The organism is Erwinia mallotivora (assembly GCF_000590885.1).
Classification (GTDB): domain Bacteria; phylum Pseudomonadota; class Gammaproteobacteria; order Enterobacterales; family Enterobacteriaceae; genus Erwinia; species Erwinia mallotivora.
Genome location: NZ_JFHN01000050.1, coordinates 57672 through 115342, shown reverse-complemented (window position 1 = coordinate 115342; position 57671 = coordinate 57672). Strand labels below are relative to the sequence as shown.

At 55.0% G+C, this 57671-nt stretch carries 46 protein-coding genes, 1 pseudogene and 1 riboswitch (2 of these 48 cut by a window edge); of the genes and pseudogenes, 18 read left to right on the top strand and 29 right to left on the bottom strand.

From position 1 onward, the window contains the following. Nucleotides 1–1640, bottom strand: the 5' portion of a protein-coding gene (locus BG55_RS11830) for a glycoside hydrolase family 127 protein (protein WP_200871616.1). It extends 322 nt beyond the left edge of the window; 1640 of the gene's 1962 nt are visible here — the first part of the coding sequence; the start codon lies at nt 1638–1640; its stop codon lies beyond the left edge, outside the window. 24 nt (nt 1641–1664) lie between these two features. Continuing rightward, nucleotides 1665–3059 carry an MFS transporter gene (locus tag BG55_RS11825; protein ID WP_200871615.1) on the bottom strand — a complete coding sequence of 465 codons (1395 nt, stop codon included), beginning with the start codon at nt 3057–3059 and terminating at the stop codon, nt 1665–1667. Nucleotides 3060–3357: 298 nt separating this feature from the next. Between BG55_RS11825 and BG55_RS11815 the strand changes: the two genes are divergently transcribed. Further along, nucleotides 3358–4173, top strand: a complete 816-nt coding sequence (locus BG55_RS11815) for a helix-turn-helix domain-containing protein (RefSeq protein ID WP_034937854.1) — start codon at nt 3358–3360, stop codon at nt 4171–4173. Nucleotides 4174–4185: 12 nt separating this feature from the next. Here the strand turns inward: BG55_RS11815 and sanA are convergent, their stop codons facing one another. The 6 genes from sanA to metG form a co-directional block, all read right to left on the bottom strand. Beyond that, on the bottom strand, nt 4186–4968 hold the full coding sequence (sanA, locus tag BG55_RS11810; protein WP_052018806.1) for an outer membrane permeability protein SanA: 783 nt from the start codon (nt 4966–4968) through the stop codon (nt 4186–4188). A 207-nt stretch (nt 4969–5175) separates the two neighbouring features. After that, the gene (locus BG55_RS11805; protein ID WP_034937914.1) at nt 5176–6873 is read right to left on the bottom strand and encodes an NAD-dependent malic enzyme; all 1698 of its coding nucleotides are present in this window, start codon (nt 6871–6873) and stop codon (nt 5176–5178) included. Between the two features lie 119 nt (nt 6874–6992). Next, nucleotides 6993–7877: a cytidine deaminase gene (gene cdd / locus BG55_RS11800; protein WP_034937852.1), complete on the bottom strand. Its 885-nt coding sequence runs from the start codon at nt 7875–7877 to the stop codon at nt 6993–6995. Between the two features lie 269 nt (nt 7878–8146). Continuing rightward, entirely contained in the window at nt 8147–8839 is a 693-nt protein-coding gene (locus BG55_RS11795; protein ID WP_034937851.1) for a CidB/LrgB family autolysis modulator, read from the bottom strand. Further along, complete coding sequence (locus BG55_RS11790) at nt 8832–9227, bottom strand: CidA/LrgA family protein (protein ID WP_034937849.1); 396 nt, start codon at nt 9225–9227, stop codon at nt 8832–8834. The genes BG55_RS11795 and BG55_RS11790 overlap by 8 nt, the downstream gene beginning before the upstream one ends. A 190-nt stretch (nt 9228–9417) precedes the next feature. After that, a complete protein-coding gene (gene metG, locus BG55_RS11785; RefSeq protein WP_034937845.1) occupies nt 9418–11451 on the bottom strand; it encodes a methionine--tRNA ligase in 2034 nt (677 codons plus the stop codon). A gap of 176 nt (nt 11452–11627) precedes the next feature. On the opposite strand from metG, the gene apbC reads away from it, so the two are divergent. After that, nucleotides 11628–12737 (top strand): iron-sulfur cluster carrier protein ApbC, encoded by a 1110-nt coding sequence (gene apbC / locus BG55_RS11780; RefSeq protein ID WP_034937843.1) that lies wholly within the window; start codon nt 11628–11630, stop codon nt 12735–12737. 97 nt (nt 12738–12834) lie between these two features. On the opposite strand, the gene BG55_RS11775 is transcribed toward apbC, so the two are convergent. The 5 genes and pseudogenes from BG55_RS11775 to BG55_RS22285 all read right to left on the bottom strand — a co-directional run. After that, the gene (locus tag BG55_RS11775; RefSeq protein WP_034937840.1) at nt 12835–13281 is read right to left on the bottom strand and encodes a GNAT family N-acetyltransferase; all 447 of its coding nucleotides are present in this window, start codon (nt 13279–13281) and stop codon (nt 12835–12837) included. Further along, a complete protein-coding gene (locus tag BG55_RS11770) occupies nt 13281–13538 on the bottom strand; it encodes a hypothetical protein (RefSeq protein WP_052018805.1) in 258 nt (85 codons plus the stop codon). Before BG55_RS11770 ends, BG55_RS11775 begins: the two co-directional genes overlap by 1 nt. Nucleotides 13539–13783: 245 nt before the next feature. Further along, a complete protein-coding gene (locus BG55_RS11765; RefSeq protein WP_034937837.1) occupies nt 13784–14191 on the bottom strand; it encodes a putative T6SS immunity periplasmic lipoprotein in 408 nt (135 codons plus the stop codon). Continuing rightward, nucleotides 14188–14346 carry a hypothetical protein gene (locus tag BG55_RS22835; RefSeq protein ID WP_160170851.1) on the bottom strand — a complete coding sequence of 53 codons (159 nt, stop codon included), beginning with the start codon at nt 14344–14346 and terminating at the stop codon, nt 14188–14190. The genes BG55_RS11765 and BG55_RS22835 overlap by 4 nt, the downstream gene beginning before the upstream one ends. Before the next feature lie 255 nt (nt 14347–14601). Further along, nucleotides 14602–14751, bottom strand: a pseudogene (locus tag BG55_RS22285) (transposase); the annotation flags it as partial. A gap of 333 nt (nt 14752–15084) precedes the next feature. Here BG55_RS22285 and BG55_RS11755 point away from each other — a divergent pair. The 5 genes from BG55_RS11755 (at nt 15085) to fbaB (ending at nt 19015) form a co-directional block, all read left to right on the top strand. Next, nucleotides 15085–15528 (top strand): STM2901 family protein, encoded by a 444-nt coding sequence (locus tag BG55_RS11755; protein ID WP_034937909.1) that lies wholly within the window; start codon nt 15085–15087, stop codon nt 15526–15528. Continuing rightward, complete coding sequence (locus BG55_RS11750; protein ID WP_034937835.1) at nt 15522–15872, top strand: DUF1493 family protein; 351 nt, start codon at nt 15522–15524, stop codon at nt 15870–15872. Before BG55_RS11755 ends, BG55_RS11750 begins: the two co-directional genes overlap by 7 nt. 220 nt (nt 15873–16092) lie before the next feature. Further along, a riboswitch (TPP riboswitch) is annotated at nt 16093–16189 on the top strand. Nucleotides 16190–16223: 34 nt separating this feature from the next. Further along, a complete protein-coding gene (gene thiM, locus BG55_RS11745; RefSeq protein WP_034937832.1) occupies nt 16224–17024 on the top strand; it encodes a hydroxyethylthiazole kinase in 801 nt (266 codons plus the stop codon). Next, a complete protein-coding gene (gene thiD, locus BG55_RS11740) occupies nt 17021–17821 on the top strand; it encodes a bifunctional hydroxymethylpyrimidine kinase/phosphomethylpyrimidine kinase (RefSeq protein WP_034937830.1) in 801 nt (266 codons plus the stop codon). The genes thiM and thiD overlap by 4 nt, the downstream gene beginning before the upstream one ends. A 141-nt stretch (nt 17822–17962) precedes the next feature. After that, a complete protein-coding gene (fbaB, locus tag BG55_RS11735; protein WP_034937827.1) occupies nt 17963–19015 on the top strand; it encodes a class I fructose-bisphosphate aldolase in 1053 nt (350 codons plus the stop codon). Nucleotides 19016–19142: 127 nt separating this feature from the next. Here the strand turns inward: fbaB and BG55_RS11730 are convergent, their stop codons facing one another. From BG55_RS11730 to BG55_RS11675, 12 genes are all read right to left on the bottom strand, one after another. Continuing rightward, nucleotides 19143–19832: a GntR family transcriptional regulator gene (locus BG55_RS11730; RefSeq protein ID WP_034937825.1), complete on the bottom strand. Its 690-nt coding sequence runs from the start codon at nt 19830–19832 to the stop codon at nt 19143–19145. 89 nt (nt 19833–19921) lie between these two features. Continuing rightward, the gene (locus BG55_RS11725) at nt 19922–21406 is read right to left on the bottom strand and encodes a mannitol dehydrogenase family protein (RefSeq protein ID WP_034937823.1); all 1485 of its coding nucleotides are present in this window, start codon (nt 21404–21406) and stop codon (nt 19922–19924) included. Between the two features lie 2 nt (nt 21407–21408). Beyond that, nucleotides 21409–22734 (bottom strand): MFS transporter, encoded by a 1326-nt coding sequence (locus BG55_RS11720; RefSeq protein ID WP_052018804.1) that lies wholly within the window; start codon nt 22732–22734, stop codon nt 21409–21411. Between the two features lie 43 nt (nt 22735–22777). Continuing rightward, nucleotides 22778–23791 (bottom strand): Zn-dependent oxidoreductase, encoded by a 1014-nt coding sequence (locus tag BG55_RS11715; RefSeq protein ID WP_034937822.1) that lies wholly within the window; start codon nt 23789–23791, stop codon nt 22778–22780. 178 nt (nt 23792–23969) lie between these two features. Then, nucleotides 23970–24872 carry a lipid kinase YegS gene (gene yegS, locus BG55_RS11710; RefSeq protein ID WP_034937819.1) on the bottom strand — a complete coding sequence of 301 codons (903 nt, stop codon included), beginning with the start codon at nt 24870–24872 and terminating at the stop codon, nt 23970–23972. Nucleotides 24873–25142: 270 nt separating this feature from the next. Then, nucleotides 25143–26516: a prephenate-dependent tRNA uridine(34) hydroxylase TrhP gene (trhP, locus tag BG55_RS11705; protein WP_034937817.1), complete on the bottom strand. Its 1374-nt coding sequence runs from the start codon at nt 26514–26516 to the stop codon at nt 25143–25145. A 168-nt stretch (nt 26517–26684) separates the two neighbouring features. Further along, nucleotides 26685–27392 (bottom strand): envelope stress response regulator BaeR, encoded by a 708-nt coding sequence (baeR, locus tag BG55_RS11700; RefSeq protein ID WP_034937815.1) that lies wholly within the window; start codon nt 27390–27392, stop codon nt 26685–26687. A 38-nt stretch (nt 27393–27430) separates the two neighbouring features. Beyond that, the gene (gene baeS, locus BG55_RS11695; protein WP_034937813.1) at nt 27431–28816 is read right to left on the bottom strand and encodes an envelope stress sensor histidine kinase BaeS; all 1386 of its coding nucleotides are present in this window, start codon (nt 28814–28816) and stop codon (nt 27431–27433) included. Further along, complete coding sequence (gene mdtD, locus BG55_RS11690; protein ID WP_052018808.1) at nt 28816–30252, bottom strand: multidrug transporter subunit MdtD; 1437 nt, start codon at nt 30250–30252, stop codon at nt 28816–28818. Before mdtD ends, baeS begins: the two co-directional genes overlap by 1 nt. Beyond that, entirely contained in the window at nt 30245–33310 is a 3066-nt protein-coding gene (gene mdtC, locus BG55_RS11685; RefSeq protein ID WP_034937811.1) for a multidrug efflux RND transporter permease subunit MdtC, read from the bottom strand. The genes mdtD and mdtC overlap by 8 nt, the downstream gene beginning before the upstream one ends. Next, complete coding sequence (locus tag BG55_RS11680; RefSeq protein ID WP_034937810.1) at nt 33307–36423, bottom strand: MdtB/MuxB family multidrug efflux RND transporter permease subunit; 3117 nt, start codon at nt 36421–36423, stop codon at nt 33307–33309. Before BG55_RS11680 ends, mdtC begins: the two co-directional genes overlap by 4 nt. Next, nucleotides 36423–37658 (bottom strand): MdtA/MuxA family multidrug efflux RND transporter periplasmic adaptor subunit, encoded by a 1236-nt coding sequence (locus tag BG55_RS11675; protein WP_034937808.1) that lies wholly within the window; start codon nt 37656–37658, stop codon nt 36423–36425. The genes BG55_RS11680 and BG55_RS11675 overlap by 1 nt, the downstream gene beginning before the upstream one ends. Before the next feature lie 230 nt (nt 37659–37888). On the opposite strand from BG55_RS11675, the gene BG55_RS11670 reads away from it, so the two are divergent. Continuing rightward, a complete protein-coding gene (locus BG55_RS11670; protein ID WP_034937806.1) occupies nt 37889–38848 on the top strand; it encodes an aldo/keto reductase in 960 nt (319 codons plus the stop codon). A 108-nt stretch (nt 38849–38956) separates the two neighbouring features. On the opposite strand, the gene yegD is transcribed toward BG55_RS11670, so the two are convergent. The 3 genes from yegD to BG55_RS11655 all read right to left on the bottom strand — a co-directional run bounded on the left by yegD (nt 38957) and on the right by BG55_RS11655 (nt 43697). Further along, a complete protein-coding gene (yegD, locus tag BG55_RS11665; RefSeq protein WP_034937805.1) occupies nt 38957–40309 on the bottom strand; it encodes a molecular chaperone in 1353 nt (450 codons plus the stop codon). Between the two features lie 98 nt (nt 40310–40407). Next, the gene (locus BG55_RS11660) at nt 40408–42972 is read right to left on the bottom strand and encodes a diguanylate cyclase (RefSeq protein ID WP_052018803.1); all 2565 of its coding nucleotides are present in this window, start codon (nt 42970–42972) and stop codon (nt 40408–40410) included. Between the two features lie 125 nt (nt 42973–43097). Continuing rightward, nucleotides 43098–43697 carry a phosphatase PAP2 family protein gene (locus BG55_RS11655; RefSeq protein WP_052018807.1) on the bottom strand — a complete coding sequence of 200 codons (600 nt, stop codon included), beginning with the start codon at nt 43695–43697 and terminating at the stop codon, nt 43098–43100. Between the two features lie 243 nt (nt 43698–43940). On the opposite strand from BG55_RS11655, the gene udk reads away from it, so the two are divergent. The 3 genes from udk to asmA all read left to right on the top strand — a co-directional run bounded on the left by udk (nt 43941) and on the right by asmA (nt 47131). Then, a complete protein-coding gene (gene udk, locus BG55_RS11650; protein WP_034937803.1) occupies nt 43941–44582 on the top strand; it encodes a uridine kinase in 642 nt (213 codons plus the stop codon). A gap of 92 nt (nt 44583–44674) precedes the next feature. Continuing rightward, nucleotides 44675–45256 carry a dCTP deaminase gene (dcd, locus tag BG55_RS11645; protein ID WP_034937801.1) on the top strand — a complete coding sequence of 194 codons (582 nt, stop codon included), beginning with the start codon at nt 44675–44677 and terminating at the stop codon, nt 45254–45256. Nucleotides 45257–45313: 57 nt separating this feature from the next. Then, nucleotides 45314–47131 (top strand): outer membrane assembly protein AsmA, encoded by a 1818-nt coding sequence (gene asmA, locus BG55_RS11640; RefSeq protein WP_034937799.1) that lies wholly within the window; start codon nt 45314–45316, stop codon nt 47129–47131. Nucleotides 47132–47170: 39 nt separating this feature from the next. Here asmA and BG55_RS11635 read toward each other — a convergent pair whose 3' ends face one another. After that, the gene (locus tag BG55_RS11635; protein WP_034937798.1) at nt 47171–48757 is read right to left on the bottom strand and encodes a TerC family protein; all 1587 of its coding nucleotides are present in this window, start codon (nt 48755–48757) and stop codon (nt 47171–47173) included. 793 nt (nt 48758–49550) lie between these two features. Here BG55_RS11635 and wbaP point away from each other — a divergent pair. The 7 genes from wbaP to BG55_RS11600 all read left to right on the top strand — a co-directional run. After that, nucleotides 49551–50984: an undecaprenyl-phosphate galactose phosphotransferase WbaP gene (gene wbaP, locus BG55_RS11630; protein ID WP_034937795.1), complete on the top strand. Its 1434-nt coding sequence runs from the start codon at nt 49551–49553 to the stop codon at nt 50982–50984. A gap of 274 nt (nt 50985–51258) precedes the next feature. Then, entirely contained in the window at nt 51259–52392 is a 1134-nt protein-coding gene (locus BG55_RS11625; protein ID WP_034937792.1) for a polysaccharide export protein, read from the top strand. Between the two features lie 15 nt (nt 52393–52407). Continuing rightward, the gene (locus tag BG55_RS11620) at nt 52408–52842 is read left to right on the top strand and encodes an arsenate reductase/protein-tyrosine-phosphatase family protein (protein WP_034937790.1); all 435 of its coding nucleotides are present in this window, start codon (nt 52408–52410) and stop codon (nt 52840–52842) included. 12 nt (nt 52843–52854) lie between these two features. Next, nucleotides 52855–55038 (top strand): tyrosine-protein kinase Wzc, encoded by a 2184-nt coding sequence (wzc, locus tag BG55_RS11615; RefSeq protein ID WP_034937895.1) that lies wholly within the window; start codon nt 52855–52857, stop codon nt 55036–55038. A gap of 107 nt (nt 55039–55145) precedes the next feature. Continuing rightward, nucleotides 55146–56051, top strand: coding sequence for a glycosyltransferase family 2 protein (locus BG55_RS11610; protein WP_034937787.1), 906 nt, complete (start codon nt 55146–55148; stop codon nt 56049–56051). Between the two features lie 43 nt (nt 56052–56094). Continuing rightward, nucleotides 56095–57222 (top strand): EpsG family protein, encoded by a 1128-nt coding sequence (locus BG55_RS11605; protein ID WP_034937785.1) that lies wholly within the window; start codon nt 56095–56097, stop codon nt 57220–57222. Nucleotides 57223–57290: 68 nt separating this feature from the next. Next, on the top strand, nt 57291–57671 hold the 5' portion of the coding sequence (locus BG55_RS11600) for a glycosyltransferase family 2 protein (RefSeq protein ID WP_034937782.1). The gene runs 372 nt beyond the window's last position; the window shows 381 of its 753 coding nt (coding positions 1–381); its start codon is at nt 57291–57293; its stop codon lies beyond the right edge, outside the window.

Below are 57671 nucleotides of genomic sequence, written 5' to 3'. Positions count from 1 at the left end.
TGGCGCAGCAACGGATTGCCCCTTACCCGGATGACCGGCATCGGCAGCGTCAGCTCAAGGCGATCGCCGCTTTGCCACTTCCGGTTCAGCCGCAGATAGCCCTGTTTCCGCAGCTCAGCCACCGCCAGAGGCTCTCCGTTAAGCGTCGCCTCCGGCGAGCTGCACCAGTCAGGCAGGCGCAGGCCGAGGGTGGCATCAAGCGATTTGTCACAATCCACCTCCAGCCAGATACGCCCCTGCCAGGGATAGTCGCCGCCCTGTTTCAGACGCAGGGGCTGACCGCCAATCTCTGTTTCCAGTTCGCTGCCGATGTACAGATTCACATCCACACCCTCAGGGCGTCGGGTATAAATGTAAGACCCCAGCGAGGCCAGCAGCCGCTCAATATTCGGCGGGCAGCAGGCACAACCAAACCAGCGCTGACGCACGGGTTTGACGTGGTCATAGATATGGTTGAACGGAACGCTGGCAGGGTGCACCTCCAGGGGATTGACGTAGAAGAAGTGCCTGCCGTCCAGCGCCATACCAGCCAGCACCGTGTTATACAGCGCACGCTCCATCACATCGGCGTAGCGGCTGTCAGCCTCCATTTGCAGCATCCGGTTGGCAAACATGATCAGGCCGATCGAGGCACAGGTTTCGTTATAGGCGGTATCGTTAGGCAGATCGTAATCACTGCTGAAGGCTTCACCACTACTCTGTGAACCAATCGCGCCGGTGATATACATCTGCCGGTTGGTCATATTTTCCCACAGCCGCTGGCAAATCTCGCGCTGTTGCCGGTCCTGACTGAGTCGTGCAAGGTGGGCCACGCCGGCATAGAGATAAACGAATCGCACCGCATGGCCGATGGCCGTTTTCTGTAAGGCGACCGGCAGATGTGCCTGACTGTAGGCTTTATCCTTCACCATCCATGCCGGGCCATAAGTATGCCAGTGAGAAGTTTCACCGCGCCTGAGGTATTCGATGTCGTAGTAGTGTGGCTGCGTACCGCGCTCTGTCACAAAGAAGCTGACCAGGTCCAGATAGCGCCGTTGCCCGGTTGCTTCGTACAACCGCATCAGCGCCAACTCAATTTCAGGATGGCCCGGATAACCCGCCAGCTGATCGTCCCCCGGCCCGAATACCGTGGCGATATGATCGGCCAGTTTGCAGGCGATCTCCAGCAGTCGTGTCTTGCCGGTGGCCTGATGATAAGCCACTGCGGCCTCGATCAGATGTCCGGCGCAGTAAAGTTCATGGCACTCCGCCAGGTTGCTCCAGCGCGCCTCGGGTTCTTTAATGGTGAACCAGGTGTTGAGATAGCCGTCAGGCTGTTGCACCGCGCCGATCAGTTCAATCACCTCATCAGCGGTTTTTTCCAGCTGACCGTCCGGCGTTTTCGTCAGCAGATAAGCCACCGCCTCCAGCCACTTGGTGACATCGCTGTCCTGAAAAACCATGCCGTGAAATTCACCCTCCTCTCTGCCTGCCGCAATACGAAAGTTGGCAATGGCATGGCTGGGCTCGGCGTCGGCCACCTCGTCATTCAGCGCCTGCCACTGATAAGGTATCACCACCTCTTTAATCAACTGCTGATAGTCCAGCCAGAAAGAATCGGTCAGGGTGACCTGCCGAAGCGGGATCTCAGGTTTAGCCATCGGGGAATCGCTCATCACTTCTCCTTACTTAAATGCGGACTGGCTGGCGAGATCGCGGGAAATCCGCACCAGCAGGTTTTTTCTCAGTTTGCAAAAACAGAGGCAGGCCGCCAGCAGCAGATGCAGTGCCGCAGGCAGCAGCGTTTCAAAAAGCGTGATGCCGTTAAGGGATGCGCTGGTCTGATGCTGTTCTCCTGCCTGATAGCCCACCAGCACAAACACCAGGCTGATAATGCCCGCGCTGGAAGCCCAGGCCAGCTTGATAAAAAACAGATTGAAGGCAAAGTTCATTCCGGAAGAACGAATGCCGTTCTTCCAGTGGCCATAGTCGTCAGCAAAGGCCATCAGGGAGAAATGCAGCGGCAGGGTAAAACCCAGCATCACACAGTGAACGAAAATCAGTCCCAGCCACAGCGACTGATAAGCTGCGCCGGTCGGGGCAAACCACAGACCTGTAGAGAAGGCGGCCAGCAGCAGATTGGTCGCCATATAGAGCCGCACGGTGTCAAACCACTTATTCAGCTGGTTGACGATAACCGCACCGAGAATCGCCGCCAGCGTCAGCATGGCAAAGAACATCGAGGCATAAGCTGCACTGCCTTTCAGCACGTAGGTGATGAAGTACATATAGCCACCGCCGCGCAGATTGAAGACGTTGATCAGCAGAAAGGACATCAGCAGCATCAGCAATAGCTGGTCATTGCGGGCCATAGCGCGCAGATGGTCGCGAATGCTGAATTTGCCGGGGCTGGGAAGGGTAACCCGTTCACGCACGCTAAAAAAGCAGCATAAAAACAGGGCTGCCGCAATGACGCACATCAGCGCGACGCCGTGCTGGTAGCCTGCCACAAGGTTGCCTTTGCCGGTCAGCGCCACCAGCCACGGCAACCCCACGGAAACCATAAATCCCGCCATGCCGCAGAGGACAAAACGCCACGCCTGGCAGGACATCACCTCCTGGTGCTGGCGGGTCATGGCATTGATCAGTGCACAATAGGGAACATTAATGGCGGTGTAGCTGACGGAGAGCAGGAAATAGGTGACAAAGGCCCAGATGATTTTCCCCTCCGTGCTCAGAGGGGGCACGGTAAAAGTCAGGATACCGGCGATGGCCACCGGCAAAGCAATCCACAACTGCCACGGACGAAACCGCCCCCAGCGGGTATGGGTGCGATCGGCTACGATACCCATCAGCGGATCGGCGATGGCATCAATCACTCTGAGCGTAATAAATAATGTGCCCACCAGCGCGGGCGTCAGGCCAAATATATCGGTGTAGAAGAAGGTCAGAAAATTCGCAATCAGGCAGGTAATCACCGTGCCACCTGCGTCACCCAGACCATAACCTGCTTTCTCGCTGAGGGTTAATCGGGCGCTCGAATCTTTTATTTTCATGGTCAGGCTCTGAACGGTTTGCATCATTTATTCCTCAGGCAAAAACGCATAAAAGAGTAATAAGGCGTGGACGAGGCTGCATTATCCGTAATACGCCAGCTTGATTTTCTCAGGCCATTTTTCAGTAGTCGGTCAGTAAACTTTTTATTTAATCTGGCACGGCAGACATCGGCCAACAAGAGGGCGTTCAGGTAGTAAAACAGCACAATTCCGACCTGCCGGATTATTTGTGAAGCAGATCAAACCCTGACGCCTTGTCATCATGTCCGGGGCTGCATGTGCTATTAATTACATTAAAAACCGTGCAGTCAGAGGAGGTTGAATGCTTTCTTTATCCGTCACTTATCCGCTAAAAGTGCAGAACGGCGGGCTGTTTATTTCCCGTGGCGTGGGTACACATCCGACCCGCACCCTTAGCTCGTTTGAACTTATTTATCTGGTCAGCGGCACGCTGTCGTTGCAGGAAGAAGAACGTATTTTTCAGTTAAAGCAGGGGGAATGCTTACTTCTGTTTCCAGGGCGGCAACATCGGGGGGTATCGGTATTTAACGATAAGTTGAAATTCTACTGGTTACATTTTGATGTGCTGCCGGAACAGCAGGAAAATCCATTATTACAACTGAATATTCCCCAGCATTGCAAAGTTCAGGATGAAGATAATTTACTTGCGCTGTTTCGTTTATTTTTAAATGAACAGGCTCGTATTCCCCAAAGCCAGTCGCTGGAATTATTATTAATTCTGTTATTGCAGGAAATTGTTCGCAGCGGTGCAGAGACGCCCGCGGCAAATGGTCCGGGCGCGGCACTGGCATGGCAGGCGAAACAACTTATTACCACGCACTATCACCGTCTTACCGGGGCCAGTGAACTGGCTCGATCGCTACATTGCAATGTGGATTACCTTGGGCGGATATTTCGTCGGACGTTTGGCCTCACCCTGACTGGCGCACTACAACAGCAGCGTATTACCGCCGCAGAGAAAATGCTGCTGACCGATGCCTGTAGTCTCAGTGAGGTTGCAGCAGGTTGTGGATTCAGCGATGTGAGCTACTTTCGTCGGGTTTTTCGTCAACTGCGCGGTATGACTCCCGCCGCCTGGCGCAAACGCTACTGCCGACAGCATGTGAATTCCGATTGACGCCACGCGGCCTTACGATGCGACGGCAGGGGGACGGTTGGCTCCGGCGGCGGCTGGCGGCGGCGGGGCCGGGGCGATGGATTTCAGCTTCTGCTCCAGCTCCAGCAACTGTTCAGGGGTCACTGCCGGATAGCTTTGTGCATCTTCCGGCACCTCATGCCGTGCCGGGATAGGCACCATCGGCCCCAGAAAACGCGGCTCGCGCTTCATCAGATAGAGATCGGCCAGCGCGCCAAGACGCGCGACCACTTCCCGCAGGCGGATAGTCAGCATATTTTTCGGCGAGGGGACCGCATAGCACTGAGCCTGAATGCCCATGTGCAGCGCAATAAACAGCGCCCGCTCGCAGTGAAAGCGCTGGGTGATAATAATAAAATCATTGGTGTCGAACACCTTACGGGTGCGCACAATCGAGTCCAGGGTACGAAATCCGGCATAATCCAGCACGATGTCAGAGGCCGGTACGCCGGCGGCAATCAGGTCGCGGCGCATGGTCATCGGCTCGTTATAACTGTGCTGGGCATTATCGCCACTAAGCAGCAGATAGTTAACTTTGCCGCTGTTGTAGGCATTCAGCGCACCCTGCATGCGGTAGAGATAATACTGATTGATAACGCCAGTGCGGTAGTATTTGGCGGTCCCCAGAACCACCCCCACCTGGCGATGCGGCAGGGCGTTGAGACTGGAATAAACCCAGGGGGCGGTTTTTATACTGATCCAGCGATCCAGGCCGAGCGCAGCCGCAATCATCAGAACCACGATGATAATCAGGCTATAAATCAGGCGTTTTACCATGCCGGACGCTGCTCAAACTTCGTATAAAAAGGTGGATCAAGGCTACTTTACCCGGCGGAGTGAAGCAAGCGGGAAGGCTGCGGATGGGCGCATTTCGCACAATCCGCCGTCAGGAATATGCGGATGGTTGAAAAAGCGTCAGCAGCAGGAGCAATAACCGGGGGTGACGGTAAACTGGCCGGGAAGGTGCCTCCCCGGCCATCGGCGTTAAATTGATGTGCGACGGTAGTGGCGATACTGCGGCAGCCAGAAATTGGCGGAGATCGCTCGGGAAAGCACATCTTCTGAGGTCACTACAGCGACACCGGCTTCCTGAGCGGCTTTGGCGACGGCCATGGCGATCACCTTCGAGACGCCCTGAATATCTTTGACTTCGGGCAGAACCGGGCCTTCACCATCATTGACCAGCGGTGAGCAGTCAGCCAGGGCACGACTGGCGGCCATCAGCATGGAGTCAGTGACGCGGGTGGCACCAGAAGCAATGACCCCAAGGCCAATGCCGGGGAAGATATAGGAGTTATTACACTGGGCAATCGGGTAAGTTTTTTCCTTTAACATCACCGGAGAGAACGGGCTGCCGGTGGCAACCAGCGCGGCACCGTCGGTCCACGCCAGGATATCCTGCGGCGTGGCTTCCACGCGAGAGGTTGGGTTAGACAGCGGCATCACGATAGGGCGCGCACAATGTTTGTGCATTTCCCGGATAATCTCTTCACTGAACAGTCCCGGCTGGCCGGAAACACCAATCAGGATATCCGGACGCGCATTGCGCACCACGTCCAGCAGTGACAGGGAATCCGAAGAGGAATCCCAGCCGCTAAGGCTGTCACTTTTCTGCACCAGCTTGCTCTGGAAACTGAGCAGATTAGGCAGCTTGTCGGTCAGCAGGCCGAAACGGTCAACCATAAAGACGCGGGCGCGGGCTTCGTCGTCACTCAGGCCTTCCGATTTCATCTGGGCGACAATCTGCTCAGCGATGCCACAGCCGGCAGAACCGGCACCGAGGAACACCACTTTCTGCTCGCTCATTTTGCTACCGGCAGCGTGGCTGGCGGCAATCAGCGTGCCCAGCGTCACCGCCGCCGTGCCCTGGATATCGTCGTTAAAGCAGCATACCTCATCGCGATAACGCTCCAGCAACGGCATGGCATTTTTCTGGGCGAAATCTTCAAACTGTAACAGCACGTTCGGCCAACGGCTTTTTACCGCCTGAATGAATTCGTCAACGAATTTGTCGTACTCTTCGCCGGTGATACGCGGATGACGCCAGCCCATATAGAGTGGGTCGTTAAGCAGTTGCTGATTATTGGTGCCAACGTCCAACACAATCGGCAGGGTATAGGCCGGACTCATACCGCCACAGGCGGTGTACAGCGACAGCTTACCGATAGGGATACCCATGCCGCCGATGCCCTGATCGCCAAGGCCCAGGATACGCTCGCCGTCGGTGACCACAATCACCTTAACGTTCTGCTTGGTGGCGTTTTGCAGCATATCTTCGATATTGTCGCGGTTGGGGTAGGAGATAAACACGCCACGGGCGCGGCGATAAATCTCTGAGAAATGTTCGCAGGCTGCGCCGACCGTCGGGGTATAAATAATCGGCATCATCTCTTCAAGATGGTTGTCGAGCAGGCGGTAGAACAGCGTTTCGTTGGTGTCCTGAATGTTGCGCAGATAGACGTGCTTGTCGTTATCGTTTTTAAAGTCCTGAAACTGACGCCAGGCGCGCTGGGCCTGCTCTTCAATGGTTTCCACCGTCTCAGGCAGCAGCCCTCGCAGGTTAAATTCATTTCGCTCCTCAACTGAGAACGCGCTGCCTTTATTCAGCAGGGGAAATTCCAGCAAAATTGGCCCTGCATAGGGGATATAAAGTGGCCTTTTACTTTCGTGTTCGAGTTCCATGTCAGCAATACTCATGCGATTGGTGATGTTGTGGGCCAATCCTAAAATAATTCATCTGAAAGTACAGCTTTTGTTAACAAGTGATCACAAAAGCTGTTTATTTTGTGCGATTGAGTGGATTAATTCAGCGGGATGGTAGTGAGATTGTTGCAGCCGAGCGCCTGAAGCGTTGCCAGCGTCGCCTGATGTTGAATGAGTCTGGCATCGGGCGCTTCAGCCAGAACCGCTCGCTGGATCTGCTTCAGATTATGACCGGCCAGATTCATCAGGATCAACGCGGCCTGTAGCGGCGGCAGGCTGGGATTAAACGCCGCATTCTCAGCGTAGCTGCCGGCAAAAATGCTGCCATCGGCACTTTCTAACGCCACGCCGCTCAGCGCCTGAGAGTAGGGCGCATGGCAGCGGTTTGCGGCCTGTAAAGCCGCCTGACAAAGCGCATCACCGTGGATATTCAGCCCGTGGTTGACCGGGTCCAGCAGCAGCGTTTCAATCGCCAGATCGCGTGGGCCAAAGGCATCTGGCAGATAATCGGCCAGTGTCGCCGGTTCGCGTCCTGGTAAATGTACGGTGAGGCGGGTGCCGCTGTTCAGCTCATTCATAAACTGACGACAGTGGCCGCAGGGGCTGTAATTGACGGTGATGGCTTCCAGTGCCGTTTCGCCACGCAGCCAGGCATGGGTGACTGCACTCTGCTCGGCGTGGACGGTCTGCTGCATGGTTGCGCCGGAAAACTCCATGTTGGCCCCAAACCAGAGATGACCGCTTCTGCCCAATGCAATGGCACCGACGTTAAAAGCCGAAAGCGGCGTCACCGCACAGGCGGCGGCAAGGGGCAACAGCGCAAAAGCCAGCTCCCGCAGGTCAAGGCCACTGTGTTGCTGCATTGCAGACACCTGCTGCGGGGTGAAAAACGCCGGGAAGTTATCGGCGGCCAGAAAGGGTTCCGCAGCGGCCTGTATTAGGGGCGGCAGCGTGGTAAATGCAGTCTGGAAACGGGGTTGCATGTCAAGTCTCTCTCACAGTGACGGCCGCTTATCATGGCGGGCTGCGTCACCGCTGTATGTGATTTGCATCACACTTACAATGTAATTTGTGAAACGAAACGGCGAAATGCGCGACCTGCCGCAAATTTTAGTGCCGGTGATACGACGTCAGCCGCATCAGGCTGAGGCAGAATTTTCTGCCCTGAATGCAGTATGACCGGATGCCACGACCTGGGATCCCGCCTTCAGACCCCCGGTTTTACTCTGCTAACCAGCTGCCTGTCGCCGCTTTACCCTGAGAAATGCACCAGCAGCGGGAACAGAAAGGGGGCCAGCAGCGAGGTGATAATGCCGCAGATAACCAGCGCCAGTGAACTGTATGCGCCTTCCTGATAGTCCAGCTCGGCACAGCGGGCGGTGCCCAGCGCGTGGGAAGCGTTGCCAATTGCCAGCCCCCGTGCCGATTTGCGGTGAATTTTCAATATGTTGAGCAGCATATGACCGAACACAGCACCCAGCACACCGGCAATCAACACGCAGATGGCGCTGATCGCCGGAATACCGCCCAGCGTGGCTGATACCGCCATTGCAATCGGCGTGGTAACGGATTTGGGCATGATGGTGGCGGCAATTTGCGGCGTGGCGCCCATCCACAAGGCAATGGCGGTGCCGGAGATCATTGCCGTCAGGCTGCCGGTAAAACAGACGCCGATAATGGATTTCCAGCGCGCCCGGATCTGATGCATCTGCTCATACAAAGGCAGTGCCAGCGCCACTACCGCAGGTTGGAGCAACTGGTTGAGCAGCTGGCTGCCCTGAAAATAACGGGCGTAGGGCATGTTGATCAGCAACAGCAGCGGAATAATCACCGCCATCGAAATTAACAGCGGATTGAAAAACGAGATCCTGACTCTGGCGGCCAGTTTTCGCGCGGCGAGAAACACCACAAGGGTCAGCGGCAGTGACCACCAGATATCACTCATCGCGGGCTCCTAGTTTTATTACCGGGCGGCCATGCAGCTTATCGCAGACCAGTCCGACGGTGGTCAGGACGATGAAAGTACTGACCACCACTGACACCACAATCGGACCAAACTGGGCGCTGAGAATATCGGTGTAGTTCATCACGCCAACGCTGATGGGAACAAACAGCAGCGCCATATAGCGGATCAGCAGCCAGCAGCCGGGTTTTACCCATTCGACGGCAAGCAGCTGAGTGGCGAGCAGGGCAAACAGAATAAGCATACCGATAATGCTACCGGGGATGGTGACAGGCAGCAGCCTGGCGATGCCGTTACCGGCCCACAAACAGAGATAAATGATCAGGAAGGCGCGAAGGTAATGCCAGCCTGCAACAAGCGCACTGCGCATGATAAGCTCCTGGTTTTTTTGAAGATGAATCTTACGATCAAAAAAAGAAGTGTGCTACCGATCACAGTGTGAAGCCGGAGGCGGGATGTGCCAGGCGTAGAGCTGAAACCTTAATCACCCGGCTGCCCTCTACCGGCTGGGAGAAGCGGCGCTTTTCACTGCGAGGTAAAAAGCGCCGCCGGGTGCCGGATTATTTCACCTGCATACCGGGCTGTGCGCCGCTGTCAGGAGAGAGCAGGAAAATGTCGCTGCCGCCAGGGCCCGCTGCCATCACCATCCCCTCAGAAACACCGAAGCGCATTTTACGCGGTGCAAGGTTAGCCACCATGACCGTCAGGCGTCCGGTCAGCACCGTCGGGTCCGGATAGGCTGCGCGGATGCCGGAAAAGACATTGCGTGTTTCACCGCCCAGATCCAGCGTCAGACGCAGCAGCTTATCGGAGCCTTCGACAAACTCAGCACGGCTGATCAGCGCAATGCGCATATCCACTTTGGCAAAATCATCAAAGGTGATGCTTTCCTGAAGCGGCGCGTCAGCCAGCGGACCGCTGACAGCCGGTTTGGCAGCCGCTGCTGCTTCCTGCCTGGCAGCCTCAACCAGTGCATTAACCTTATCCATCTCAACACGCTGAAACAGTGCCCTGAAGGGGGCGACGCGGTGGTTCAGCAACGGCTGGTGCAGGCCATCCCAGCTCAGCGACTGGTTCAGGAAGGCTTCTGCCCGTTCGCTCAGGTCGGGTAAAACCGGTTTCAGCCAGGTCATCAGCACGCGGAACAGGTTGATCCCCATTGAACAGATTGCCTGCAAATCGGCATCGCGGCCTTCCTGCTTCGCCACCACCCACGGAGCCTGCTCATCAACATAGCGGTTTGCGACGTCTGCCAGCGCCATGATCTCACGGATGGCGCGGCTGAACTCGCGGCTGTTCCAGGCTTCGGCGATAGTGGCAGACGCGTCGGTAAAGGTTTTATACAGCTGCGGATCGGCCAGTTCGGCGGAGAGCTGACCGTCAAAACGTTTAGTGATAAAACCGGCATTGCGCGAGGCCAGATTAACCACTTTATTAACGATGTCGGCGTTAACCCGCTGCACAAAATCTTCCAGGTTGAGGTCGATATCATCAATGCGGGAAGAGAGTCTGGTGGCGTAGAAATAGCGCAGGCTGTCGGCGTCCAGATGTTCAAGCCAGGTGCTGGCTTTGATAAAGGTGCCGCGCGACTTGGACATCTTCGCGCCGTTCACCATGACATAGCCGTGAACAAACACATTGGTAGGCTTACGGAACTGGCTGCCTTCCAGCATGGCCGGCCAGAACAGGCTGTGGAAATAGACGATATCTTTGCCGATAAAGTGGTACAAATCCGCGTCAGAATCTGCCTTCCAGAAGGTGTCAAAATCGATATCGTCGCGCCGGTCACACAGGTTCTTAAACGAGCCCATATAGCCGATTGGCGCATCCAGCCAGACGTAGAAATATTTGCCTGGCGCGTTCGGGATCTCAAAACCGAAATAGGGCGCATCGCGCGAGATGTCCCACTGTTGCAGCCCGGATTCAAACCACTCCTGCATTTTATTGGCCACCTGCTCCTGAAGCGCACCGGAGCGGGTCCAGGCCTGGAGCATGGCGCTGAATTCTGGCAGGTCAAAAAAGAAATGCTCTGAGTCGCGCATTTCAGGCGTGGCACCGGAAACCACCGATTTTGGATCGATCAGTTCGGTCGGGCTGTAAGTTGCGCCGCACACTTCACAGTTGTCGCCATACTGATCGGCTGATTTGCATTTTGGACAGCTGCCCTTCACAAAACGGTCCGGCAAAAACATGCCTTTTTCCGGATCGTAAAGCTGCGAAATGGTGCGGTTCTTAATAAAGCCGTTCTCTTTCAGACGGGTATAGATCAGTTCTGACAGCTGGCGGTTTTCTTCGCTGTGGGTCGAGTGAAAATTGTCATAGCTGATATTGAAACCGGCCAGGTCGGTCTGATGTTCCTGACTCATCTCGGCAATCATCTGCTCTGGCTGAATGCCCAGCTGCTGCGCTTTCAGCATGATCGGCGTGCCGTGTGCGTCGTCAGCACAGATGAAGTAAACCTCGTTGCCGCGCATTCGCTGGTAACGGACCCAAATATCTGCCTGGATATGCTCGAGCAAGTGACCGAGGTGGATGGGACCGTTGGCGTACGGCAGGGCGCACGTTACCAAAATTTTCTTCGCGACTTGAGTCATAGTAAAACTTGCTATACCTGTTTAAAAAGAGGGGATTCGATGGTAACCGATAGCGGCTCCCTGCGTAAACAATCCCGCATGGACCACCCCGATTTTTGCAGCAGGCCACGCCTGCCTGCGGTCATATCTGATATGCTCCGCTGAATAAAACTGACAACCAAACAGGAGCCGGGACGATGTCACAGTCAGAGGAAAAACGCTCACCGGAAGCGCTGCGTGCCGTGGTGATGGGGGTGCTTGGCACCTTCGAACATCCAACATTAGAGCAGAATCTTACCAGTCTGAAGGCGCTGCGCCATTGTGCGCTGATGGATAACACCCTGCATATTGAGCTGGTGATGCCGTTCGTCTGGCTGAGCGGCTTTGAGATATTAAAAGAAACCGTCAGCACGGAACTGCTGCGGCTGACCGGTGCCCGGGCAATCAACTGGCGGCTTAACCATCAGATTGCCACGCTGAAGCGGGTGAAAAATCATCCGGGCGTTAATGGGGTGAAGAATATTATCGCCGTCAGTTCGGGCAAAGGTGGGGTGGGAAAATCCAGCACCGCAGTTAACCTGGCCCTTGCGCTGGTAGCCGAAGGGGCGAAGGTGGGATTGCTGGATGCCGATATCTATGGTCCGTCAATTCCGGATATGCTTGGCACGCGCGATGAACGACCCGCCTCGCCGGATGGCAAGCATATGGCGCCCATTATGGCGCATGGCCTGGCAACCAACTCGATTGGCTATCTGGTGACCGACGATAATGCCATGGTCTGGCGCGGGCCGATGGCCAGTAAAGCGCTGATGCAGTTGCTGAATGAAACGCTGTGGCCGCAGCTTGACTATCTGATACTGGATATGCCGCCGGGCACCGGGGATATTCAGCTGACGCTGGCGCAGAATGTGCCGGTCACGGGGGCGGTGGTGGTGACGACCCCGCAGGATGTCGCATTGATAGATGCGCGTAAAGGCATCGTGATGTTCGACAAGGTCAGCGTGCCGGTGCTGGGCGTGGTGGAAAACATGAGTATCCATATATGCAGCCACTGCGGTCATCCTGAGGCTATTTTTGGCACTGGCGGGGCAGAAAAGCTGGTGGAGCAGTTTCATATCCGCCTGCTGGGCCAGCTGCCGCTGCATATTTCGCTGCGTGAAGATCTCGATGACGGACAGCCGACCGTGGTGCGTCGGCCGGAAAGCGAATTTACCGATATGTACCGTGAACTGGCGGGTCAGGTAGCCGCACAGCTGTTCTGGCGTGGAGAGGTTATTCCGGAAGATATCGCCTTTCGTGCGGTGTGATGGCGGCAGCGCCGGATGATTTGGCCTGCCACCGGCGCTGTGCTTCAACGCCGTGCGTTGCGGTTTTGCGGCCTGCCAGGTTGACGCCGCAGGTGCATCAGGCCGTGGTTGGGGATGAGGGCTTCAGCAGGTAGTGCAGCAGCAGATAGGGTCCCTGATCGCTTTCACCACTGCCAATTCGTTGCCAGCCATGCCGCTGATAGAAGGCCAGCGCGTGTTGGTTGGCGCTGAGGCATTTCAGTTTGCCGGTAGAAGTAAACCCCGCCTGCACGGCGTTTAACAATTCGCTGCCAACCCCGCGCCCCTGCCAGGCCGGGTCAACAAACAGGCTGTGCAGGAAGTTATCATTGGGCAGCACGGCGGCAAAACCGACGCGGCATTCTTCTCTGCTGGCCACCAGCACCCGTTCGCCCAGCGTCACGCAATCAAAATCTTCCAGTTGCCACTCGCTGCCATCCAGCCAGTGCCAGTTAGCCCGCCTCGCAGCAAGAAACAGCGTGCGCAGGAAGGGGCGGTCGGCCTCGGTGAAAGGGCGGATTGCCATCAGCGTTCACCCCAGACCGGTTTGACGTGCCTTTCGCTTTCGGCTCCGCTTCCGCGATAGTCATAATCAATTTTTCCCGCTTCGAACAGCTGATCCAGCAGGGTAAAATTATCTGCGGGGGTGACGTTGCAACGGCTGTTTAACTCCGTATCCCGCAGGGTGAATGCGTGGTCGCCACGGGCGATCTGCCGGAGGTATTGCAGCATCTGAAGTGCGGCAACGCTTATGCCATACTGTTCATTAAGTGGTCTGTTCATCCCGGTTACCCTGTCTCAGCGGCCTGACTTTAATCAGCTCTCAACTGAGCGGACTGTAGCAAAAAGTTCCGAATCGGAACATCAGGGATTATCGATGACAGTAAAAGGGAAAATGCAGCGCTGGTCTGCGTGGTAAAAGGTCACATTGTGGATTGTGCGTCATAGTAACCTTATCTGGCATGATTCGCATTGGCTGGGATAATCAAGACAGCGTCGGCGCACTGTCAGTTATTTCGCCTGAAAATTTATTGAATATTTTCAAGGAAAAAATTTCCTGCTTCGTCTTTTCGCAAACTAAAGGTATTTATGAGGCGATATTTTTTCTTATCATCTTCAGTTGTAATACCCATCAAAACGGACCATCTGCCTTCCTGCCATTTTACATCCGGATACGAAATGCACTCCCCGTAAAAAATATCTGGAAAGGTTGATTTCTGGGGCGTATGCCAGAAAGGCAGCCAGTCTTGCTGTGATTTTTTATAAATCATGACACCCTGATTTTTCATTTTTTGGTGAGCGGTTTTAATATCTGAATTTATTTTGAAACAAGGGGCGTTATTCTTAATTTGGACATCTAATTGATGAACCCAGGGTTTTTCAAGATGGCAGCCATTAAGGAAAAAAATAGCGCCAATCCATGTCAGGTTTTTCATGGAAGATTCCTTTTGGCAGAGGGATCTCTCAGGAAGCCACGCATCACCCACTGATAGCTTTTTAAAAGATTCGGACCTCTGATACCGGTAAAATTTGATATTTCATCAAATCCTGAACGGCCAAACTTCAACAGCCAGAAATAATCAGCAATCATGCTTGCCTGGACTTATATACCGTAGTCGGAAATCAATTGATGATTTGGCAGCGAGTAACGGTAAGACACAGCCCGGCTAACTAAGCCGCGTATCTTTACGTTGAGTCCTGATTGATATAGCCAGACGTGAGTCCTCGTGACTCTTTTTCATCTGCGCTCATTGTCGCTCTCCTTGCTAAATTAAGCGTTAAAATACTGGCAGTTGTTCTTTCTTTATCAAAGTATAAATGCTGTCACTGTTTTTTTGGATATGCACCATTTGAAAATCTGGTTGGCATTGATACCGTGCAGGCGCGTGGCGTAATACACGGTCGTGCCGGGTTCCATTGCCTGCTGAATAATGGCTATTTTTCCCCGCAGTGTACTGCGGCGACGCCGCTCAGGTCATGATAACACTTCAAGCATATTGTTATTCCGACGGGTGTTAAACACAGGTCTAAGACTACCTCTTATTTTTAGAGAGGCGAAATGTCTGGTGATCTATGGGGCCAGTCTGAAAAGCCAGACCAGGCGAACTTAAACTCTGTGACAAATTTGATGTTACCACTACACACTATTTGATTTGCTGCGATGGATGAATAGGTAAAATTGTGCTCTCGTCACAAAAGGCAAGCGACAGGAAGAATGGTGGGGATTTGTAAAGTATTCCCTCATTCTCTTTTTAACTTGTGGCTGGTAGATTTTATTGAGCTTAGACAAGGCTTAACGCAGACTGGACGAATTGAAAGGGATTTTAGTATGGATACAATTCAACAACTGCATGGGACATATTTTTACAATGGGCTATCGAATCTTACTGCCCGTGAGCTTTTCTTCTTTGTCTTTTTGGAAGAGGCTCACAAGCAGCCTGGCGTTGCTGATATAAGTGCACTTGCACTTATAATCCTCGGGCAACCAACTCAGAGCACGCGAGGGAAGCCTGTCGGAGCAACTAAAGGTACCTCTATTCTTAGTGAGAACCTCAGGCGCTGGCTGAAATACCATATACCCCGCTGGCCTACACTTACAACGGAAAGTATTCGCCATTTAAGGTTTAGTTATGTAACAAACCCGGGGGCATTTGCCGGACGATGGATACCCATTCTGGGAATAGTTTTTGTTATGAATGATGTTTATCAAATCAGTTTCAAAACCGTTTGCACCTGTAACCGTATTGTGAGGAAAGGTGACAAAGTATGGTAGAGGATGATGTCGAAATTGCGGTAATGGCATGGTATGACAAGACCTGGAATTTGAAGCCGCTTTTTGCCAGAGCTAAACCTGTTTTAACTCTTGATACCAGCCTTTCTACAGGTAAATACCCCTGGGCCCGTGAGACAGGAGATGAGATTATGAATGACTACTTTTCGCGCTTTAACGTTGATAAGGGGGCATTTAATTTTTTATCATACTGGCCCCTGGAGAAGGGATTTGTGCCCAACTTTCTTCGCCCTGCATCTCTGAGGGTTCCCGAAGTTGAACCTGAGCCGTTAACAATGCGGATGTTAATAGAATCTTCGAAAGCCGGGCGTTGGCTCTATGACTGACATATGTCAATGTTGACAGGGACCCTGTGGTATTTCAGGAAATTATTTGCTGGCGAAGGGATTTGTCGTATAGCAATCTGGACACCAGGATATCTGGCATGCATTGCATAATGGCAACAGGCAGACTGGGATGCCTCCTGTGAGTAAATGGCTGTATGTGCATTGCCGCTTTTCACAATCAAAGGACCAATTAAGTTAATCACAGCTGTCTGATTTTTAAGTAAATGACTCGGGGTGCCCTTCCACGTGAAGGCTGAGAAATACCCGTATTACCTGATCTGGATAATGCCAGCGTAGGGAAGTCAGATGCTCAGCGCATCGCCTTCCCGATCGCCGGTCGGGAGCACTGCAATGACACAACCTCTGCTTTTTACGGCCAGCCAGGCCCTCTCTTCACTCAACCTGTTTCGTCAGGCCTCGCCACTGGTGCATTGCCTGACCAATGACGTTGTGCAGGCGCTGACCGCCAATGTGTTGCTGGCGCTGGGAGCGTCTCCGGCGATGATAACCGAACCGCAGGAAGTCACTGAGTTCAGCGCGCTGGCCGATGCGCTGCTGATTAATGTCGGCACCCTGACGGTGGCCCGCAGCGAGGCGATGCTGCTGGCGGTTAAAACTGCATCCCAGGCGGGTAAACCCTGGGTGCTCGACCCGGTAGCGGTGGGGGGACTGACCTTTCGCAGCGATTTCTGCCGACACCTGCTGAACTATCACCCGACCGTCATTCGCGGCAATGCATCAGAAATCATCGCGCTGGCGGGCCTGGCGGGCCTGGGGGGCAGCGGTCGCGGGGTGGATACCTGCCATCCGCCAGAGGCGGCGCTGGAGGGCGCATTCAGCCTGGCGCAGCACAGTGGCGCGATAGTTGCGATCACCGGGGCGGTGGATTACGTCACTGACGGCGAGCAATGCCGGCAGATACCAGGAGGTTCTCCGTTAATGACCCGGGTGGTCGGCACCGGCTGCGCCCTCTCGGCGGTAGTCGCCGGGTTCGCCGCGTTGCCCGGAGAGAAACTGAATCATATCGCCAGCGCCTGTCGGGTAATGAGCCTGGCCGGGGAAAAAGCAGCCTCCGCCGCCAGCGGACCGGGAAGCTTTACGCCGCTGTTTCTCGACGCCCTGTATAAACTGGACGCGGAGGCGATGGCATGAAACGTATCAATGCACTGACCATTGCCGGTACCGATCCCAGCGGTGGCGCAGGAATTCAGGCCGATCTGAAAACCTTCTCCGCGCTGGCAGCCTACGGCACCAGTGTGGTAACCGCGCTGGTGGCGCAGAACACCTGCGGCGTACAGGCACAGTATCCGGTGTCGCCGGATTTTGTCGCCGCCCAGTTATCATCGGTGCTCAGCGACGTGCGTATCGACAGCATGAAAATCGGTATGCTCAGTGAAAGCGCCATTGTCGGGGTGGTGGCGGATTGTTTACAGGCAGCGGCTGTTCCCTGGGTGGTGCTGGATACGGTGATGCTGGCGAAAAGTGGCGATCCTTTACTCTCCCCCCCGGCGGTGGCGACGTTGCGACAGCGGCTGTTACCCGTGGTTTCTCTGGTCACGCCCAATCTGCCGGAAGCCGCCGTGCTGCTGGACTGTGATATCGCCCGTGATGAAACAGAAATGCGCCAACAGGGAAGGGCGCTGCTGGCGCTGGGTTGCCAGGCCGTGCTGATGAAGGGCGGCCATCTGTGTGGTGACGAAAGTCCTGACTGGCTGTTCACCGCAAAAGAAGAACATCGCTTTACCTCGCCCAGAGTGCCGACGAAAAATACCCACGGCACGGGCTGCACGCTCTCGGCGGCGCTGGCGGCGTTACGGCCACGCTGTGACAGCTGGTATGTGACGGTACAACAGACCAGGCAGTGGTTACAGGGCGCACTCGAACAGGCGGATTCACTGGAAGTGGGGCGGGGACACGGCCCGGTACACCACTTTTATCGCTGGTGGTAAGACGGCAGGGCGCATGTGCGGAATGTTTCTGAAAAATGCCCCCGGTAATTTGCCTTAAGCGCGGTTTTGGGTCCACGCTGTCTGGGGTGAAGTTAATCCGGACGGGCCTTTGGCCCTGCAATCTTCAGACAGGAGTTAACCATGACCGACATTGTACAGTTACTGGGTAAAGAAGCGGATACGCTGCTGCAACATCGCTGTATGACAATCCCGGCAGAGAGCCTTTACCTGCCGGGCGAAGATTATGTTGACCGGGTGATGGTCGACAACAACCGACCTCCCGCGGTGCTGCGCAATATGCAGACGCTGTATAACACCGGGCGGCTGGCAGGTACCGGCTATCTTTCGATCCTGCCGGTCGATCAGGGTGTCGAACACTCTGCCGGTGCATCCTTTGCCGCTAATCCGCTCTACTTTGATCCAAAAAATATCGTCGAGCTGGCGATTGAGGCCGGTTGTAACTGCGTGGCCTCCACTTATGGCGTGCTGGCGTCGGTTTCGCGGCGCTATGCGCACCGGATTCCGTTTATGGTCAAGCTCAATCACAACGAAACCCTCAGCTATCCGACGCAGTATGATCAGACGCTGTATGCCAGCGTGGAGCAGGCATTTAATCTTGGCGCGGTGGCGGTAGGGGCGACCATCTATTTTGGATCGGAGCAGTCGCGTCGCCAGCTGGAAGAGATTTCCGTCGCCTTTGAGCGGGCCCATAAGCTGGGGATGGTGACCGTGCTGTGGGCCTATCTGCGCAATAACAGCTTTAAGCTGGATGGGGTGGATTATCACGCCAGCGCCGACCTGACCGGACAGGCCAATCATCTGGCGGCGACCATCGGTGCGGATATCGTTAAACAGAAAATGGCGGAAAACAACGGCGGCTATACGGCGCTGAAATTTGGCTATACCGACTCACAGGTCTACAGCAAGCTGACCAGCGATAATCCCATCGATTTGGTGCGTTATCAGCTGGCGAACTGCTATATGGGACGGGCGGGACTGATCAATTCCGGTGGTGCAGCGGCAGGGGACACCGATCTGGCGGAATCGGTACGCACTGCGGTCATTAACAAACGTGCCGGTGGGATGGGGCTGATCCTCGGACGTAAAGCTTTTAAAAAGTCGATGCAGGAGGGCATCGCGTTGATCAATGGCGTACAGGACGTCTACCTGGCGAAAGAAGTGACCATCGCCTGATAAGCCTTTTCGGGGCGCGGCAGGCGGGCCGGAGATACCGGGTCTGCCGTGCGCTGCTTTTCTGCACTGAATATTGCGGCGGTCACCTCCCAGCGATCTGACGCTGGCCTGGTCCCTGTTGCCCGCCTCAGCCAGCCTGCTCAAACCACTCGCTGTTCTGTTCGGCGATGGGGGAAATAGAGAAAATAATTTCCTGAAGATGATGACGTAATGCCTTCTCGGCGGCATCGGCATCACGAGCCAGCAGCGCCTGATAAATCTGCTGATGTTGCGCAATCAACTGCTCCGGCGGGGAAACTTCGCTGAGCGTCAGGAAACGCACCCTGTCCATCGATGCCTTGATATTTTCCACCGTCTGCCAGGCGAGTTCACACTGGATACTTTGTGCAATCAGTCGGTGAAACTCATCGTCCAGTAACAGAAACGCCTGGCTGTCGCGACCTTCTGCCGCCAGCGTTTGCAGTTTCAGATTATGTTCAATCAGCGCCAGCGCGCTCCCGGAGGCTTCCACCGCCGAGCGGCGCACCACGGCGACTTCCACCGCTTCACGGATAAAGCGGCCATCCGCCACGCGGCGGGCAGAAATTTTCCGTACAAAGGTGCCGCGCTGGGGCAGAACCTGCACGAGGTCAGCTTCTGCCAGCTTGATAAAGGCTTCGCGTACCGGCTGGCGGGAAACATTGAAGCGGGCGGAGACGTCCTTCTCCGATAACAGCGAACCCGGCGGGATCGCACAGGTCACAATATCCTGGCGCAGGAAACGATAAATCTGCTGATTAACCGGTTCACTGGCGGTGATGGTGTATGAAATCGTCATGCGGCAAAATTCGTTATCATGTTATGCGTCAGCAGCCTGGCGCGGGACGACGCTAAGTCTAATCAGAGCGTCGGCCCGACACCAGTCTTTCAGACGACGCTGTGGCCCTGACTGTTTAGTTGTCTGACGGTTTCCTTCGCCCCCTTTTCCCGCAGCAGCTGATAACAGCGGCTGACCGCTGTACGGAAACGGCTGCTGTCGGGCAAATCGTCACCGAACACGGCGTTAAGCGACAGCAGCGCCGCAATGCGCGCTTCGCCATCCTCGCTGTTACTGACCAGCTGCGCCAGTTCCGGCTTCAACGGATCGTTAATGACAATGGGCTGCCCCTGCTCATCCGTGCCGCTGACAAAGCGCATCCAGCCCGCCACGCCCAGTGCCAGCCATTGAAAATCACTGCCGTTGTTCAGATGCCAGCGAATACTGTCAAGCCAGCGCTGGGGTAACTTCTGGCTGCCGTCGGTGGCAATCTGATGCGTGCGGTGGCGGATGGCGCGGTTTTTATAGCGGGCAATTAGCGAATCGGCGTAGGCGCTGAGGTCAACATCTTTGGTGCGCAGGGTCGGTGCCTGCTCGTCCAGCATCAGCCTGCGGGCCGCCTGCTCAAAATGCGCGTCCTGCATACAGTCGCTGATATGTTGATAGCCCGCCAGCCCGCCAAGATAGGCCAGAAAGGAGTGGCTGCCATTCAGCATCCGCAGCTTCATCTCTTCAAATGGCAGTACGTCCGCCACCAGTTCGGCCCCGGCCTTTTCCCATGCCGGACGACCATTGACGAAGTTATCCTCAATCACCCACTGGAAAAAGGGTTCACACTGTACGCCAACCGGATCCGTACAGCCAAGCCGTTCAGCCAGGCCGGTAAAATCCTGTTCGGTCATCGCCGGAACAATGCGGTCAACCATGGTGGAAGGGAAGCTGATATGTTGGCGGATGTAGCTGGCCAGCTCAGCATCTTGCTGCTCTGCCAGCTGTACCACCACGTTGCGCGTGACGTGGCCGTTCTCCGGCATATTGTCGCAGGACATCACGCTAAAGGGTTTCAGACCGAGGCTGCGGCGACGTCGGATTGCCGCCAGGATCACGCCGGGCACCGATTCGGGATCGTCAGGATGGGCCAGATCGTGCACCATCGCCGGGTGGTCCCGCATCAACTGACCGCTGGAAGGCTGATAACAGTAGCCTTTTTCCGTCACGGTAATCGACACAATGGCGATATCCGGCTGGCTCATTGCCGCAATAATTTTTTCAATGCCTTCTTCGCTGCGGTAAAACGCCTGTCTGACCACGCCAACCACCCGCGTGGTGACGCCGTCATCGGCCATCTCGCTGACGCTGTACAACCAGTCCTGCTGGCGCAAGGCGTTGACCAGATGGCCCTGATTGGTTTTGTTGATTTCACACTCACAGTAACCCCAGTCGCTGCCATGCTCTGAGGCAAGAATATCGGCACACACGGCCTGATGAGAACGATGAAAGGCACCGAAACCGAGATGCACAATGCGTGGGCGTAGCGCCTGACGATCATAACGTGGCAGCAGCGTACCTTCGGGTAACAGATCAAGGGATAGCATAGTCAGTCCTTATTAGGGTGGCGCGCAGGCTTCAGTGCGCCGTCAGAGATCGGATGGCTGGCGTTTTGCTTTGGGCTTTTAATCACCAACAGTACCAGCATAGCGCCCAGCGCGGCCACACATCCAGCCAGCACGAAGGCGCTGTCAAATTTTCCGGTCTGTTGCACGATGACGCCGGTGACCCAGGGCCCGACAATACCGGAAAGGCTGCCGATCAGATGAATAAAGCCGCTGATGCCGCCTACGCGACTTTTATGCACCACGTCCTGCACGATAGCCCAGTAGATTGCCCCGGTGATGTAGAGGAAAAAGATGGAGACAGACATCAGCATCACCGCGGTCCACACCTCTTTCACCGACCCGGCCAGAGCCACACACAGTGCCGCAGCCAGCAATGAGACCACCAGCACGATCTTCCTGGACAGCAACAGCCTGCCGGTAATATTAAAGATTTTGTCTGAGATCCAGCCGCCCAGCGCCAGCCCGATAAAGCCAACTATCCACGGGATCATGGTGGTGATGCTCATCGATTTAATGTCGAGATTGTGCGCCTGGACCAGATAAGCCGGAAACCAGCTCAGGAAGAAAAACAGAATGTAGTTGTAGCAGAAGAAGGCGAAAGCGGTGACCAGGATCACCGGCTGGCGCAGATAGTGCTTCAGCCCGAAAGCGGCCTGGGTTTCTTCCGCTTCTTCCGTGGCGGCCTGCTCTGCTTTCATCCGGGCAATCAGGCTGCGTTCTGCTTCGCTGACGCGACGACTTTTCAGCGGGTTATCTGCCGAGATAAGAAACCAGGCCAGCATCCACACCAGGCCGATTGAACAGATAATGACAAAGGCCAGACGCCAGCCAAACGCCAGAGCGAGGTAGCCAATCACCGGACCGGCAACGGCACCGCCGAGCGGCGAACCGGCACTGAGCAAGCCCATGGCCGTGGCGGCCTGCCTTTTGGGAAACCAGCCGTTAATCGCCTTATTAGCCGAGGCGCAAATCGGGCCTTCCGCCATGCCAAACAGCACACGAAGAATGAGCATTGACCAGAAGCCGGTCGCCAGCGCGGTAAACCCGCAAAACAGTGACCATAAGCCGACGGCCACGCCGAGCACCAGCGTGGGGCCAAATTTATCGGTCGCCAGTCCGCCAACGAAGTTAAAGATAGCGTAGCCAAAGAAGAAGCTACTGAAAATCATGCCAAATTCCGCAGCGTTCAGCGTTAAATCCTGCTCAATCAACGGCAGAGTCAGAGAGAGCGCGACACGATCCAGATAGTTAATCATGTAGACCAGGAACAGCAGCAGGACGATAGTCCAGCGTAGATTTTTAAACATAACGGTTCCTTGCTTATATTTCTTGCCGATGGGGGGCCTGCCGTCAGTCGGTGACCGTCAGGATAACTTTGCAGCAGTGGCGTGGATCTTTCTCAAACAGCGTCATGGCGGACACAATGTCACCGAGCGGCAGATAATGCGTGACCAGTTTTTCCGGCTGGATGAGTTTCCTCTCCATCCAGTCGATAACCTGCGGAAAACGGTGGCTGTTAAGGCGTGAGGTAAACAGCGACAGCTCCTTGCTGGTCAGGCTTTGCTGAGTCAGCGTGCAGGGATCTGCGGAGAAGCCCAGCAGGCCGATTCTTGCTGCCGGAGAAGCCAGCGCCACCGCTTCTGCGAGAATGGCCGGATGGCAGGCGGCATCGATAATCAGCGTCGGCTGTTCCCCTTCCAGTTGTGCGTGCAGCGGAATATCACTGTTATCCAGCACCACGTCGGCTCCGTTCTGCTTCGCCATCGCCAGCCGTTCAGGCAGGCGATCCGCAACCATCACTTTGCGCAGCTTATACACCCCCTTCAGTACCTGAATGGCGGTCAGCCCCATCGGTCCGGCACCGTAGATTAACGCCACGTCGGCGGGTTGTGGCTTGAGAAAGGCGCAGATGTTGGCGGCAATGGTAAAGGGCTCTACCAGGCTTGCCAGTCTGTCGGGAATGCTGTCCGGCAGGGCATACGCATTGGCGGCAGGCACCACGGCGTATTCACTGAAGCCGCCATCCCGATGCACACCAATCACCTGCAACTGGCTGCAAACGTTGGGACGTCCTACCGAGCAGGGATAGCAGTGACCGCAGCTGACCACCGGATCGACCGCGACGCGCTCACCGATGCGCGCAGCGTCAACGCCATCGCCCACGCTGTCAATAACGCCAAAAAATTCATGTCCGATGACGCGCGGATAACGGGCGAAAGGATTGTGCCCGTGCCAGATATGCACGTCTGAACCGCAGATACTGGCATAATGCACCCTGATTCTGACCTCGCCGACAGCCGGTTCCGGCTGCGAACGTTGCTGCAATATCAGTTCCCCTGGTTTTTCAATTACCACCGTTTTCATGGTTTTTTCCTTGTATTTTGCCTGCTGGTTAAACCTCAGTTAATCGGCAAAAAATACACATTGACGTACTACCATACAAGATGGTCGTCGCCGGGGTTAGACCAGGATCACATTTCGTTCTGTTGCAGGATCTGAACCGGAGCCGAAACGGCAAACCGGTCAGCAGTGGGGGGGCAGTTTACACCAGCAATTCACAGGAGGGCGGCAGACGGCAGGAGAGGGCGTCGGGTATCACCTCAATGCGGAATGAACAACCGGTGAGAGGTTCACCGTCAAGATTAAAGGTCATCTCATGGGGCGCGGTGATTTCCAGCCACGGCAGTGAAGCGCGAATAATATTGGGATTGTCATCATCGCCGCCAAAAATAGAGTTGAGCAGCGTGGGTAAAACCTCGTTCGAAGTGACAATACTCAGTTCCAGCAACCCGTCATTGATCAGTGCGGCCGGACAGAGGCGCTGACCGCCGCCCGCCTGCCTGCCGTTACCAATAGCGATAACCAGTGCGTCACCCTGCCAGCTGAAATCCGGACCGCGCAGTTCGCAACTGTCGGCTTTCAGCGTATCCACCCGCATCAGACCGTGGATAAAGTAGGAGACGCCCCCCAACGCAGATTTTAATTTCTCCGGCGTTTCGGTGGTGATGCGGGCACCAAAACCGCCGGTTGCCATATTGATAAAATAGCGCTGCTGGTTAACCCTGGCGAGATCCACCGGGGTGGCTTTGCCCACAATCGCCAGCCGTAATGCATTCTCCATTTCTTGCGGTATTCCGGCGCTGGTGGCGAAATCATTGGCGGTGCCCAGCGGGATAATACCCAGTACCGGTCGGCTGTCCGCAGGCAGGCCGACCAGCGCGGTGGCAATCTCATTGATGGTGCCGTCGCCGCCAGCGGCGACGACGGTGGTGGCATTCAGCCGCAGCGCTTCATTGACATAGCGCTCCCCATCCCCATGTTCCCAGGTGACCCGCACCTCAACCGGCACCCCTTCCTGACGCAGGGTCTGAATAGCGGTGCGCAGGGCTTCATTACCTGCTCCTTTACCATTAAGGATCACCAGCGTAAGCGAATGTTTGTCCATCTGTTTTTCCTGTCAGAACGGGCTTAAAACTGCTTCAGTTATAGCATATTTAGTCAGAAACCGGGCTGAGGAAAAGAAAAGGAAGGGGGAAAAGGGTGGCCCGCCAGGTGATATTCCGGGCGGGCCAGAGAGGAGGTTGGAAAAAAACGCTGTTTTATGTGAGTTATTTTCAGCGGCACTATCATAGCCAGAAAACGCCTGAAACAGTGTGATCGGTTTCTGATAATGGCCACTGAAAATGTGATTACCGTCCGGCCAGGGTTTGGGTTTTTACTCTGCCGTGGCTGCCTGTGAAGGCGCGTCCGCCGGGACAGTGGCGAAATTACGCATCAGCAGGGCAAAGGCCAGCTCGATCTCCTGTGGCAGCGGGATCCAGACAAAATGACCATTGCCGGGTGCAACCTCAGTCGGTTGCGATTTGGCATTTTCCATTTCATCCAGCCGGAAGGTAATGTTGCCTGCCGGGGTCATCAGCTCCAGGCTGTCACCGACGCTGAATCTGTTCTTTACTTCAACCTGCGCCATCCTGCCGCGACGTTCACCGGTAAACTCCCCGACAAACTGCTGCCGGTCGGAGGCGGAAAAACTTTGCTGATAATTCTGATAGCTGTCGTGGGTGTGGCGACGCAGAAAGCCTTCGGTATAGCCGCGATGCGCCAGACCTTCAAGGGTGTTCAGCAGGCTGCTGTCAAAGGGCTTACCGCTGGCCGCATCGTCGATAGCCCGGCGATATACCTGGGCGGTGCGGGCGCAGTAGTAGTGTGATTTGGTGCGGCCTTCGATTTTCAGCGAGTGCACCCCCATCTGCGTCAGCCGTCCGACGTGGGCCACCGCCCGCAGATCTTTTGAGTTCATTATGTAGGTGCCGTGTTCATCCTCGAAGGCGGTCATGTATTCCCCCGGACGCATCGATTCTTCAATCATAAACACTTTGTCGGTGGGCTGACCTTTTCCCAGCGTTGGCTCGATGTTGGTCACCGGAATCGGCTGATACTGATGCACAATCTGTCCCAGTTCGTCCTGTTTACCTTCCTGTACTTTGTATTCCCAGCGGCAGGCATTGGTACAGGTGCCCTGATTGGGGTCGCGTTTGTTAATATAGCCGGAGAGCAGGCAGCGACCGGAATAGGCCATGCACAGTGCGCCGTGAACGAAAATTTCCAGTTCCATATCCGGCACCTGCGCGCGGATCTCCTCAATCTCTTCCAGCGACAGCTCACGCGACAGGATCACCCTGGTCAGCCCCATCTGCTGCCAGAATTTCACCGTCGCCCAGTTCACCGCGTTCGCCTGTACCGACAGATGAATATCCATCTGCGGGAAGGCTTCACGCACCATCATGATTAGCCCCGGATCGGACATAATCAGCGCGTCCGGCCCCATTTCCACCACCGGTTGCAGATCGCGGATGAAGGTTTTCAGCTTGGCGTTGTGCGGCGCGATATTGACCACCACGTAGAACTTTTTCCCCAGCTGATGGGCTTCATTGATACCGGTTGCCAGATTCTGATGATTAAATTCATTGTTACGCACGCGCAGGCTGTAACGTGGCTGACCGGCATACACAGCATCAGCGCCATAGGCAAAGGCGTAGCGCATGTTTTTCAGTGTACCGGCCGGGGAGAGCAGTTCCGGTTTGAACATGGGATATTTCCAGTTTTTGACGTCAGATGAGATTGCGGTACGGCGGGCGGTGGCCTGCTGCCGCCACTGCTTTTGCTAGCAATGGCGCGCTTTCAGCAGGCGATTATCGCGGCGACCCTGCAAAATGTGCGGGGATTGTAGAAGCAGGCGTCAGTAATGTAAATGGCGTCAGATCAAACGGCAGACATCTGCCTCCCAACGATAGCCCATGCCGTACACGGCGCGAATAAAGGGCTGGTCAGCATCCAGTGCCTCCAGCTTGCGCCGCAGGTTCTTGATATGGCTGTCAATGGTGCGATCGGTCACCACCCGGTAATCATCGTATAAATGATTGAGCAGCATCTCGCGCGTGAAAACGATGCCCGGCTCCTGCGCCAGGGTTTTCAGCAGGCGAAACTCAGCGGGCGTGAGGTCCAGCGTGGTGTTATTCCAGCTGGCCTGAAAGCGCCCCTCATCCACCACCAGCAGGGAAGCTTTCTGGGCCTCTTCCGGGGTGTAACGACAGCGTTTGAGAATGGTTTTCACCCGCGCCACCACTTCGCGTGGGCTGAAAGGTTTGCAGACATAATCGTCTGCCCCGGTTTCCAGTCCCAGCAGGCGATCGATCTCTTCGGTTTTGGCGGTGACCATAATAATCGGCAGCTCGGAAAAACGGCGGATTTCACGACACAGCGACAGGCCATCCATTCCCGGCAGCATCTGGTCCAGCAGGATCAGATCCGGTGGCGTCTGTTTTACCCACGCCAGCACCTCGTCGCCACGCAGCAGGTGGTGGGTGCGGTAACTGGACGCTTGCAGATAATCAACCAGCAGCTGGCCGAGTTTAGGTTCATCTTCAACGATCAGGATCAGTGGGGCCTGGGTTTGCGAATTCATAACACTCCATGCACAGCGTGAGGGTGAAATGCCCTCTCTTAATGGTTTTTGCAGGGTAAGTGTACTGTAATTCTCAGCCCTCCGGCAGAGGCATGATCGGCAGTGATGCGCCCGTCGTGTGCTTCGACGATATTCTGACAGATAGCCAGCCCCAACCCGGAGCCGCCGCTGGCTCGGTTACGCGAGCTTTCGGCGCGATAAAAGCGCTCAAAAATCTGCCCGCGCTGCGCGTCAGTGATGCCGGGCGCGCTGTCTTCGAACTGTAACAGCCACTGGCTCTCCAGCTTTTCCACAGTTACCGTCAGCCCGCCGCCGGCATCGGTGTAACGCAGGCTGTTTTCCATCAGGTTGGTGAACAGCTGTATCAGACGATCCGGGTCGCCAAACAGCACAGCCTGCTCGGGTAGCGCAAGGTGCAGGGTCAATCCCTGCCGTTGATAGCGATGGCTGAAGTTGGCGGCAACCAGCTCCAGCAGCGGCACCAGATTAATGTCGCTTTTACGGTAGGCCAGCGCGCCCTCATCGGAGAGTGACAGCTGGTGTACATCATCCACCAGTTTGGTCAGCGTGCTGACTTCACCCTGCAACGAGACGATGGATTCCGGCGTCAGCTGACGTACCCCATCCTGAATGGCTTCCAGTTCACCCCGCAGGATCGCCAGCGGGGTTCTCAGCTCGTGAGAAATATCGGCCATAAAGGCACGGCGCATACTTTCGTTTTTTTCCAGCGTGCCGGCCAGACGATTAAAATCCTGGGCGAGGCGGCCCAGCTCATCACGGCTGTTGGCCTGCACCCGACTGGTAAAATCACCGGCCGCCAGCCGATGGGTGCCGTCCACCAGACGTTTTACCGGTGCCAGCAGCCCGCGTGACATCAGCCAGGTAACCAGCGCCGCCAGCAACATCGTCAGGCCGACGATAATCCAGCTGGTGCGTTTTTGTTGCTGATCGAAGTTAATGTCGGCGCTGCGGGTCAGGCGTTCAGGCGGCGAGCCAATCACCCAGCCGACAACATGCCCGTTGCTGGTGGTGATATTGCGCCGGTTCCCCTCCGGCGGCACCGGTGAGCGGGGGCCAATCATCACATGGTACTGCTGGTCAATTACCCAGAACTGGGTGCGCCAGCCGTGGGGCGGTAGTTGGTTACTGGATTCCGGGTTCTGCTCCAGCGAGTGCAGGATCTGAAATACCAGCCGGTTATTATTGCGCAGAAAGTCCCAGCTGCCGTGCTGCTCGTACTGGTCGGCCAGCGCATCGCTGAGCATAATCAGCCGCTGCTCGTTGCCTTTTTTAATGTAATCGATAAAGCCGTGCTCAAAGCTGAGGCGAACCCCCCAGTGCATGGTAATCAGCACCAGCATGCAGGTGGAAAAAATCGCCATAAATAACTTGGCGGTAATGCCGATACGCAACTTCGCAAACATCAGGAACTCCTCCGGCGGCTCAGCACCACATTTTTAGTGACATCAGACGGCACGCGCCTGAAGACCAGCGCAGGCAGAATAATCACCACCGCCATACAGAGCCAGCTGTAAATAAAGGCCTGATGCACGTCGGGACTGTCAGCCAGCGCCTGGTGACCAAAAGTCCCCAGCAGCAGCCCGGCGACGGTGACGCCGATACTCATCGATAACTGCATAATCATCGACAGCAGGCTGTTGCCGCTGCTGGCCAGCTCGTCCGGCAGCGATTTCAGCGTCAGGGTGTTCATCGCTGAAAAGCGAATGGCGTTGACCATGCCCAGCAGGAACAGCACTACCGGCAGCAGCCAACGCCAGCCCAGCAGCGCCACCAGCGGAAACAGCAGCACCACCAGACTGAGGGCGACCGTGGCGTACACCAGCACGTTGCGGTAACCAAAGCGGTTTACGGTCTGCACCACGATACGTTTCATCCCCATATTGCCGAGCACCATTGGGATCATCATCAGCCCGGCATGAAACGGGCTGAACCCCATGCCAATTTGCAAAAACAGCGGTGCCATAAACGGCAACATGCCACTGCCGATGCGGCCGGTGAAGCTGCCCAGCAGGCCGAGGGCATACAGCGGATGACGAAACAGTGCCAGACTGAACAGCGCGTGCTGATTGCCCCGCGCATGCAGCAGATAAAACAGCAGCGAAAACAGGCCGGTCAAAATAAACAGGCACAGCAACAGAGGGGAGATCCCCAGCCCTTTCTGACCATCCAGCGCCAGCGTCAGCGTCGCCATACCGGTTGCCAGCAGAATAAAACCAGGGAAATCAAAGCGCCGTGGCGACAGCCGCAGGTTCGGCAGCAGTAGCAGGGTGGCGATGGCTCCTGCCAGCCCGACCGGCAGATTAATCAGGAAAATCCAGTGCCAGCTGACATACTGCACCAGCACGCCGCCGAGCGCCGGCCCCAGCAGCGGACCAATCTGACCGGGCAGCGTGACGAAGGTCATCGCCGCCATATATTGTTCACGCGGCACCAGTTTCATCACCGTCAGGCGACCGACCGGCACCATCATCGCCCCGCCGATGCCCTGCACCACGCGGGCGATAATCAGCTGATCCAGCGTGGTCGCCAGCGCACAGGATAGCGAGCCGACGCTGAACAGAATAATGGCGCTGAAAAAAATATTCCGCACCCCAAAGCGGTCGGCCAGCCAGCCGCTGACCGGCAGCATCATCGCGACGGTGAGCACATAGGCCACCACCACCGTGTGCATATGCAGCGGGTTCTGATGCAGGCTCAGCGCCATTGAAGGCAGGGCGGTGTTGACAATGGTGGTATCCAGCGACTGCATAAAGAAGCCGAAGGCCACTATCCACAGCTGCCAGCGCGTGCGGGAAGGAAGGGCATTTTCCGGCTCTGGCCGGGCTCTGTTGTCAGGCATGGTTGGCATCGACTCGGTTACGGTGGGATTTGCGCCGCAGCTTATCCATATACAACCAGACCACCGGCGTGGTGTAGAGCGTCAGCAACTGGCTCATCACCAGACCACCGGCGATGGTAATCCCCAGCGGCTGACGTAGTTCCGCGCCATCGCCGGATGTCAGCACCAGCGGCAGAGCACCAAACAGTGCCGCCAGGGTGGTCATCATAATCGGACGAAAACGCAGTATGCTGGCCTGGAAAATCGCCTCGCGGGCGCTCAGACTGGCGTTGCGCTGCGCGTCCAGTGCGAAATCGACCATCATAATGGCATTCTTTTTGACAATGCCGATCAGCAGCAGGATGCCAATCAGCGCGATCAGGCTGAACGGCGCGCTGAACAGCTCCAGCGCCAGCAGTGCGCCAACGCCCGCGGAGGGCAGGGTGGAGAGGATGGTCAGCGGATGCACGTAACTTTCATATAACATGCCCAGCACGATATACATGGTGGCGATGGCGGCCACAATCAGCCACAGCTGACCGCTCTGGCTTTTCTGAAAGGCCTGCGCCGTACCGGCAAAACTGCCGCGAATGCTGGCTGGCACGCCCAGTGCGGTCATGCTGCGATCGATGGCATCGGCTGCCTGCGACAGCGTGCCGCCCTCCGGCAGGTTAAAGGAGAGCGTGGTGGCTGCCGACAGCCCCTGATGGTTGACGGACAAGGGGGCGTTAGCCGGTTGCCAGCGGGCGAAATATGACAGTGGAATCGACTGACCGTCGCTGTTAATCACGTACATTAAATCCAGCGAACTGATGTCCTGGGTGTAACGCGGATCGACTTCCATCACCACCCGGTACTGGTTCAGGGGCTGATAAATGGTGGAGATTTGTCGCTGACCAAAGGCATTATTCAGCAGGCTGTTGACCTCTGAGACATTAATCCCCAGCCGTGCCATGCTGTCTCGGTCGTAGGTCAGCGCCATTTCTGATCCTTTATCCTGCTGATCGGAGTTAACATCGGCCAGCTCGGGCAGCGCGGCAAAAGCCTGACGAATTTTCGGCTCCCAGCTGCGTAAATCTTCCAGACTGTCCGACAGCAGGGTGTACTGATAACCGGCGTTGGACTCGCGGCCGCCCATGCGAAAATCCTGCACCGCCTGTAGCCACAAGCTGGCACCAGGCTCGCCGGCCAGCTTAACCCGCAGCCGGGCAATCACCTGCTGGGCACTTTCGCTGCGCTGTTTTAACGGTTTCAGCGAGATAAACATCATGCCGCTGTTGGTGCGGGAGCCGCCGGTAAAGCCCACCACGCTCTCCACCGCCGGATCGTCACGAATGATTTTCATAAAGTCCTGTAGTTTGCCACGCATTGCCTGAAACGAAATGCTCTGATCGGCCTGAATTGAGCCCATCAGTCTGCCGGTATCCTGCTCTGGCATAAAGGTTTTGGGCACCGTGGCGTAGAGATACACGGTCAGGCCGATGGTGGCGAGAAACACCAGCAGCGTCCAGCGCGCATGGTCCAGCACCCAGTTTAGCGAGCGACCATAGCCATGCTGAATATAGCTCATCAGGCTGGTGGAACGGGGGCTGCGGGGCGGTTGCGCCTTGAGTAAACGGGCGCACATCATCGGCGTCAGCGTCACCGAAATCACCAGCGAAATGGCAATCGCTACTGACAGGGTCAGCGCGAATTCCTTAAAGAAGCGACCCACCAGCCCGTCAAGCAGCAGCAGCGGCAGGAACACCGCAATCAATGACAGGCTCATCGACAATACGGTGAAGCCCACTTCGCGCACCCCCTTCAGCGCTGCTTCAATGGGCCTGATACCCGCTTCCACATGGCGGGAGATATTTTCCAGCACCACAATGGCATCATCGACGACAAAGCCGGTTGCCACGGTCAGCGCCATCAGGGAGAGATTATTCAGGCTGAAGCCAAGCAGATACATGGCGGCAAAAGTGCCGATGAGCGACACCGGCACGGCGATGGCCGGGATAAGCGTCGCCCGGCCTGAGCGCAGGAAGACAAACACCACCAGGATAACCAGCGCCACGGAAATCACCAGCGACTGCTCCACCTCGGCGAGAGAGGCCCGGATGGTCGGGGAGCGGTCCTGAGCGACATCAAGATGAATGCTGGCCGGAATAATTTTGCGCAGTTCAGGCACTTCAGCACGGATCCTGTCCACCGTGTCGATAATGTTGGCTTCCGGCAGTTTACGGATAAGCATCAGAATGGCTGGTTTGGCATCAGCCATCCCGGCGTTGCGCAGATCCTGCACCGAATCGGTGACGCTGGCCACATCCTGAAGACGCACCGCGGCTCCGTTACGGTAGTGCACCACCAGCGGCTGATACTCAGCGGCGGTTTTCAGCTGGTCGTTGGTTTTTATCTGCCAGCGCTGCTGGCTGTCTTCAACCGCTCCCTGAGGACGACGTTGGTTAGCATTGGCGATAGCCTGACGCACCGCATCCAGCGACACGCCCTGACTGAACAGCGCCTGCGGATTCAGCGCCACCCGCACGGCGGGCAGGGAACTGCCGCCGATGGAGACATCCCCCACGCCATCAATCTGCGCCAGCTTTTGCGCCAGCTGGGTGGAAGCAAAGTCATACAGCTCCCCCTGCGAATAGCTGTCCGAGGTCAGGGTCATAATCATCACTGGCGCGTCGGAGGGATTCATCTTGCGCCAGCTGGGGCGGGCGGGCATGCCGGTGGGCAGCAGACTCTGGGCGGCGTTAATCGCACCCTGCACATCGCGCGCCGCGCCGTTGATGTCACGGTCATAATCGAACATCAGGATGATGCGCGTACTGCCCAGCGAACTGGTGGAGGTCATCTCCGTCACCCCGGCGATACGCCCCAGTGAGCGCTCCAGCGGCGTGGCGATGGTGGCGGCCATCGTCTCTGGCGATGCGCCGGGCAGCGAGGCGGAGATCATGATCACCGGAAAGTCCACCTGCGGCAGCGGAGCGACCGGCAGCAGGCGGAAACCCAACACGCCTGCCAGCGTCACCGAGATGGTCAGCAGAATGGTCGCTACCGGCCGGTGAATAAACAGCGCATAAAATTTCACTGCGCCTCCTTGCGGACGATGCGGCGGCGTGATGCCCGGGCCAGCCGATCAAACAGCAGATAGATAACCGGGGTGGTGAACAGCGTCAGCACCTGGCTGAGGATAAGCCCGCCCACCATGGCAATGCCCAGCGGCTGACGCAGTTCTGCGCCCTGGCCGGTGCTGAGCATCAGCGGCAGCGCCCCCAGCAGCGCGGCCAGCGTGGTCATCAGGATCGGGCGAAAACGCAGCAGGCAGGCCTGATAAATCGCCTCGTACGGGGCCATTCCCTGCTCCCGTTCGGCGGCGAGCGCGAAGTCGATCATCATGATGGCGTTTTTCTTCACAATACCGATCAGCAGGATGATGCCAATAATGGCAATCACATCCAGCTCACTGCCGCTTAACATCAGCGCCAGCAGGGCGCCGACCCCGGCGGTGGGCAGGGTGGAGAGAATGGTAATGGGATGAATAAAGCTCTCATACAGCACGCCCAGCACGATATACATCGCCACCACGGCGGCGATGATCAGCCAGACGGTGCTGGAGAGCGCCGCCTGAAACGCCAGCGTACTGCCCTGGAACTGGGTCATGATCTCGGCAGGCATGGCCAGTTCCCGCTCGGCTTTGGTGATGGCATTCACCGCCTGTTCCAGCGAGTAACCCTCGCTGACGTTGAACGAGAAGGTGGTGGAGGGAAACTGGTCGAGATGGTTGATGCTCAGCGCGCCGTGGCGTTGCTCCACCCTGGCGATGGCGCTGAGGGGCACGATGGTGCCATTGCTGCTTTGCAGACGAATCGCATCCAGCGCGGCCAGCCCTGGTGTGCTGCTGGTATCGTGCTCCAGCACCACGCGATACTGACTGGCCTGAGTATAAATGGTGGAAATCAGGCGCTGACCGAAGGCGTTATACAGGGCGTTATCGACATCGGCCATACTGATCCCCAGCCGCGTGGCGCTGTCGCGATCCACCCTGATAAAGGCTTCCAGCCCCTGGTCCTGCCAGTCGCTGCTGACGTCCTGTAACTCGGGTAACACGGCCAGCTGCGCCATCAGCCTGGGCACCCACAAACTGAGCGAGTCAATCGATCCGGCCTGAAGCGTAAACTGATACTGGGTGCGGCTGACGGTGGTATCAATGGTCAGGTCCTGCACCGGTTGCAGATAGAGATTGATTCCGGGCAACTGCGCCACCTGCTGCTGTAAACGTCTGATCACCACCGGAATGCGATCGTCGCGCTCGCTCAGGGGTTTAAGATTAATTAACAGCCTTCCACTGTTCAGCGCCGGATTGGTGCCGTCAACGCCGATAAATGAGGTCAGGCTCTCTACCGCCGGGTCCTGCATCAGCCGCTCTGCCACCTGCTGCTGACGCTGGGCCATACTGGCATAAGAGACCGATTGCGGTGCCTGAATTGTTCCCTGAATAATGCCGTTATCCTGTAGCGGGAAGAAGCCTTTCGGAATGGTCATCCACAGCAGCACCGTCAGCGCCAGCGTACCCAGCGCCACGCTGAGCGTCAGCCAGGGGTGGTTCAATACCCTGCTGAGCAGGCGACCGTAACCGGCGATAACCCGGTCAAACATCGCTTCGCTGGCGCGGAAAAAACGATTCTGTTTTTGCAGCGACTCAGCGCTGAGCATTCTGGCGCACATCATCGGCGTCAGGGTCAGCGATACCACCGCAGAGATAAGAATGGCAATCGCCAGGGTGACGGCAAATTCGCGAAACAGGCGGCCCACGATGTCGCCCATAAACAGCAGGGGGATCAGCACGGCAATCAGTGAGAAGGTCAGCGAGATAATGGTAAATCCAATTTCGCCCGCCCCTTTCAGCGCGGCGGCCAGCGGTTTCTCCCCCTTCTCGATATAGCGCGAGATATTCTCGATAACCACGATGGCATCATCCACCACAAAACCGGTGGCAATGGTCAGCGCCATCAGCGTCAGGTTATTGATGGAAAAACCGAGGAACCAGATCACTGCGAAGGTGCCAATCAGCGACAGCGGCACGGCCACAGCAGGAATAAGGGTGGCCGGGATATTGCGCAGAAACAGCCAGATAATCATTACCACCAGCACAATCGCCAGCAGCAGCTCAAACTGCACGTCGGCGACCGACGCGCGGATAGTGCTGGTGCGGTCGGTCAGCACCTGCACATCCACCGATTTGGGTAGCGTGGCGGTCAGCGCCGGTAACATCTGCCGGATGTTGTCGGCGGTGGTAATAATATTGGCACCGGGCTGGCGCTGGATGTTAAGCACAATGGCGGGCTGGCGGTTCGCCCAGGCACCCAGCCAGCGGTTCTCTGCCCCCTGTTCGACGCTGGCGACATCCCGCAGCCGCACCGGCGAACCATTCTGGTAAGAGACTATCAGCTGGCGATAGTCCTCGACTGATTTCATCTGGTCATTGGCGGAGAGGGTAATGGAACGTTCGGGACCGTCGAGGCTGCCTTTCGCGGAGTTGACGTTGGCACTGCTGATGGCGCTGCGCACCTGTTCACTGTCCAGCCCCAGCGCGGCCAGTGCCTGTGCGTTCAGCTTCACCCTGACCGCCGGCCGCTGGCCCCCGGATAACGTCACCAGCCCGACGCCGGAAACCTGCGAAATCTTCTGTGCCACCCGCGTTTCCACCATATCCTGCACCTGAGTTAACGGCATACTGGTGGTGGTGACGGCCAGCGTCATAATCGGCGGATCGGCAGGGTTAACCTTGCTGTAGACCGGGGGATTGGGCAGATCGGCAGGCAGCAAATTGGTGGCGGCATTGATCGCCGCCTGCACTTCCTGCTCAGCCACATCCAGCGCCAGCGTCAGCTGAAACTGTAGGGTGACCACCGATGCGCCGCCTGAACTTTGCGACGACATCTGTTTTAAGCCTGACATCTGACCAAACTGGCGTTCCAGTGGGGCGGTAATCGACGAGGTGACCACATCGGGGCTGGCACCGGGATAGAGCGTCACCACCTGAATGGTCGGGTAATCCACCTCCGGCAGCGCAGAGACGGGCAGGGCGCGCCAGGCAAGGATACCGGCCAGCAGGATAGCGACCATTAACAGGGTGGTGGCAACCGGGCGAAGAATAAACTGGCGGGAAGGACCGCCATGATGGGGGGGCAGAACCTGCATCAGTCGCTGGCTCCTTTTGCCGGCTGGCGGATTTTACCACTGGTCAGCGGTAAGGACTGAGGGGCGACCACCTCCACTTTCGCCCCTTCGGTCAGGCGGTCGATGCCATCGGTCACCACCCGCTCCCCGGCCTCCAGCCCGCTGGCGATCACCACTTTCTGGCTGTCCTCTGACCCAATGGTCACCGCTTTCTTACTGACGAGGTTCTCACTGTTGACCACCCAGACAAAATGACCTTCGTTGCCCATCTGCAATGCGGCAGGCGGAATGACGATCGCATCCTGTAAGGTGCTGACCTTCAGTCGGGCGTTAACAAACTGGTTGGGAAAAAGCGCATCGTCCTGATTGGCAAAGCGCGCTTTCAGTTTGACGGTGCCGGTGGTGGCATCGATCTGGTTGTCCATACTCAGCAGGGTGCCGTGGGTTAACAGCGTTTTGTTGCTGCGATCCCAGGCTTCCACCACCACGGGCTGAGCACTTTTCTGCGCCGCCAGCACGCTGCCGATATCATTTTCCGGCAGGCTGAATACCAGGTCGATGGGATGCGTCTGGGTGATCACCACGATGCCGTTGGTGTCGCCGCTGGTCACGTAGTTGCCGATGTCAACCTGACGCAGACCGACGCGTCCGGAAATGGGCGAGGTAATTCTGCTCCAGGTCAGATTAAGCTGAGCGCTGGCGACGCTGGCCTGGTCAGCTTTAATCGTTCCGAGCGTTTCACTGACCAGGGCGCGCTGGGCATCCAGCTCCTGTTGCGAGACCAGATGGCTCTTTGCCAGCTGTTCATAGCGGGCCAGATCCCGGCGGGCATTAGCCAGCGTGGCCTGATCTTTTGCCAGCTGGCCCTCTGCCTGCGCCAGCGCAACCTGCCAGGGGCGGGGATCAATTTCGGCCAGCAGCTGACCGGCCTTCACCTCCTGCCCTTCGTCAAAATGTATCGCGGTCAGTTCTCCCTCCACGCGACTGCGCAGGGTGACCGTATTGGCAGCCATCACCGTGCCCAGCCCGGAGAGAAACTGCGGCACGCTTTGGGTCGCCGCCTGCGCTGCCTGCACCGGCGGCAGCGCACCACCGTGTCGTCCCCCTTTACCGCCTGCCGCCTGCCGGTGATTGCCCGGCTGAGCACTGTCCGGCTGAGATGCGCTGTGACTCAACCACCAGTACCCGCCACCGGCGGCCAGCGCGGCGACGATAAGGATCGGCAAAAATTTTCGGGAACGGCCTGTGCTGTTCATAGTGGGTGTCAGCTCTCCGGTAGCAAGGTGTGAAGTCCAGGGTAAAAATGCCAGCCCCTGAGTTTAGCCAGTTTGACGGCTGAAAAATTGAAGGAAATAAGGATAACGATTCAGCTACGGTAAGTATTCGCAACCTGAAATTGTTTTGCCGTAAATCAACGAAGCGAACAACTTGAGCTTTGCTAAGCTGATAGTCACGCTAAAAATCAGTTTCGTTGAGGAGAATGATAATGAGTCAGCAACATCGTTTACTGGGTCGCAGCGGCATTGAAGTCCCTGTCCTGACCTTTGGCGGGAATGTCTTTGGCTGGACGGTTAACCCGCAAACCTCTTTCTCGCTGCTGGATGCGCTGGTGGAGAAAGGTTTGTATTTCATTGATACCGCCGATGTCTATTCCCGCTGGGCGCCGGGCAATGAAGGGGGGGAATCTGAAACCATTATCGGTAACTGGCTGAAAAAAAGCGGCAAGCGTGACCAGATCGTGCTGGCGACCAAAGTTGGCATGGATATGGGGCCGGGTAAATCCGGGCTTTCACCGGCCTGGATACGTCAGGCGGTGGAGGACTCGCTGCGTCGCCTGCAAACCGACTATATCGATCTTTATCAGGCGCATCGCGATGACAGCGATACGCCGTTGCAGGAAACCCTGCACACCTTCGATCAGCTGATCAAAGAAGGTAAGGTGCGGGCGATTGGTGCTTCTAACTATTCTGCCAGTCGGCTGAGCGAAGCGCTGAATACCAGTCAGGAACTGGGCCTGGCCCGTTATGAAACCCTGCAACCGGAATACAACCTGTATGACCGTGAAGAGTATGAAAGCGGGCTGGAGAAGGTGGCAAGGGATAACGAGCTGGGGGTTGTCAACTACTATTCGCTGGCCAGCGGCTTTCTCAGCGGCAAGTATCGCACGGCGGAAGACGCCAGCAAGAGTAAGCGCGGTGAAGGCGTGGTGCAGAAGTACCTGAACAAGCGCGGACTGCGCATTCTGGACGCGCTGGACCAGGTGGCAGAAGAGAGCCGGGCCACGCCAACCCAGGTGGCGCTGGCCTGGCAGATTGCCCGTCCGGGCATTACCGCACCGATTGTCAGTGTCACTTCGCTGGCCCAGCTGGACGAACTGAGTCATGCCGCCGCGTTGCAGCTGAGCGATGCGGCGGTGCAACAGTTGTCGGAAGCCAGTCGTTACTGAGAGGATCCGGGCATGGCCCACAGGCCGTGGCCCTTATCAGCACGAAGGCACCGGCCTTAGCATTATCGGTGCTGAAAATGCCAGGGCCGCAGGCCCGACGTCGGGCGGTTAACGGAACATCACCTGCGCCCAGCGGGCCAGCCCGGCGGTGACGGAGCTGAAGTCGTCGCCACTGGCCAGGGGCGTATCCGGCATCTGCTGTTGCAGAGCCTGACGGAGGATCGGTGAACGCGCGCTGCCACCGGTCAGGTAGATGACGTCCGGTCGGGTGCCGCTCTCATCCAGCGCCAGCTTTACCTGCTGCTGAATGCGCTCCAGTGGCTGACTGATAGCCGACTCGAGCGATGCCACGTCAATCTCTGTTGCCAGCGACGGGGCGATAAAATCCAAATTGGCAGGCGTCTCCGGCTGCGCGGAGAGGGCAATTTTGCTCTCTTCCGCCGCCCGGACCAGCCGGTATCCGAGGCGCTGTTGCCACACTTTTAACAGCCGTTTTACCTTCTCCGGTTCCTGTGCATCGCGAATCAGTTCCTGCAACAGTTTGCGGCTGGAAGCAGCGTAAAAATCGCTCTGTGCCGGGACATCGTTGATCGCCACCGCATTCCACCACGGCAGGGCAGGCAGGGCGATGCCCTTTTCCGTGACCCCACCCAGGCCCAGCAGCGGCATCAGTTCTTTGAAGGCCAGCATAATGTCCAGATCGTTGCCGCCGACCCGGCAGCCACTGTGACCCAGCAGACTGGCGCTGCGATCGGATTTATTGTGCCACTCAGGCCCCATCAGCAACATTGAGCAGTCGGTGGTGCCACCACCGATATCCACCACCAGCACGCGCGTCTCTTTGCTTAATGTGGCTTCGAAATCCAGCCCTGCCGCCACCGGTTCGAACTGAAACTCCACCTGTTTAAATCCGGCGCGACTGGCGGCACGCGCCAGAATCGCCTGGGCCTGCCGGTTGGCCTCGTCGCCACCCAGCCCCTGAAAGTTGATCGGGCGGCCTATCACCGCCTGGCTGATGTCGCTGCCCAGCTGCTGCTCTGCCGTCTGGCGGATATGCAACATCATGGCACAGACCAGATCTTCAAAGAATGCCACCTGCTGAGGCTTCAGCCCGCTGGCACCGAGGAAGGATTTGGGGGATTTAACAAACCACACGTCTTCCGGGTCGGCGATGTAGTGGGCCAGCGAGGCCATGCCGAAGCGGACGCTGTCAGCGGTGACGTCGATATCTTCTTCACGGTTGAGCGCGATCGCCCGACGCAGGATCGCCTGCGTTTCGGCATCCGGCGTGGGCACCTGATGATGGCGGAACAGCCATTCACTGACCGCATCCCGGGTTGGGGCACAAAGCATGGAAGGCAGCAGCGTGGAGCCATTTTCCAGCGTTAACAGCCTGGGCACACCGCCATTCATGGTGGCAACCGAGCAGTTCGCCGTACCGTAATCAAAACCGATATACATCCGTTCCCCCTCCCGCGACGGTAAAAAAAAGGGGGCGACTTTAGCTCAGGCAGGATCAGAGAGCAAGGTCTGAGGGCGATTAAATGGCATCCCGACGCTTACCAGCGGGTCAGCAGTTTGGCAGGGAAGACGGACAGCTGACCGCGCCCGTTGTGCTTGGCGTTATAGCAGGCAAGGTCCGCCTGGGACATCACATCACTGATATTGCTGTTGCTGCCGTCGAGCAGGGTGATACCCGCGCTGGCACCGATCTGGTGCGGCTCACCCTGCCAGGTAAAGGGATAACGGTTTACCGCATTGACCAGTTCTTCGGTGATCTCCCTGGCCTGTTGCAGCGAGCAATCCGGCAACAGGACGCCAAATTCGTCACCGCCAAGTCGGGCAAGCAGATCACCGCCGCGCAGTCTGTCCTGCATTACGCCGGAAATTTCATGCAGCAGCGCATCACCAGCGGCATGTCCGGCGCTGTCATTCACCGCTTTGAAACGATCAAGGTCAATAAAGACCAGCGCATGGGTCTGCTGCTCGTCACTGGCGGAGAGCAACAGCTGTTGCAGACTTTGCTCGAAGCTGACGCGATTAGGCAGGCGGGTCAGCATATCGTGGGACGCGTTGTAGCTGAGCTGGCGCATGGTTTTGCGAGATTCACTGACATCCTGAATAACGATCACGCTGCCAATCATTTCACCTTCCTGAGTTTTCAGCGGCGTGATGCTGAAATGAATATCAAACTGCTCACCGGCGCGGTTACGCAGCATCAACTCCTCATCCAGATCGCTGGTAAATTTACGGCGTGGCAGCTTTGATAACAACAGCCTGTCCAACTCTTCACCCCGGCGACCGTGGGTGACCGAGAGAATATCGCTGAGCGGATTACCGGCCGCGTGCTGCTGTGTCCAGCCGGTCATACTTTCCGCCACCGGGTTCATAAAGGTCACCCGCATCGCGTCATCAGTGCTGATCACCGCCTCACCAATGGCATCAAGGGTGATATGCATCCGCTCTTTTTCCTGGTACAGCGCGTAGGTTAACTGGCGAACCGCAGTGACATCCTGATTGATGCCCAGCATTCTCTCTGCCTCACCTTTTGCATTGAGCACCATCGTCGATTTGCTGTGGATATAGCGGATACCCTGGTGGGTCGATATGCGAAAGACAATATCCACCGGGGCAGAGGCTGTTACCGCATCTTCAAAGGCGTCCATCGCTACCTGGCGATCGGCCGGATGCAGTCTTTCAGCCCAGCTCTGATAGCTGGCCTCGCCATCCTCCGGCAGGCCGTAAATCTGAAACATGCGCTTATCCCAGCTCATGTCACCGCTTTGCAGATTCCATTCCCAGACGCCGATTTCGCCCGCCTCGTTAGCCAGGGTGATGCGCTGCATCAGACGACGGTTAACCTCTTCAGTCTGCTTCAGGCCGGTGAAGTCTTCTATCTGGGCAATAAAATAGAGTGGCTGCTGCTCACTGTCCCTGACCAGTGATATTGCCAGCAGCACCCAGACGATCTGGCCGTCCTTACGCAGGTAGCGTTTTTCCAGGCTGTAGGTGTCGATTTCACCGCGCAGCAGTGCGTTAAACTGGCTCTCGCCGATGGCAAGGTCGTCCGGGTAGGTGATCTGCTGAAAGGTCATCGCCTTCAGCTCATCCTCGTTATAGCCCAGCAGTTTACAGAGCGATTTGTTGACCTGTAGCCAGCGTCCCTGCGACGACACCAGCGCCATGCCTATTGCGGAATACTCCATCGCATGACGGAAGCGGGTTTCGCTTTCGGAGATATGTTTTTTCTCTTCACGAAATGAGTGCATCACCAGCGCCATCAGGTGGCTGGGAATAATCACCAGCAGAAACGGTAGCCAGGGGGTGTTATTCAGCACACCGTTTTTTGCTGCGTGGATCTCCAGCAGGTTAAAGGCCAGCATCAGCATCATCATCGACAGCGTGGCGAGAAACACCACAAATGCGCCGAAGCGCGGCAGCCGCACCGCGCTGTACAGCAACACCACCATCACTATCGTCAACGGCCAGGGTGAGTAGTGCAGTACGCAGTAGCACAATATCAGCGTACTGATCAGGGTCAGCAGGGTGGAAATTAGCTGGTGCTGATTAATTTTTTTACGCAGAAAACCCTGCTGCCACAACAGGCAGACCGGGCCAAGTGCCAACATGCCAATGCTTTCTGATACCACCCAGATGGAAAAGAAACGAAAACTGTAATGATTGAGGAACCAGCACGCCAACAGGCCACCAATCAGCGGCGCGAACAGGCACACTGAGATAAACATTTTGCTCCAGCTGAGCAGAGAATCCAGCGGCTTCTGACGATCAAGCAGGAAGCGCAACAGCAGGCCCCCCAGCAGGGCCTGGGTAAGGTTAAGTAGCGGATATTTCAGACTGACCAGTGATATCCCGACCACCAACGAATTTGCGCTGGCAATGCCGGTAAAGCAGCAGCCCAGCATCAGCGGCAGTGATTTATTGCTATAGCGAAACACCACCACGGTGAGCAGAGCGGTGGGAAACCACAGTGGGGATATCTGCCCGTTGACCTTAATCAGCTCGCCACAGAAAAAGGTTAACAGGAAGGAGAGTACGCCGAGCAGCACGGCACTGGCCCGGACGGCAGCAGGACGGGGTGGCGGCAAGAGAGTCTCAGTGGTCATTCACAAATCCGGCAGGGCAGCAGTTACGTCATTACGATCTAAATACCTGTAGGATGCTAACATAACCCGCCAGGAATGCTTGTGGTAATTCAACATTCCCCTGGATCTGATAATGAAAAATCACATCACTTAACCGATGTCTCCTGACGCAGTTTCAGCAGTTCGTCCCGGGTCCAGGCGTGATCGATACCTGCAATTTGTACCGACAGCCGTTGTAAAAATTGTTGCGTGGTGGCAATGCGACCGTGGCCAATCAACAGCAGCGGCACCAGCAGGGCGATGCCCAGCTGTAACGCGGAGAAACCCTGTAACTGCGCCCGGCGCTGACTCAGCAGGAAGGCAGTGCTCAGTGTGAAACCCAGTATCAGCCCGCAGAGAACTTCACTTTCTGAATGGTAATTGAGGATCAGGCGCGACAGGCCAACCAGCAGCGGGATCAGATAGCCGGTGGCGATGGCCAGATGACGCCAGCGGTCAGCCAGGCGACCGGTGAGCAGCCACAGCATCACCGGCCAGAGTGCGGCGGACATGGTGCTGTGCCCGCTAAAGCCGGTGAAATTAAAGCGGGCGCTGCCGATGCCAAAACCCAGAAAAGCAATTTTAGACAGGCTGACGATGGCACCCGCCGTGCAGAATGCCAGCAGCCACCAGATGGCGGCACGACGATCGCTGTTTTTCCAGCCAATCAGAACAGCCATAATCACCGCGGTGGGGATAAGCAACATGCTGTCGCCTAAATAGGTCAATATATGCAAAACAGCGTCGGGCACCGTGTTTCCTTCTGTCAAAAAAGTGTGATGCTTGTCTCAGTGCCGTCAGTCTAGCCGTCAATCCCGACAAGGTATAACGGGAAAGTCTGAAAAGCTTTCAACACCATTTTGCTGGTATCAACTCGGCTAAATCCCTATAATTATGCGCCAATTCATCCTCTCCGGGTCTCTGACCATCTGTAACCAGGTCTTAAATTTATGACTGATAAGTCGCATCAGTGCGTCATCGTAGGTATTGCCGGCGCTTCTGCCTCAGGAAAAAGTCTTATTGCCAGTACTCTTTATCGCGAAGTTCGTGACCGGGTCGGTGATGAACACATTGGCGTCATTCCTGAGGATGCCTACTACAAAGACCAAAGCAACCTGACCATGGAAGAGCGGGTTAAAACTAATTACGATCACCCCAGTGCGATGGACCACAATTTACTGCTTCAGCATTTGCAGATGTTAAAGGCAGGGGAAACCATCGATCTGCCGGTTTACAGCTATGTTGAGCACACCCGCACCGCGCAGACGGTTCGTCTGCAACCTAAAAAAGTGATTATTCTGGAAGGGATCCTCTTGCTGACCGATGCCCGTCTGCGTCAGGAGATGAATTTCTCAATTTTTGTCGATACACCGCTGGATATCTGCCTGATGCGCCGCATGAGACGTGATGTCAATGAACGTGGCCGCTCAATGGATTCTGTGATGGCGCAGTATCAAAAAACGGTGCGCCCGATGTTCCTGCAATTTATCGAGCCTTCAAAACAGTATGCTGACATCATCGTGCCACGGGGTGGTAAGAACCGTATCGCGATTGATATTCTGAAAGCGAAAATCAACCAGTTTTTTGAATAACGCGCTGCACGGCAACCCTGCGGGGTTTGCCGCTCCCGGTGCCGGATGTGCCGGGCCTGGCGTGTTCACTTTGACTTTAGGGAGTAGCTACCATGAGATTATGTGACCGTGATATTGAAGCCTGGCTGGATAATGGCCAGCTGGACATTTCGCCTCGTCCACCGGTAGAACGGATCAATGGCGCTACGGTGGATGTGCGTCTGGGCAATTTGTTTCGTACCTTTCGGGGACATACCGCCGCCTATATCGATCTCAGCGGTCCAAAGGATGAAGTGAGCGCGGCGCTCGACAGGGTAATGAGCGATGAAATCGTGCTGTCGGAAGGTGAGGCTTTTTTCCTGCATCCGGGTGAGCTGGCGTTGGCGGTCACGCTGGAATCGGTAACCCTGCCGGATAATCTGGTGGGCTGGTTGGATGGCCGTTCCTCGCTGGCACGCCTTGGCCTGATGGTGCATGTTACCGCGCATCGCATCGATCCGGGCTGGCAGGGACGCATTGTGCTGGAGTTCTATAATTCTGGTAAATTGCCGCTGGCGCTTCGTCCGGGCATGTTGATAGGCGCACTCAGTTTTGAACCGCTCTCCGGTCCGGCAGCCCGACCTTATAACCGTCGTCAGGATGCTAAATACAAGGGGCAGCAGGGCGCAGACGCCAGCCGTATTGATAAAGATTAGGATAACCTGCCGCACGGTCTGGCGCGGCCGGGCCTGAATGAGGCGTGAGGGGAAGGCATGAGAAGATTTATTACCACGCTGGCCATTTTGCTGGTGGTAATTGTGGCTGGCATGACGGCGTTAGTGCTGCTGGTGAATCCTAATGAGTTTCGCAACTACATGGTTCAGCAGGTTGAACAGCGTAGCGGTTACCGCCTTGCGCTGAACGGCGATCTCCGCTGGCATGTCTGGCCGCAGCTCAGCATTCTTTCCGGGCAGATGACCCTTACCGCCCCGGGAGCACAACAGCCGGTGGTCAGCGCCAGCAATATGCGTCTGGACGTTAAACTTCTGCCGCTGTTATCCCATCAGCTGGCGGTGAAACAGGTGATGTTAAAAGGTGCGATTATCCGCCTGACGCCTGACAGCGAGACACAGCGTCCGGGGGATGCCCCGGTCGTCCCTTCCGATTCGGTCCCGGAGGAGAGCAGCCCGGGCTGGACATTTGATATCGACCAACTGCGCGTGGCCGACAGCCTGCTGATCTGGCAGCAAAGTAACGGTGAGCAGTTGAACGTCCGCGATTTGAACCTGCAACTCTCCCAGAATCAGCAGCGCCAGGCGCATCTGGAACTGAGCAGTCGTATCAGCCGCGATCAGCGAGAGCTGCTGATGAATCTCACTGCTGAGCTTGATCTCAGCCGCTATCCGCGACAACTTACTGCCGCCATTAACCCGCTCAGCTACCAGTTAACCGGCGCTGATTTACCCAAAGAGGGTTTAAAAGGGCAGGCGAAAATGCAGGCGGAATGGTCTGGCGATAACCGTGCATTCAGCCTGCAAAATCTGGCGTTGAGCGCCAATGACAGTCAGCTGGACGGTAGCATAAGCGGTACGCTGGGCAGCCGTCCGCAGGTGTCGGTTGCTCTGCATTCACCGTTGCTGAACATGGATTCGCTGCTGGGACTGGAGAACCGTGCAGGCAACAGTGCCCAGGGGATTGAGACGCAGCGTGCGGGGCCTGCGCCGGTCATTTCTGCCCCGGAAAATTATGACAACGCCGATTCATTGCTGAACGCGATGGATGGCCGCGTTAATCTGAAGGTGGATAAATTGCGCTGGCGCGGCATGGATTTCGACATGGTCACGCTCAACGGCGGCAGCAAAAATGGCGTGTTGCAACTGGCTACCCTGAACGGGAACGCCGGACATGGCAGTTTTTCGCTGCCCGGTAGCCTGGATGTGCGCACGGCGCAGACTAAAGTCACGCTGCGCCCCGCGTTGCAAAATATTGCCCTGGCCCCTCTGCTTAAAGCATTTGATCTTCCGCCTTCCCTCAGCGGCGATATGTCGCTGACCGGTGACTTTACGGGTTACGGACTGACCGTTCCGGCATTCAGACGGGCCTGGAAAGGCAGCGCAGAGGTAAGTATTGATAACGCGCAGATGAGTGGACTGAACTTTCAGCAGATGATTCAGCGGGCGGTTGAGCGCAGCAGTAACCGTGTTCGCGGGCCGGATAACGGTGATTCGGGGGGGAATCCGCAACATATCAGCGGCAGTGCCACGCTCAGTAATGGTCTGCTGTCGTTTGCTGAATTTCAGGGACACTCTTTGATGTTCGATTACAGTGGTAAGGGCAGTATTAATCTGAGCAGCCAGCAGGCTGATATCACTTTCGGTGTTACGGTGACGCAAGGCTGGCAGGGTGACAGCGAGCTGGTCAGCCGCCTGCAACAAACGCCGGTGCCGCTGCGGATTTACGGGCCGTGGTCGGCCTTAAATTATTCATTACAGGTTGACCAGGTTCTGCGTCAGCAACTGATGGATGAAGCAAAAAAACGTCTTAAGGCATGGTCAGAAAGGAATCAAAACGGCGTGAAAGGCCAGCCGTGATGGTGGCGACAGCCTGAGCCCGCCGCAGAAAATGGTCATTTAATTTTCTGCGGCCTGATGCGGTTCTGAGCTGTCCACCGGCATGATTTGTACCTTCTGTACGCGATGGCTTTCAACCTGGAGGATGCGCAACAGAAAGCCGTTGATATGGATCTCATCACCTTCTTTCGGCACCTGCTGCATATGTTCCATCAGTAATCCGGCCAGCGTGTGATATTCGCGTTTTTCATCCAGCGGCAACGCAACGTGGGCAACCAGGTCCTCCAGCGGCATATGCCCATTTGCTGTCCAACTGCCATCTGCATTGTGTTGAATATCGTAGCGGGGATCGATCTCATTCCCTTCGTTTGGCAGATTTCCGGCGATGGTTTCCATTACGTCACTTAATGTCACCACACCCTCAACCGACCCAAACTCATCGACCACAAAGGCAAAATGGGTGCGTGCAACGCGAAACTGTTCAAGAGCGGACAGCAAAGTCAGCTGCTCCGGAAAAACCAGCGGCTGTCGTATTAGCGTCCGGATATCAAGCTGATGACTGTGCAGAGCCTGATGCAACAGATCGATAATGTGCACAACGCCCAGAGGCTCGTCGCTGTTATCCGTTATCACCAGGCGGGTATGCTGATTTCTGTCCAGTCTGGCCATGATACTTTGCGCCGACTCACTCAGATCAATGTGTTCAGTATCATGGCGAGAGGTCATGATACTGCTGACCGTGCGCTGTCCCATACCCAGCACCTGGGCGATCATCATCCGCTCCTGGACGTTGAACACGGCCTGGTTATCGGGGTGATCGGTCACCAGATAAGCGGTTTCGCTGTCAAGTTCGGCCTGTTCATGCCTGCCGCGCAGCAGACGTAGTACGGCTTCCGCTGTGCGTTTACGTAAAGGCAATTTTGCCGAGAGAAAACGGCGGCGATTAAAGCGGGCCAGCTGATTTAGTGCCTCAATGATCACGGAAAAACCGATGGCTGCGTACAGGTAGCCTTTCGGAATGGTGTAACCAAAACCGTCGGCCACCAGACTGAAACCAATCATCAGTAAAAAGCTCAGGCAGAGGATGACGATAGTGGGGTGGGCATTAACGAAGCGGGTAAGGGGTTTACTTGCCAGTAGCATCAGTAAAATAGCAATAATCACTGCGGCCATCATTACCGCCAGCTGATCGACCATACCCACTGCGGTGATCACCGAGTCGAGTGAAAACACCGCGTCCAGGACCACGATTTGCACCACAACCGGCCAGAATTTAGCGCCATGCTTTTGTGGGTTATCGTCTTCATCTTTTCCTTCCAGCCGCTCATTCAGCTCAATGGTCGCTTTAAACAGCAGGAAAATACCCCCGGTCAACATAATCAGATCGCGGGCGCTGAAGGGGTGTCCGTTGATGAAAAAAAGTGCGGAGGTTAATGAAGAGAGCCAGGAGATGGAGGCCAGCAGCAGTAAACGCATAACCAGGGCCAGCAGCAATCCGGTAATACGGGCGCGGTCGCGCTCAGATGCAGGAAGTTTCTCTGCCAGAATGGCAATAAACACCAGGTTATCAATGCCGAGTACCAGTTCTAAAACCACCAGGGTGACCAGTCCGGCCCAGATTGACGGATCGGCGATCCATTCAAACATCGCATTCACGCCTGTAGTAGAGACAAAAGTGTTGTGATCATAGTTAATCAGAGATTATTTAACAAATATTCCCTGCGTTATGTAACGCCATTTCGTCTTATTGTCAGGAGTCAGCCGTCTTAAAAATAAATTATCCGGATCAATCCTGAAAAATTCCGCCACAGAGTTTTCAGGATTATTCGCATAGGTCAACAAAGCAATCCTGGTGATACTGTCTGGCAGCGGAAGAAGTGATTAAGAATAATCTTAGTCGAACATCGAATAATTCCGATTTTTTGACAAGGGGGTAATGATGGAATGCCTGCTACAGTCTGGAACCAAAGGTAGTCTTAATCCTAAAAGGCAGAGTGGAAGGGCGGTGACTCTTGTAAACAGGCCAGTAATAACTAGTATAGCAACGTGTTACTTAACATCATGACTTGTGCGTTGTTTAGACAGTTTGTGCTCTGTGTTTGTGGCAAAATTAATGAAAGCGTTGATTGAGTGTAAAGGCTTCAGCCGGGCAGTGCGGCACAGGGAAACACCAAACATAGCGCACTGGCAGCTACAAGCCAGGGGCGGTAGCGTGGGGAGTAAGAAAAGGTAATTGTCAATCTGCCTGATTTTTCACCGCCATTGTTACGGTTTTTTCGTTAAATCTCACGGCATGTTGCCTGCGAACGCATTATTTACACAGGCTTCAGGAATATGTTTTCTGTTTTAAACAAACTTAACGAAAATGTGCGTAATTACTTCCTTGTGTTTGTTGGGAATAATAAATCACCGGCTTCTGAATAAAAAATAAGAGTTAACTATGAGTAATATTAAATTTACCTCGAAAGGGTTATTAATCAGATTGTCGTTGTCACTCTCTGACCTCTTTTTCTTTAATGCTTCATTATTCATTGCTATCTGGTTAATGAGCATTCTACCCGGTAACCTGCTCAGCAATTACACTGAACAGGATCTGCACCTGACGATAGTTACTCATATTATTCTTTCTCTGATTTGTATTGGATGGTTCTGGGTTCGACTGCGCCATTATACCTATCGCAAACCTTTCTGGTTCGAACTGAAAGAGATATTCAGAAGCGTCCTGATTTTTTCTGTTATCGACCTTTCAATAACTGCGCTCTCTCAGTGGCAGCTTTCTCGCTGGACCTGGATACTCACCTGGATTCTGGCCCTGGTATTTATCCCGGCAGGACGCTCGGTGGTGAAACGTCTTCTCAATCACTACAACCTGTGGAAACGCCAGTCGATTATTATCGGCAGTGGTAAAAATGCCGAAGAAGCCTGGATGGCACTGCAAAGCGAAGAAATGATGGGCTTTGAAGTGGTGGCGTTCTTTGACGTTGATGGCTCAACGCCTGCGCTTGAACTCTTCTCCACGCCGGTTATCCGCACCGAGGAAGAGTTGTGGCAGAGGGTTGACAGCGATACACAGTTTATCGTGGCAGTGGAGTTTGAGCAGAGCCAGTATCGCGATCTCTGGTTAAAAAATCTGGCAAAACATAACTGCCGCTCGGTTTCCGTGATACCTTCTTTGCGCGGCGTTCCACTGTATGGCACGGATATGGCTTACATTTTCAGCCATGAGGTAATGATTCTGCGGGTCAGCAATAATCTGGCAAAACGCACATCGCGCTTTGTTAAAAGGGCATTTGATATCGTCGGTGCGATGGCCATTATGCTCGCGCTGATGCCCGCCCTGGCGGTACTGATCTTCCTGGTTTCACGGGATGGCGGTAGCCCGATTTATGGACATGAGCGTGTCGGTCTGAACGGACGTAAATTCAAATGTCTGAAGTTCCGTTCGATGGTGGTGAATTCAAAAGAGGTGTTGGAAGAAGTTCTGCGCAATGACCCTGTTGCCCGTGCAGAATGGGACAAAGACTTCAAACTGAAGAACGATCCGCGTATCACCCGTGTCGGACATTTTATTCGCAAAACCAGTCTCGATGAATTACCTCAGCTGTGGAACGTGATCCGCGGTGAGATGAGTCTGGTCGGTCCCCGGCCGGTTATCGAAGATGAGCTGGAGCGCTACGCGGGGGATGTGGATTATTACTATATGGCGAAACCAGGGATGACCGGACTGTGGCAGGTCAGTGGCCGTAATGACGTGGATTATGAAACCCGTGTCTACTTCGACTCCTGGTACGTTAAAAACTGGTCGCTGTGGAATGATATCGCCATTTTGTTCAAAACAGTTGGCGTTGTTCTCAAGCGAGACGGTGCGTATTGATACGGGTGGTCTGTCCACAAGGTCGATGGAGGGCCGCCGCTGAAGTATCATTTCCAGTTACCTGTCAACGTGTTGCATGATGGACATCTTTTATGGCGAATGTTGGGCGTCGGCTATAATCGAACCGGCAAGGCATAAGAAAGTAAGAGGGAATATATGATAATGACCAACAGTTTCAGGGCTTGATCGGGTGATTCACCTTAATACTTTTGCATGACGCTACACTGCGGCGGATGCGCCACTATCATTCAAATTACTGATAGCGATGAGATAGATGATTACAATCAAAACGAAAGTGTTACCCTTGTTGATTACGGCTACCCTTCTTTCCGGATGTACAATTGTGCCCGGTTCGACGCTTTCCACCAGCGGAAAAGATGTTATCAAACAGCAGGATAGCGACTTTGATATCGATAAATACGTCAACGTTTTTCCCTTAACGCCCGGCCTGGTAGAGCAGCTGCGTGTAAAACCGACGGTCGCCAGACCTAATCCGGAATTGCAGAATGAGTTGCAGCGCTATGAATATCGCATTGGCATTGGCGATGTTCTGACGGTCACCGTCTGGGATCACCCTGAATTAACCACCCCGGCGGGGCAGTATCGTAGCGCCAGTGACACCGGCAACTGGGTGCACTCTGATGGCACTATTTTCTATCCCTACATTGGACGAGTCAAAGTGGCAGGGCGGACCGTACAGGAAATCCGCAGCGAAATCGCTTCACGTCTTGCACAGTATATTGAAAGCCCACAGGTTGACGTCAGCGTTGCCTCTTTCAAATCGCAAAAAGCCTACGTGACGGGTGAAGTGACCACCTCAGGCCAACAGCCAATCACCAACGTTCCTCTGACTATCCTTGATGCGGTCAACGCAGCCGGTGGCCTGACGCAGAATGCAGACTGGCGCAATGTGGTACTTACGCACAATGGCCGTGAAATGCCGATCTCTCTTCAGGCACTGATGCAAAATGGTGACCTGTCGCAAAATCATCTGCTTTATCCTGGCGACATCCTTTATGTTCCGCGCAACGACGATCTGAAAGTCTTTGTGATGGGTGAAGTGAAACAGCCGGCCACGCTGAAGATGGACCGCAGCGGTATGACACTGGCAGAAGCGCTGGGCAGTGCACAGGGGATGGATCAGGGTGCAGCAGATGCAACCGGTGTCTTTGTTATTCGTCCGATTAAAGGCGCAAACCGCACCCGTATTGCCAATATTTATCAGCTGAACGTTAAAGATGCTTCCGCCATGGTTATGGGATCAGAGTTCCAGCTGCAACCTTATGACATCGTCTATGTCACCGCGACGCCACTGGCGCGTTGGAACCGTGTGGTTTCTCAGCTGGTACCGACCATTACCGGCATCTATAACGCCAGTGAAAATGCGCAAATTATTCATAACTGGTAATCAGCGGAGAAGCCCATGATTAACTCAATCCTGGTAGTCTGCGTCGGCAATATCTGTCGTTCCCCCACGGGGGAACGAATGCTCAAAGCGGCGTTACCGAATAAAAAGGTTGCGTCAGCCGGGTTGCATGCCGTGGTGGACCACCCGGCTGATGACACTGCCAGCAGTGTTGCCAGTGAACATGACCTTTCACTGGAGGGGCATGTTGCTCGCCAACTTACTTCGGCTATGTGTCGGGATTACGATTTGTTGCTGGTGATGGAAAAGGGACATATCGATCAGATCAATCGTATTAATCCCTCCGTACGTGGCAAGACCATGTTATTTGGCCACTGGCTTAATCAACAGGAAATAGCGGATCCCTATAAAAAAAGCCGCGATGCCTATGAAGCCGTGTACGTATTACTTGAAAACGCTGCCCAGAAATGGGTCAACGCATTAAGCCGATAATTGGGATTATCCATGAATATAAAGAGTAAGGCATCGTCAGCGTCGCATGAGGAGTCCACCGGGTGGGACCTGGCGCACATTGTGGGACAACTTGTTGATCACCGTTGGATTATTGTTGCTGTTACGGCTTTATTTATGCTGCTCGGCACATTGTACAGCCTGTTTGCCACCCCTATTTACAGCGCCGATGCGATGGTGCAGGTGGAAAACAAAAATGTAAATACGGTGCTGAATGATCTTCAGTCGATGATGCCAAATGCGCAGCCGATGTCAGCCACCGAGGTTGAAATTGTTACCTCACGTATGGTGATTGGCAAGACGGTAAAAGATTTAGGGCTGGATGCACTGGTACAACAGAATTACCTGCCGGTTATTGGCAAGGGCTTATCCCGCTTACTGGGTAATAAACCTGGCGAAGTGGACGTAACCCAACTCTCCGTCCCATTAAGCTGGGAAAAACCGCAGCTTTCCCTTGAGGTCACGGGTGCTGACAGTTACACCGTCAGTAAAGATGGCGACGAACTGTTTAAAGGTAAAGTTGGGCAACTGGAGAACCATGGCGGCGTTACCATGATGGTGAAAAGCATTGTTGGGGTTAAGCCTGATACCAGTTTCACCGTGACCAAACTGACCGATTTACAGGCTATCAGCCTGGTGACTAACAATCTCACCGTTGCCGATAAAGGCAAAGATACCGGCGTTCTGGGGCTGGAGTATTTGGGTGAAGATCCGGTGCAGATTAGCCGGGTACTGAACCAGATCGTCACCAATTATGTTGATCAGAATATCGATCGCAAATCGGCTGAAGCGCAGAAAAGTCTGGAGTTTTTGAAGATTCAGCTGCCGGACGTACGTGCCAAACTGGATGAGGCAGAAGATAAGCTCAACACCTTCCGCCGCCAGAATGACTCTGTAGATATGTCTATGGAAGCGAAATCGGCGCTGGACTCCTCTGTCAGTATCCAGAGTCAGCTGAATGAGCTGACCTTCCGTGAAGCTGAAGTTTCCCAGTTATTTACCAAAGATCACCCAACCTATCGTGCGCTGTTGGAGAAACGTCAGACGCTGGTTGATGAGCAGAAGCGTGTTAACCAGAAAATTGGTCAGATGCCTCAGACCCAGCAGGAAATTGTGCGCCTGACACGTGATGTTCAGTCCGGTCAGGAAATCTACATGCAATTGCTGAATCGTCAGCAGGAACTGAATATCAGCAAAGCCAGCACGGTTGGTGATGTGCGCATCGTAGACCCGGCAGAAACGGCCGCAGCGCCCGTTGCACCGAAGAAACTCCTCGTGGTGCTGGCCAGTATGATCCTGGGCATGATGGTCTCCGTGGGTGTCATTCTGCTGAAAGCCCTGTTTCATCATGGTATTGAGCGTCCTGATGAGCTGGAAGAGCGCGGGATCAATGTGTATGCCAGCGTTCCTCTTTCTGAGTGGCAGAGCAAACGCGATGGCGATATGTTGGCGCGTCGTACGGGGCATGGCAAGGTTGACGCAACTAACTCACTGCTGGCACTCGGCAATCCAACCGATCTTTCTATCGAAGCAATTCGCAGCCTGCGTACCAGCCTGCATTTCGCCATGATGGAAGCTAAAAACAACATTCTGATGATCACCGGGGCCAGTCCGGGCATCGGGAAAACGTTTATCTGTTCGAACCTTGCGACGCTGGTGGCAAAAGCCGATCAGAAAGTGTTGCTGATTGATGGTGATATGCGTCGGGGTTACACCCATCAACTGCTGGGTGCAAACAATAAAACAGGCCTGTCTGACGTGCTGTCAGGCAAAACGGAGTTCAGCAGCGAGCTGGTCCAGAAGGGTGCCTGGGGATTTGATTTCCTTCCCCGTGGTCAGGTGCCGCCGAACCCCTCTGAACTGTTAATGCACAACCGCATGAACGAACTGCTGCACTGGGCGAGCATGAATTACGACCTGGTACTGATTGATACACCGCCAATTCTTGCCGTTACCGATGCCTCGATCATTGGTAAGCTGGCCGGAACGTCACTGATGGTGGTTCGCTTCGAGACTAACACGCTGAAGGAAGTGGAATTCAGCTACCGCCGGTTTATGCAGAATGGTATCGACATTAAAGGTGTCATTCTGAATGCCGTGGTTCGCAAAGCGTCGAATGCGTTTGGTTATGGCTACGATTATTACGACTACAGCTATAAACAGGATGCAAAAAGCTAAGTAATCATAAGGAACCTTTTTATCTGCTGACAAAAGGTTCCTTATTCATTTTGAATTCGTGTGTTTTCCGGGCCGCTTTGTCTGGACGAAAAAAAAGGTACCTGAGAATGAAGGATATTTTCTTCTCGATTGTTATTCCGGCCTACAATGCTGCTGAATCGATCGTGACCACCCTGGATTGTGTGGCCGCGCAGACTTATCAAAATTTCGAAGTCATCATCATTGACGATAAATCCGCCGATGCAGAAAAGCTCGCCGAGGTAGTCAGGGCAGAGAAATACAGTCAGCTTAAAATTCAGCTGGTGCTTTCTCAGGAAAAACTGTTTGGTTCCGCTGCCCGTAATAAGGGTGTTGAGCTGGCGACAGGCGACTACATCTGTTTTCTGGATGCGGATGATGAATGGCATCCGGAAAAATTACAACAGTCGTTGCATACCATTGCCGAACTTGACGCGCAGGGCAGAGAGAAAACGATTATTTACAGTCAGGTAAATATCATTCAGGACGGTGAGTTTCTGAAGGTGATGCCGATGCAGCCGGTTTCTGAAAATGAGACCGTGGCGGAATACCTGTTTGGTTGTTATGGTTTTATTCAGACCAGCACCATTGTTCTGAAGCGGGAATATGCCCTGGACATCCAGTTTGATCCCAAATACATCCGTCACCAGGATTACGACTTCTGTATTCGTGCTGATAAAAAAGGCTATAAATTTGTAATGATTGCCACGCCGCTGGCAAACTATCATTTAGTCAGTAAATTTGGATCAAAGCAGAAAGGGGAGTCGGTTAAATATTCCTTTTTCTGGCTGGATAACATGAAGCCCTGGCTTACCCAGCGTGATATTAACACCTATAAAGCCTATAAGTTGCCTCTGCGATACAAAATGGATGGCAAATCTTTTCAGGCCACTCTCAGTTTCGTCCGCTATTTCTTCTTAACTAATAAAGATAACCGCACCTACTTTATCAATCGTCTGAAGGATAAAATCAGAGCGCGTCTGGGCGGAAAATAGTGTCAGTGTTTAACCTTACTACACTGACTTTTTGGGGAAAAGAATGGCCATATACTGGGTAATAAGTTACACACTGCTCGTATTTTGTATTTTTGAACTGGCGACCATTAACCAGTTAACGCAGCCCAAAACCAAAATTATCGTTACCTATTTCTTTTTTATCGGCACGCTCATACTCATCCTGCTGGCAGGAATGCGTGGGCCAAACTCAGGCATAGACGACTGGCAATATCTGGGGTTCTTCCACGATTTTTCCCGTCAAACCAGTATGAGTGGGTTTGCTGCTGTAGCGGATATCTACCGCTATGAAAATGTGTTTATGCTACTGGCATGGGTGCTGAGCTGGTTTACCCATGAAAGCTACTATTTTCTGCTGTTTATCGCCTTTGTTGCGGTATCGACCAATGCATGGGTATTTAAAAAATACTCGCCATTAATTCTGTGTTCACTGTGTCTTTATTCTGCACACCTGTTTATCAATAAAGACATGAATCAAATCCGCTTTGGTCTTTCCAGCGCCTTTGCGGTGGCCGCAATTTGTACTGCTGCGGGCCGTCGTTATGTGGTTGCATTTATTTTTCTGCTGCTGAGTTCGCAATCACAATCTACCGGATTTGTCACCGTGGTGGTGGCACCGTTCCTGTTTATCAAAGAGCGGAGATACTTTGGCATCATCATGGTTTTCGCCGCGATCCCATTGGGCCTGGTAGGCGGTAAAAAGCTGTTCCTTGATTCGCTGGGGATTGTGCCTAACCTCGGCGATCGGGCAATGGCCTATAGCGGAACGGAGTTTGATGCGGCATTGCCGGTATTCAGTCTGGCGAATTTCAAAAACATTGCCTTTATTATTTTCTTCACCCTGGTTTATTTCCGTAAACCGCTTATTGAAGCCAAAGACCGGCTGGTTTATATCCTGCTGATGGCCTATTCCGCCGGGGCCGCAATTCGTATTATCTTCTCTGACTTCTCAATTCTGGGAGGCAGGGTAGGGAACCTGTTTTTACACACCGAGCCGCTGTTGCTGGCTTTCTTAATGACGCGGATCAGGAATCCAATTCTGAACTTTATTTTGCTGGCGGGCATGACCACCTATTATCTGGCTTATAACACGATCCTTTCCGTTCAGTCGGTAAATGGTTACAGCATTGCTCCCCTGTTCAGGTTCTTCTGATTCACAGGCCAGGTTAACTGGCCTTTTTTATATTTATACCCGTCCACGATACAGAAGCAGGATTTCAGATGAACAATCAAATCGGCACAGTTGGCATTGTCATTCCCATGTACAATGCTCGTCACACCGTATTGCGTGCGGTACAGTCGGTCATTGATCAAAGCTGGACTGACTGGCGGATTTATCTGATTAACGATAAATCTACCGACGACTCACTGGCTTTTGTCCAGGAAAATTGCCGCGATCCCCGTATTACTATTCTCAGCAACGAAGTAAATCTCGGTGCGGCCGAAACACGCAACGTCGGGCTGAAGGCAGCCAGCGAAGAGTTTATTGCTTTTCTCGACAGTGATGATGAATGGGAAAAAGATAAGCTGATGCTACAGGTTCAGGCACTGGCGGCGGGTGATGACCTGGTTATTTCGCATTACGGCTATAAGTCGCGTACC

What these genes read in the sequence shown, in the direction of transcription:
- cdd (WP_034937852.1), bottom strand. Translation starts at nt 7,877, where the DNA reads ATGCAACCCCGTTTCCAGACTGCATTTACCACGCTGCCGCCCCTAATA.
- BG55_RS11770 (WP_052018805.1), bottom strand. Translation starts at nt 13,538, where the DNA reads ATGAACAGACCACTTAATGAACAGTATGGCATAAGCGTTGCCGCACTT.
- wbaP (WP_034937795.1), top strand. Translation starts at nt 49,551, where the DNA reads ATGAGTAATATTAAATTTACCTCGAAAGGGTTATTAATCAGATTGTCG.
- mdtD (WP_052018808.1), bottom strand. Translation starts at nt 30,252, where the DNA reads ATGCCTGACAACAGAGCCCGGCCAGAGCCGGAAAATGCCCTTCCTTCC.
- BG55_RS11795 (WP_034937851.1), bottom strand. Translation starts at nt 8,839, where the DNA reads ATGAGTGATATCTGGTGGTCACTGCCGCTGACCCTTGTGGTGTTTCTC.
- thiM (WP_034937832.1), top strand. Translation starts at nt 16,224, where the DNA reads ATGACACAACCTCTGCTTTTTACGGCCAGCCAGGCCCTCTCTTCACTC.
- sanA (WP_052018806.1), bottom strand. Translation starts at nt 4,968, where the DNA reads ATGGTAAAACGCCTGATTTATAGCCTGATTATCATCGTGGTTCTGATG.
- BG55_RS11730 (WP_034937825.1), bottom strand. Translation starts at nt 19,832, where the DNA reads ATGACGATTTCATACACCATCACCGCCAGTGAACCGGTTAATCAGCAG.
- BG55_RS11755 (WP_034937909.1), top strand. Translation starts at nt 15,085, where the DNA reads ATGGATACAATTCAACAACTGCATGGGACATATTTTTACAATGGGCTA.
- BG55_RS11790 (WP_034937849.1), bottom strand. Translation starts at nt 9,227, where the DNA reads ATGCGCAGTGCGCTTGTTGCAGGCTGGCATTACCTTCGCGCCTTCCTG.
- BG55_RS11655 (WP_052018807.1), bottom strand. Translation starts at nt 43,697, where the DNA reads ATGTTGCTTATCCCCACCGCGGTGATTATGGCTGTTCTGATTGGCTGG.
- BG55_RS11775 (WP_034937840.1), bottom strand. Translation starts at nt 13,281, where the DNA reads ATGGCAATCCGCCCTTTCACCGAGGCCGACCGCCCCTTCCTGCGCACG.
- metG (WP_034937845.1), bottom strand. Translation starts at nt 11,451, where the DNA reads ATGACTCAAGTCGCGAAGAAAATTTTGGTAACGTGCGCCCTGCCGTAC.
- BG55_RS11625 (WP_034937792.1), top strand. Translation starts at nt 51,259, where the DNA reads ATGATTACAATCAAAACGAAAGTGTTACCCTTGTTGATTACGGCTACC.
- trhP (WP_034937817.1), bottom strand. Translation starts at nt 26,516, where the DNA reads ATGTTCAAACCGGAACTGCTCTCCCCGGCCGGTACACTGAAAAACATG.
- BG55_RS11815 (WP_034937854.1), top strand. Translation starts at nt 3,358, where the DNA reads ATGCTTTCTTTATCCGTCACTTATCCGCTAAAAGTGCAGAACGGCGGG.
- BG55_RS11725 (WP_034937823.1), bottom strand. Translation starts at nt 21,406, where the DNA reads ATGCTATCCCTTGATCTGTTACCCGAAGGTACGCTGCTGCCACGTTAT.
- baeR (WP_034937815.1), bottom strand. Translation starts at nt 27,392, where the DNA reads ATGAATTCGCAAACCCAGGCCCCACTGATCCTGATCGTTGAAGATGAA.
- BG55_RS22835 (WP_160170851.1), bottom strand. Translation starts at nt 14,346, where the DNA reads ATGATTGCTGATTATTTCTGGCTGTTGAAGTTTGGCCGTTCAGGATTT.
- dcd (WP_034937801.1), top strand. Translation starts at nt 44,675, where the DNA reads ATGAGATTATGTGACCGTGATATTGAAGCCTGGCTGGATAATGGCCAG.
- BG55_RS11605 (WP_034937785.1), top strand. Translation starts at nt 56,095, where the DNA reads ATGGCCATATACTGGGTAATAAGTTACACACTGCTCGTATTTTGTATT.
- BG55_RS11660 (WP_052018803.1), bottom strand. Translation starts at nt 42,972, where the DNA reads ATGACCACTGAGACTCTCTTGCCGCCACCCCGTCCTGCTGCCGTCCGG.
- BG55_RS11720 (WP_052018804.1), bottom strand. Translation starts at nt 22,734, where the DNA reads ATGTTTAAAAATCTACGCTGGACTATCGTCCTGCTGCTGTTCCTGGTC.
- thiD (WP_034937830.1), top strand. Translation starts at nt 17,021, where the DNA reads ATGAAACGTATCAATGCACTGACCATTGCCGGTACCGATCCCAGCGGT.
- wzc (WP_034937895.1), top strand. Translation starts at nt 52,855, where the DNA reads ATGAATATAAAGAGTAAGGCATCGTCAGCGTCGCATGAGGAGTCCACC.
- BG55_RS11620 (WP_034937790.1), top strand. Translation starts at nt 52,408, where the DNA reads ATGATTAACTCAATCCTGGTAGTCTGCGTCGGCAATATCTGTCGTTCC.
- udk (WP_034937803.1), top strand. Translation starts at nt 43,941, where the DNA reads ATGACTGATAAGTCGCATCAGTGCGTCATCGTAGGTATTGCCGGCGCT.
- apbC (WP_034937843.1), top strand. Translation starts at nt 11,628, where the DNA reads ATGTCACAGTCAGAGGAAAAACGCTCACCGGAAGCGCTGCGTGCCGTG.
- yegD (WP_034937805.1), bottom strand. Translation starts at nt 40,309, where the DNA reads ATGTATATCGGTTTTGATTACGGTACGGCGAACTGCTCGGTTGCCACC.
- BG55_RS11680 (WP_034937810.1), bottom strand. Translation starts at nt 36,423, where the DNA reads ATGCAGGTTCTGCCCCCCCATCATGGCGGTCCTTCCCGCCAGTTTATT.
- baeS (WP_034937813.1), bottom strand. Translation starts at nt 28,816, where the DNA reads ATGTTTGCGAAGTTGCGTATCGGCATTACCGCCAAGTTATTTATGGCG.
- BG55_RS11805 (WP_034937914.1), bottom strand. Translation starts at nt 6,873, where the DNA reads ATGGAACTCGAACACGAAAGTAAAAGGCCACTTTATATCCCCTATGCA.
- BG55_RS11635 (WP_034937798.1), bottom strand. Translation starts at nt 48,757, where the DNA reads ATGTTTGAATGGATCGCCGATCCGTCAATCTGGGCCGGACTGGTCACC.
- BG55_RS11670 (WP_034937806.1), top strand. Translation starts at nt 37,889, where the DNA reads ATGAGTCAGCAACATCGTTTACTGGGTCGCAGCGGCATTGAAGTCCCT.
- BG55_RS11610 (WP_034937787.1), top strand. Translation starts at nt 55,146, where the DNA reads ATGAAGGATATTTTCTTCTCGATTGTTATTCCGGCCTACAATGCTGCT.
- BG55_RS11750 (WP_034937835.1), top strand. Translation starts at nt 15,522, where the DNA reads ATGGTAGAGGATGATGTCGAAATTGCGGTAATGGCATGGTATGACAAG.
- fbaB (WP_034937827.1), top strand. Translation starts at nt 17,963, where the DNA reads ATGACCGACATTGTACAGTTACTGGGTAAAGAAGCGGATACGCTGCTG.
- BG55_RS11715 (WP_034937822.1), bottom strand. Translation starts at nt 23,791, where the DNA reads ATGAAAACGGTGGTAATTGAAAAACCAGGGGAACTGATATTGCAGCAA.
- asmA (WP_034937799.1), top strand. Translation starts at nt 45,314, where the DNA reads ATGAGAAGATTTATTACCACGCTGGCCATTTTGCTGGTGGTAATTGTG.
- yegS (WP_034937819.1), bottom strand. Translation starts at nt 24,872, where the DNA reads ATGGACAAACATTCGCTTACGCTGGTGATCCTTAATGGTAAAGGAGCA.
- BG55_RS11765 (WP_034937837.1), bottom strand. Translation starts at nt 14,191, where the DNA reads ATGAAAAACCTGACATGGATTGGCGCTATTTTTTTCCTTAATGGCTGC.
- BG55_RS11825 (WP_200871615.1), bottom strand. Translation starts at nt 3,059, where the DNA reads ATGCAAACCGTTCAGAGCCTGACCATGAAAATAAAAGATTCGAGCGCC.
- BG55_RS11675 (WP_034937808.1), bottom strand. Translation starts at nt 37,658, where the DNA reads ATGAACAGCACAGGCCGTTCCCGAAAATTTTTGCCGATCCTTATCGTC.